50 protein-coding genes, 1 tRNA gene, 1 other RNA gene and 1 pseudogene are annotated in these 56,323 nt (G+C 51.9%); 48 read left to right on the top strand and 5 right to left on the bottom strand.

Annotation, left to right across the window (positions count from 1 at the left end; genetic code table 11):
• The 23 genes and pseudogenes from KQI64_RS02315 to hisE all read left to right on the top strand — a co-directional run.
• A pseudogene (locus KQI64_RS02315) lies at positions 1-333 on the top strand (hypothetical protein); the annotation flags it as partial.
• A 26-nt stretch (positions 334-359) separates the two neighbouring features.
• Positions 360-452: transfer RNA gene (locus tag KQI64_RS02310), tRNA-Ser, on the top strand.
• 61 nt (positions 453-513) lie between these two features.
• Positions 514-1,305, top strand: a complete 792-nt coding sequence (locus tag KQI64_RS02305; RefSeq protein ID WP_216523161.1) for a cohesin domain-containing protein — start codon at positions 514-516, stop codon at positions 1,303-1,305.
• A 92-nt stretch (positions 1,306-1,397) separates the two neighbouring features.
• Positions 1,398-2,165 carry a basic amino acid ABC transporter substrate-binding protein gene (locus tag KQI64_RS02300; RefSeq protein ID WP_216523160.1) on the top strand — a complete coding sequence of 256 codons (768 nt, stop codon included), beginning with the start codon at positions 1,398-1,400 and terminating at the stop codon, positions 2,163-2,165.
• Between the two features lie 65 nt (positions 2,166-2,230).
• Positions 2,231-2,959: an amino acid ABC transporter permease gene (locus KQI64_RS02295; RefSeq protein WP_216523159.1), complete on the top strand. Its 729-nt coding sequence runs from the start codon at positions 2,231-2,233 to the stop codon at positions 2,957-2,959.
• Positions 2,949-3,689, top strand: coding sequence for an amino acid ABC transporter ATP-binding protein (locus KQI64_RS02290; RefSeq protein ID WP_330622932.1), 741 nt, complete (start codon positions 2,949-2,951; stop codon positions 3,687-3,689). Before KQI64_RS02295 ends, KQI64_RS02290 begins: the two co-directional genes overlap by 11 nt.
• A 166-nt stretch (positions 3,690-3,855) precedes the next feature.
• The gene (gene pyrH, locus KQI64_RS02285; RefSeq protein ID WP_216523158.1) at positions 3,856-4,569 is read left to right on the top strand and encodes a UMP kinase; all 714 of its coding nucleotides are present in this window, start codon (positions 3,856-3,858) and stop codon (positions 4,567-4,569) included.
• Between the two features lie 42 nt (positions 4,570-4,611).
• Complete coding sequence (gene frr / locus KQI64_RS02280; RefSeq protein ID WP_216523157.1) at positions 4,612-5,166, top strand: ribosome recycling factor; 555 nt, start codon at positions 4,612-4,614, stop codon at positions 5,164-5,166.
• A 1-nt stretch (position 5,167) separates the two neighbouring features.
• A complete protein-coding gene (locus KQI64_RS02275; RefSeq protein ID WP_216523156.1) occupies positions 5,168-5,911 on the top strand; it encodes an isoprenyl transferase in 744 nt (247 codons plus the stop codon).
• A 28-nt stretch (positions 5,912-5,939) separates the two neighbouring features.
• A complete protein-coding gene (locus KQI64_RS02270; RefSeq protein ID WP_216523155.1) occupies positions 5,940-6,770 on the top strand; it encodes a phosphatidate cytidylyltransferase in 831 nt (276 codons plus the stop codon).
• A 4-nt stretch (positions 6,771-6,774) separates the two neighbouring features.
• On the top strand, positions 6,775-7,920 hold the full coding sequence (locus KQI64_RS02265) for a 1-deoxy-D-xylulose-5-phosphate reductoisomerase (RefSeq protein WP_216523154.1): 1,146 nt from the start codon (positions 6,775-6,777) through the stop codon (positions 7,918-7,920).
• Between the two features lie 58 nt (positions 7,921-7,978).
• Positions 7,979-9,391 (top strand): RIP metalloprotease RseP, encoded by a 1,413-nt coding sequence (gene rseP, locus KQI64_RS02260; RefSeq protein WP_216523153.1) that lies wholly within the window; start codon positions 7,979-7,981, stop codon positions 9,389-9,391.
• An 8-nt stretch (positions 9,392-9,399) separates the two neighbouring features.
• Positions 9,400-10,443, top strand: coding sequence for a flavodoxin-dependent (E)-4-hydroxy-3-methylbut-2-enyl-diphosphate synthase (gene ispG / locus KQI64_RS02255; RefSeq protein ID WP_216523152.1), 1,044 nt, complete (start codon positions 9,400-9,402; stop codon positions 10,441-10,443).
• Positions 10,444-10,485: 42 nt separating this feature from the next.
• A complete protein-coding gene (locus tag KQI64_RS02250; RefSeq protein WP_330622931.1) occupies positions 10,486-14,814 on the top strand; it encodes a PolC-type DNA polymerase III in 4,329 nt (1,442 codons plus the stop codon).
• Between the two features lie 13 nt (positions 14,815-14,827).
• A complete protein-coding gene (locus KQI64_RS02245) occupies positions 14,828-16,192 on the top strand; it encodes an AI-2E family transporter (protein WP_216523150.1) in 1,365 nt (454 codons plus the stop codon).
• A gap of 147 nt (positions 16,193-16,339) precedes the next feature.
• The gene (gene hisZ / locus KQI64_RS02240; protein WP_216523149.1) at positions 16,340-17,521 is read left to right on the top strand and encodes an ATP phosphoribosyltransferase regulatory subunit; all 1,182 of its coding nucleotides are present in this window, start codon (positions 16,340-16,342) and stop codon (positions 17,519-17,521) included.
• Entirely contained in the window at positions 17,518-18,147 is a 630-nt protein-coding gene (gene hisG / locus KQI64_RS02235) for an ATP phosphoribosyltransferase (protein WP_216523148.1), read from the top strand. The genes hisZ and hisG overlap by 4 nt, the downstream gene beginning before the upstream one ends.
• Positions 18,144-19,436, top strand: coding sequence for a histidinol dehydrogenase (gene hisD / locus KQI64_RS02230; protein WP_216523147.1), 1,293 nt, complete (start codon positions 18,144-18,146; stop codon positions 19,434-19,436). The genes hisG and hisD overlap by 4 nt, the downstream gene beginning before the upstream one ends.
• 12 nt (positions 19,437-19,448) lie before the next feature.
• The gene (gene hisC / locus KQI64_RS02225) at positions 19,449-20,504 is read left to right on the top strand and encodes a histidinol-phosphate transaminase (protein ID WP_216523146.1); all 1,056 of its coding nucleotides are present in this window, start codon (positions 19,449-19,451) and stop codon (positions 20,502-20,504) included.
• Positions 20,501-21,079, top strand: a complete 579-nt coding sequence (gene hisB, locus KQI64_RS02220) for an imidazoleglycerol-phosphate dehydratase HisB (protein ID WP_216523145.1) — start codon at positions 20,501-20,503, stop codon at positions 21,077-21,079. Before hisC ends, hisB begins: the two co-directional genes overlap by 4 nt.
• The gene (gene hisA / locus KQI64_RS02215; protein WP_216523144.1) at positions 21,079-21,798 is read left to right on the top strand and encodes a 1-(5-phosphoribosyl)-5-[(5-phosphoribosylamino)methylideneamino]imidazole-4-carboxamide isomerase; all 720 of its coding nucleotides are present in this window, start codon (positions 21,079-21,081) and stop codon (positions 21,796-21,798) included. The genes hisB and hisA overlap by 1 nt, the downstream gene beginning before the upstream one ends.
• A complete protein-coding gene (gene hisI / locus KQI64_RS02210) occupies positions 21,798-22,112 on the top strand; it encodes a phosphoribosyl-AMP cyclohydrolase (protein WP_216523143.1) in 315 nt (104 codons plus the stop codon). Before hisA ends, hisI begins: the two co-directional genes overlap by 1 nt.
• Positions 22,113-22,120: 8 nt before the next feature.
• Positions 22,121-22,453, top strand: coding sequence for a phosphoribosyl-ATP diphosphatase (gene hisE / locus KQI64_RS02205; RefSeq protein ID WP_216523142.1), 333 nt, complete (start codon positions 22,121-22,123; stop codon positions 22,451-22,453).
• A 58-nt stretch (positions 22,454-22,511) separates the two neighbouring features.
• Here hisE and KQI64_RS02200 read toward each other — a convergent pair whose 3' ends face one another.
• Entirely contained in the window at positions 22,512-22,709 is a 198-nt protein-coding gene (locus KQI64_RS02200; RefSeq protein ID WP_216523141.1) for a hypothetical protein, read from the bottom strand.
• Between the two features lie 180 nt (positions 22,710-22,889).
• Between KQI64_RS02200 and mtaB the strand changes: the two genes are divergently transcribed.
• Positions 22,890-24,185: a tRNA (N(6)-L-threonylcarbamoyladenosine(37)-C(2))-methylthiotransferase MtaB gene (mtaB, locus tag KQI64_RS02195; RefSeq protein ID WP_253289155.1), complete on the top strand. Its 1,296-nt coding sequence runs from the start codon at positions 22,890-22,892 to the stop codon at positions 24,183-24,185.
• Here mtaB and KQI64_RS02190 read toward each other — a convergent pair.
• Entirely contained in the window at positions 24,177-25,385 is a 1,209-nt protein-coding gene (locus KQI64_RS02190; RefSeq protein WP_216523140.1) for a glycoside hydrolase family 10 protein, read from the bottom strand. The genes mtaB and KQI64_RS02190 overlap by 9 nt on opposite strands.
• Positions 25,386-25,407: 22 nt before the next feature.
• Between KQI64_RS02190 and KQI64_RS02185 the strand changes: the two genes are divergently transcribed.
• The 15 genes from KQI64_RS02185 to KQI64_RS02115 all read left to right on the top strand — a co-directional run bounded on the left by KQI64_RS02185 (position 25,408) and on the right by KQI64_RS02115 (position 40,850).
• Complete coding sequence (locus KQI64_RS02185) at positions 25,408-25,680, top strand: DUF1294 domain-containing protein (RefSeq protein ID WP_216523139.1); 273 nt, start codon at positions 25,408-25,410, stop codon at positions 25,678-25,680.
• Positions 25,673-26,551: an RluA family pseudouridine synthase gene (locus KQI64_RS02180; protein WP_216523138.1), complete on the top strand. Its 879-nt coding sequence runs from the start codon at positions 25,673-25,675 to the stop codon at positions 26,549-26,551. Before KQI64_RS02185 ends, KQI64_RS02180 begins: the two co-directional genes overlap by 8 nt.
• Before the next feature lie 85 nt (positions 26,552-26,636).
• Positions 26,637-27,071, top strand: coding sequence for a transcription antitermination factor NusB (gene nusB, locus KQI64_RS02175; RefSeq protein WP_216523137.1), 435 nt, complete (start codon positions 26,637-26,639; stop codon positions 27,069-27,071).
• The gene (locus KQI64_RS02170) at positions 27,068-28,012 is read left to right on the top strand and encodes a peptidase M22 (protein WP_216523136.1); all 945 of its coding nucleotides are present in this window, start codon (positions 27,068-27,070) and stop codon (positions 28,010-28,012) included. Before nusB ends, KQI64_RS02170 begins: the two co-directional genes overlap by 4 nt.
• Positions 27,999-29,216 (top strand): exodeoxyribonuclease VII large subunit, encoded by a 1,218-nt coding sequence (gene xseA, locus KQI64_RS02165; RefSeq protein ID WP_216523135.1) that lies wholly within the window; start codon positions 27,999-28,001, stop codon positions 29,214-29,216. Before KQI64_RS02170 ends, xseA begins: the two co-directional genes overlap by 14 nt.
• 3 nt (positions 29,217-29,219) lie before the next feature.
• Entirely contained in the window at positions 29,220-32,747 is a 3,528-nt protein-coding gene (locus tag KQI64_RS02160) for a DNA polymerase III subunit alpha (RefSeq protein ID WP_216523134.1), read from the top strand.
• 125 nt (positions 32,748-32,872) lie between these two features.
• The gene (gene iorA, locus KQI64_RS02155; protein ID WP_253289156.1) at positions 32,873-34,597 is read left to right on the top strand and encodes an indolepyruvate ferredoxin oxidoreductase subunit alpha; all 1,725 of its coding nucleotides are present in this window, start codon (positions 32,873-32,875) and stop codon (positions 34,595-34,597) included.
• Position 34,598: 1 nt separating this feature from the next.
• Positions 34,599-35,171, top strand: coding sequence for an indolepyruvate oxidoreductase subunit beta (locus KQI64_RS02150; protein WP_216523132.1), 573 nt, complete (start codon positions 34,599-34,601; stop codon positions 35,169-35,171).
• An 86-nt stretch (positions 35,172-35,257) separates the two neighbouring features.
• Positions 35,258-36,565: a phenylacetate--CoA ligase family protein gene (locus tag KQI64_RS02145; RefSeq protein WP_216523131.1), complete on the top strand. Its 1,308-nt coding sequence runs from the start codon at positions 35,258-35,260 to the stop codon at positions 36,563-36,565.
• A gap of 26 nt (positions 36,566-36,591) precedes the next feature.
• Positions 36,592-37,020 carry an ACT domain-containing protein gene (locus KQI64_RS02140; protein WP_216523130.1) on the top strand — a complete coding sequence of 143 codons (429 nt, stop codon included), beginning with the start codon at positions 36,592-36,594 and terminating at the stop codon, positions 37,018-37,020.
• A gap of 130 nt (positions 37,021-37,150) precedes the next feature.
• Positions 37,151-37,879 (top strand): MerR family transcriptional regulator, encoded by a 729-nt coding sequence (locus KQI64_RS02135; RefSeq protein ID WP_216523129.1) that lies wholly within the window; start codon positions 37,151-37,153, stop codon positions 37,877-37,879.
• 221 nt (positions 37,880-38,100) lie between these two features.
• The gene (locus KQI64_RS02130) at positions 38,101-38,385 is read left to right on the top strand and encodes a co-chaperone GroES (protein WP_216523128.1); all 285 of its coding nucleotides are present in this window, start codon (positions 38,101-38,103) and stop codon (positions 38,383-38,385) included.
• 18 nt (positions 38,386-38,403) lie between these two features.
• The gene (groL, locus tag KQI64_RS02125) at positions 38,404-40,029 is read left to right on the top strand and encodes a chaperonin GroEL (protein ID WP_216523127.1); all 1,626 of its coding nucleotides are present in this window, start codon (positions 38,404-38,406) and stop codon (positions 40,027-40,029) included.
• Positions 40,030-40,114: 85 nt separating this feature from the next.
• Positions 40,115-40,378, top strand: a complete 264-nt coding sequence (locus KQI64_RS02120) for a PqqD family protein (RefSeq protein WP_216523126.1) — start codon at positions 40,115-40,117, stop codon at positions 40,376-40,378.
• A complete protein-coding gene (locus KQI64_RS02115; RefSeq protein ID WP_216523125.1) occupies positions 40,371-40,850 on the top strand; it encodes a S24/S26 family peptidase in 480 nt (159 codons plus the stop codon). Before KQI64_RS02120 ends, KQI64_RS02115 begins: the two co-directional genes overlap by 8 nt.
• Before the next feature lie 33 nt (positions 40,851-40,883).
• Here the strand turns inward: KQI64_RS02115 and KQI64_RS02110 are convergent, their stop codons facing one another.
• From KQI64_RS02110 to ssrS, 3 genes are all read right to left on the bottom strand, one after another.
• Positions 40,884-42,644, bottom strand: coding sequence for a glycosyltransferase family 39 protein (locus KQI64_RS02110; protein ID WP_216523124.1), 1,761 nt, complete (start codon positions 42,642-42,644; stop codon positions 40,884-40,886).
• Positions 42,644-43,612: an NAD(P)H-dependent glycerol-3-phosphate dehydrogenase gene (locus KQI64_RS02105; protein WP_216523123.1), complete on the bottom strand. Its 969-nt coding sequence runs from the start codon at positions 43,610-43,612 to the stop codon at positions 42,644-42,646. The genes KQI64_RS02110 and KQI64_RS02105 overlap by 1 nt, the downstream gene beginning before the upstream one ends.
• Before the next feature lie 44 nt (positions 43,613-43,656).
• Positions 43,657-43,846, bottom strand: a non-coding RNA gene (gene ssrS / locus KQI64_RS02100) — 6S RNA.
• 383 nt (positions 43,847-44,229) lie between these two features.
• Here ssrS and KQI64_RS02095 point away from each other — a divergent pair.
• From KQI64_RS02095 to KQI64_RS02055, 9 genes are all read left to right on the top strand, one after another.
• Complete coding sequence (locus KQI64_RS02095; protein ID WP_216523122.1) at positions 44,230-44,910, top strand: sugar transferase; 681 nt, start codon at positions 44,230-44,232, stop codon at positions 44,908-44,910.
• Between the two features lie 14 nt (positions 44,911-44,924).
• Positions 44,925-46,403, top strand: coding sequence for an O-antigen ligase family protein (locus KQI64_RS02090; protein ID WP_216523121.1), 1,479 nt, complete (start codon positions 44,925-44,927; stop codon positions 46,401-46,403).
• 86 nt (positions 46,404-46,489) lie between these two features.
• Complete coding sequence (locus tag KQI64_RS02085; protein WP_216523120.1) at positions 46,490-46,972, top strand: hypothetical protein; 483 nt, start codon at positions 46,490-46,492, stop codon at positions 46,970-46,972.
• Positions 46,973-46,990: 18 nt separating this feature from the next.
• Positions 46,991-47,473 (top strand): Lrp/AsnC family transcriptional regulator, encoded by a 483-nt coding sequence (locus KQI64_RS02080; RefSeq protein WP_216523119.1) that lies wholly within the window; start codon positions 46,991-46,993, stop codon positions 47,471-47,473.
• The gene (locus KQI64_RS02075; protein WP_216523118.1) at positions 47,473-48,651 is read left to right on the top strand and encodes a pyridoxal phosphate-dependent aminotransferase; all 1,179 of its coding nucleotides are present in this window, start codon (positions 47,473-47,475) and stop codon (positions 48,649-48,651) included. Before KQI64_RS02080 ends, KQI64_RS02075 begins: the two co-directional genes overlap by 1 nt.
• On the top strand, positions 48,641-49,510 hold the full coding sequence (gene ispE, locus KQI64_RS02070) for a 4-(cytidine 5'-diphospho)-2-C-methyl-D-erythritol kinase (RefSeq protein ID WP_216523117.1): 870 nt from the start codon (positions 48,641-48,643) through the stop codon (positions 49,508-49,510). Before KQI64_RS02075 ends, ispE begins: the two co-directional genes overlap by 11 nt.
• A gap of 47 nt (positions 49,511-49,557) precedes the next feature.
• Positions 49,558-50,154: a stage II sporulation protein R gene (gene spoIIR, locus KQI64_RS02065; RefSeq protein ID WP_216523116.1), complete on the top strand. Its 597-nt coding sequence runs from the start codon at positions 49,558-49,560 to the stop codon at positions 50,152-50,154.
• A 24-nt stretch (positions 50,155-50,178) separates the two neighbouring features.
• Positions 50,179-53,547, top strand: a complete 3,369-nt coding sequence (locus KQI64_RS02060; protein WP_216523115.1) for a PD-(D/E)XK nuclease family protein — start codon at positions 50,179-50,181, stop codon at positions 53,545-53,547.
• Positions 53,540-56,323 (top strand): UvrD-helicase domain-containing protein (locus tag KQI64_RS02055; RefSeq protein ID WP_216523114.1); only part of this gene is annotated, 2,784 nt, incomplete at its 3' end. The genes KQI64_RS02060 and KQI64_RS02055, both read left to right, overlap by 8 nt.

Here is a 56,323-nt window from a genome sequence, read left to right as displayed (position 1 = left end):
TACGCGGGGGAGAGAAGCGAAGGAGTGAAGCTGCAGCTCCTTCATGTGCTCAAAGGAACCGACCTGCTTGCCGATTACAGGCAGGGCATGTTTGAAACCCTCACTCTTGAGCAATACCTCGATATTCTCTGTGACGCGATCGAAGTCCTGCCCGAAAAAACCGTTATTCACCGTCTGACGGGCGACGGCGACAAGAAGCTGCTGATATCGCCCATGTGGAGCGCGGACAAGAAGCGGGTATTGAATGAAATGAACCGTGAATTTAAGCGCCGCGATGTTGTTCAGGGAAGAAAATATAAAAATTTCGGAAAACCCCTTGATTTTTCAAGATGAATTTGGTATAATAACCAACGGTGTTTGGAGAGATGTCCGAGCTGGCCGAAGGAGCATGATTGGAAATCATGTGTACGGTAATCACCGTACCAGGGGTTCGAATCCCCTTCTCTCCGCCAAGGTTGCCCCCGTAGCTAAATGCTTCGGGGGCTTGTTTTTTTTATTATTATGGTTGTGATTATGAAGCGTATTTCTGTATTTTTGACTGTAATTTCACTCTTGCTCTGTATGTTAACGTCGTCGGCAGCTTCGTCTGTATCGTTTTCCACATCCGACTGCGAAACAGCGAAAAACAGGATTTTCACCGTTGAAGTCATGGCATATTCCGACGAGCCTTTGGGCGCTGCTTTGTTTGAATTCAATTACGACTCCTCGGCGTTTGAATATCGTGACGCTTCCGCGGAGAAGCCTGCGTTTGTGGAAGCAAACAGCGAGGACGGCAGAGTCAGACTCAGTTATCTGAATTCCGACGGAGCCGATTGCCGCGGCGGCGCGGTGATTTTTACATTGTCGTTCAAGTCAAAGAAGGCGGGAAGCTATACCTTCGGATGCACGGTCTCGCAATGCGCTGACTGCAACGCGGACTTCATGCCGGTGGTAGATGTAAAATCGGGATTGATCACGGTAACGGACAGCAGCACTTCAGCGCAGAGCAAATCCTCTAAATTCTCGGATTCCTCAAAGTCATCTTCATCGAACAGCGGAAAATCAAAATCATCTTCAGGCGGCAGGAGCAGCTCGGGTTCATCAGTCAGTTCAGAGGATACCACGGAAAATAAAATAAAGGATTACGGCGCGTTTGATGATTTTTCCGGCAGCGGCAGCTCAAAGATCAACCTTGCCGCGATAGTCGTTTTATGCGCGGTAAGCATGGCTGTATCAGCCGCCGCAGTTCTCGCGGCGCTCAAAATCCGCGCGGTTATAAAGAAGAAAAAAGCCTCTGAGGAAGAAAAGGAAACGAATAAATCGTGATATTTGTTGAATAAATTTTCATAATCGCTTGATTTTTGTAAAACTTTCTGTTATATTAATATTATTGTTGAAAAAAAGGAGAGAACAATTCAATGAAAAAGATTTTATCCGCAGTATTGGCAGTTGCAATGCTTTGCACCTGTGTTCTTATGTTCACGGCGTGCGGCGGCAACAATTCATCAGCCGCTTCCTCCGATACGGAGACCAAGGAGCTTCACATGGCTACAAACGCCGCGTTTGAGCCCTATGAGTACAAGGAAGGCGGCGAGGTCGTAGGTATCGACGCAGACATCGCGGGCGCTATCTGCAAAAAGCTCGGCTACAAGCTCGTTATCGACGACATGGATTTCGACGCTATCATCACCGCAGTTACCTCCGGCAAGGCTGATTTCGGCATGGCAGGTATGACCATCACCGACGAGAGAAAGCAGTCCGTTGACTTCACCGATCCCTACACAAACGCCGTACAGGTTATCATCGTTAACGAGAAGGACAGCCCCGTAGCAAGCGCAGACGACCTCAAGGGCAAGTCCATCGGCGTACAGATGGGTACAACAGGCGATATCTATGTTACCGACATCGAGGACGCAAAGGTTGAGCGCTTTAACAAGGGCGCTGACGCTGTTCTCGCACTCACTCAGGGCAAGGTAGACGCTGTTGTTATCGACAACCAGCCCGCAAAGGCTTTCGTAGCTCAGAACCCCGGCACAAAGATTCTTGACGATCCCTTTGAGAACGAGGAGTACGCTATCTGCCTCAAGAAGGGCAGCGAGCTCACCGAGCAGTTCAACAAGGCTCTCAAGGAGCTCAAGGATGACGGCACAATCGACACCATCATCAAGAAGTACATCAGCGAGTAAAATTTTTGAATCGCGACGGGCAGGTACTTGTGCCTGCCCGTTTGATTTGAGTAAGGGTATATTATATGGATTTTTTTGAAAGTATCGCCCAGAGCTTTATCAAGACATTTATTACCGACGACCGGTGGCTGCAGCTGCTGAGCGGTCTGGGCGTAACGGTTCTGATTACGCTTGTCGCGGCGGCAATAGGTATTGTTCTCGGCTTTCTTATCGCTATGGTGCGTTCCACGTACGATATGCAGCTTCAGGGCAGAAAATGTACCAAGCCCTCGGATTATATTCTGAAGGTGCTTAATTTCATCTGCAATTTCTACATCACGATCATCAGAGGAACACCTGTTGTTATCCAGCTGATGATTATGTATTTTATCGTTTTTGCAAGCTCGCGCGACGGAATTATAGCGGCGTTTATATCCTTCGGCATGAACTCCGCGGCTTACGTTGCCGAAATCGTCCGTTCGGGCATTATGTCGATCGACAAGGGACAGTTCGAGGCGAGCCGTTCGATCGGCTTTGACTACAAGAACACAATGATATACATCATCATTCCGCAGGCGTTCAAGAACATTCTTCCCGCTCTGGGCAACGAGTTTATCGTTCTTGTCAAGGAGACCTCTGTTGCGGGCTACGTAGCGCTTCAGGATCTGACATATGTCGGCAACATGATCCGTTCGCGTACCTACGAGGCGTTTTTCCCGCTTATCACGGTAGCGCTGATCTATCTTATCATCGTTCTGATTCTTTCATTCCTGCTGAAGAAACTCGAAAGGAGGCTGCGCAACAGTGACCACTGATAACGTACTGATCAAGGTTGACAATCTCTGCAAGTCCTTCGGCGACACCGCTGTCCTCAAGGGAATAAATGCCGAGATCGACAAGGGCGACGTAATGGTTGTAATAGGCGCGTCGGGCTCGGGCAAATCCACCTTCCTGCGCTGTCTTAACCTCCTCGAGGAACCCACATCGGGTTCGATCTACTTCGAAGGCGTCGATATCACCGACGCTTCCGTAAATATCAATATCCACCGCCAGAAGATGGGAATGGTTTTCCAGCAGTTCAATTTGTTTCCGCATATGACCGTTCTGCGCAACCTGACCCTCGGTCCGATAAAGCTCCTCAAGCAGACCAAGGAGGAAGCCGAGGCAAACGCTATGAAGCTCCTCGAGCGCGTGGGACTTGCCGACAGAGCGGACGCGTATCCTTCGCAGCTCTCGGGCGGACAGAAGCAGCGTATTGCTATAGTCCGCGCTTTGGCGATGAACCCGGACGTAATGCTCTTTGACGAGCCGACCTCGGCTCTCGACCCCGAAATGGTCGGCGAGGTTCTCGAGGTTATGAAGCAGCTCGCCAAGGAGGGCATGACAATGGTTGTCGTAACTCACGAAATGGGCTTTGCAAGAGAAGTGGGAACCGATATCGTTTTTGTTGACGAGGGAGTAATCGTGGAACAGGGCTCGCCGTCGGAGTTCTTTGAGAACCCCAAGTCACCGAGACTCAAGGACTTCCTTTCGAAGGTTCTTTAATTCTATAATAAAAATATAAGCGCTGACGCTGTCTGATTTTATCGGACAGCGTCTTTTTTTGTCATTGAAACTTTGGTGAAAAGACAAAATATTTAGTGTTTTTGCTTTACATCATTGCCAAGATATAGTATAATGTAACTAAATATAATTGACGAGGTGTTATGATATGAAACCTAAATATAAGCGTATTTTATTGAAGCTCTCGGGCGAATCTCTCGCGGGCGAGGACAAGCACGGCATAAATTTTGACACGGTGCTCCGCATCTGCGAACCGATCAAGAAGTGCAACGAGAAGGGCGTTCAGATCGGCATCGTTGTCGGCGGCGGCAACTTCTGGAGAGGCAGAAGCTCCGGCGAGATGGACAGACCCCGCGCCGATCATATGGGAATGCTCGCCACGGCTATCAACGCTCTCGGCGTTTGCGACGCTCTTGAGCAGCTCGGCGTGCCCGTAAGAGTTCAGACCGCTATTTCCATGCCGCAGGTCGCCGAGCCCTATATCAGAAACAAGGCTATCCGCCACATGGAAAAGGGCAGAGTAGTTATTTTCGGCTGCGGTACCGGCAACCCCTATTTCAGCACCGACTCCGCCGCTTCCCTGAGAGCTGCCGAAATCGAGGCTGATATCATCTTCAAGGCGACAATGGTTGACGGCGTTTACGATTCCGACCCCAAAACCAACCCCGAAGCCAAGAAGTTTGACAACATTTCCCACCAGGAAGTTCTCAGCAAGGGTCTCAACGTAATGGACAGCACAGCTGCCGCTATGTGCAGGGACAACAACATTCCGATTCTCGTATTCAGCATTGACGACCCCGATAATATTTATAAGGCTGTATGCGGCGAAAATGTCGGCACCGTCGTTTCAAACGAAGAATGATTAAGTAATTATTTTCATTTTATTATTTAGGAGGAGATTAACATGAAAGAACAGCTCAAAAAAGCAGAGGAGCGCATGAACAGACGTCTCGACCACCTCTGCACCGAATATGCCGAGATCCGCGCCGGCAGAGCGAACCCCGCTGTGCTTGACAAGGTCAAGGTCGATTACTACGGAGCGCCTACTCCCGTAAACCAGCTTGCCGCTGTCTCCGTGACCGAGGCGAGAACCCTCACCATTCAGCCGTGGGACGCGTCTATCCTCAGACAGATCGAGAAGGCTATCCAGAAATCCGATATCGGCATCAATCCCATGAACGACGGCAAGCTTATCCGCCTTCAGTTCCCGCCCCTCACCGAGGACAGACGTAAGGAGATCGTAAAGGACGTTCAGAAGCTCGCCGAGGAGTCGAAGGTTCAGATCCGCAACGTTCGCCGCGATACCATCGAAAAGCTCAAGGCAATGAAGAAGTCGGGAGAGCTGACCGAGGACGACCTCAAGCTCGCCGAAAAAAAGACCCAGGAGTTGACAGACAAATTCACAAAGAAGGTTGACAGCGTTTCTGCCGACAAACAGAAAGAGGTTTTGGAGCTGTAATATGGCATTCTTCGGACGAAATAAAACCGATGAACCAGCAGCCCCGCTCATTCTGCCGAAGCACGTCGGAATCATAATGGACGGCAACGGACGTTGGGCGAAGAAACGCGGTCTGCCGCGTAAGGCAGGACATACGGAAGGTGCTCGCACCTTCCGTAAAATCACGCGTTACTGCTCTGAAATCGGAATAAAATACCTTACGGTATACGCTTTTTCCACCGAAAACTGGAAGCGCCCCGAGGACGAGGTAGGCGCGCTTATGAAGCTGTTCAAATCCTATCTCGAGGAGGCTATCTCTGATTTTAAGGACGACGACATCGTAGTCCGCTTTATCGGAGACAAAAGCGGCTTTTCGCCGGAGCTTCGGACTCTTATGGACGAGAACGAGGAGTGCTCGCGCGAGCGCGACGGCATGGTTCTCAATATCGCGATGAACTACGGCTCGCGCGACGAGATTGTCCGCGCAGTTAAGAGTATCGCTTCTGACGTAAAGAGCGGCGCTCTGAGCGAGTCGGATATTTCCGAGCAGCTCATTTCCGACAGACTGTACACCTCCGGACAGCCCGACCCGGATTTGATAATACGTCCGAGCGGCGAGTACCGGATTTCAAACTTTTTGCTATGGCAGTCGGCGTATACGGAGTTTGTGATCATGAACAAGCTCTGGCCCGATTTCCAGAAGTCCGATTTGGACGAAGCGCTGCGCATTTATTCCCGGCGCAACAGGCGTTACGGCGGCATTTGAGCTGCCGCGCCTTGAGAGGAGCAAATTAATGAAATCATTGAAACCGAGACTATTGACCGCGGCAATCGGAATACCCGCAGTGGTACTGTTGATTTTTCTGTCCGAGCTGTGGCGACCTACCTTAAATCTGGTTGTGAGCGGTGTTACATCCGTGATGATTGGGGAATACTTATACGGTAAGGGAATGCTGAAAAACTATCCGATATCTGTCAGCTGCATTCTTGCGGCGTTTCTTCTGACGCTGCTGTGCGCTACTGCATATGTGTATATCGTGCTTGTCGTGTTTATGCTTGCGGCGTTTATGGTGCTGATCATCTGTCATAAGACGATCGGCTATCCCGACTTCTGTTACGCCGTGTTCGGCACTCTGCTGATATCCTTCGGCATGAGCGCCGTGATTCTTGTATGCAGCAACGGTATCAGCGTTACCTTCGGCTATTTCGTGGTGCTTATGATTCCGTGGATGGCTGACGCCGGCGGATTTTTCATCGGCGCAAGCATGGGAAAGCACAAGCTATGTCCCGAAATCAGCCCCAAAAAGACCGTTGAGGGAGCGATCGGCGGCGTGCTTTTCTGCATGATCTCCGCTGTGGCGCTCGGACTTATTTTCCGGCTCTGGATATTCTCTGCGGTTTCAGTCAATTTCATTTCTCTGGTGATTATCGGAGCGCTTGACGCTGTGTTCTCCATAGTCGGAGACCTCAGCTTTTCACTCATAAAACGAAGTCTCGGCATAAAGGACTACGGCACGATTTTCCCGGGTCACGGCGGCTTTCTCGACCGCTGCGACAGCATAATTTTTACAGCGCCGATCGTCCTTCTCATCAGTCAGTATATGCCGATATTAAGCTTAGGGTAAAATTATGAAACGTAACCTATCAATTCTCGGCTCAACAGGCTCAATCGGCACCCAGACGCTCGATGTAGCCGAAAAGCTCGGACTCTCTGTCCGCGCCTTGACGGCAAACAGCAGCATTGACCTGCTTGAGCAGCAAATCAGAAAATTCAAGCCTGAGCTCGCCGTCGTATTCAATGAGGATAAGGCGGCTGTGCTGAGGGATAATATAAAGGACACATCAACAAAGGTCCTCGCGGGCATGGACGGACTTATCGCGGCGGCAACCCTCAAAAGCGCTGATCTGGTGCTGAATTCGGTTGTCGGCATGGTCGGTCTGCAGCCCACGATCGCCGCGGCTGAGGCTAAAAAGGACATCGCCCTTGCAAACAAAGAAACTCTTGTGGCGGGCGGCGACCTTGTCACAGACGCTGTCAGAAAAAACGGAGTAAAGCTTTTGCCTGTTGACAGCGAGCATTCCGCGATTTTCCAGTGCTTACAGGGCAATCCGCCCAACAAGGCGCTCAAGAAGCTGATCCTCACCGCGTCCGGCGGGCCGTTTTTCGGCAGAACCACAGAGGAGCTGCGCGGCGTAACGGTCGAGCAGGCTCTTGCTCATCCCAACTGGAGCATGGGCGCGAAGATAACCATCGACTCCGCCTCGATGATGAACAAGGGTCTTGAGATAATTGAGGCGGCGCGTCTGTTCGATGTATCCGGCGACGATATCGACGTTGTCGTTCACCGCGAGAGCATTATCCATTCTCTTATCGAGTACACCGACAATTCCGTTATCGCACAGCTCGGAGTACCCGATATGCGCATTCCGATCCAGTACGCGATAACCTATCCCGAGAGGTACGAGTCGCCGGTTGAGGAGCTGAATCTCGCTCAGATCGGAAAGCTTACCTTCTTTGAGCCGGACTACGAAACCTTTCAGTGTCTGCGCGCCTGCAAAAAGGCTCTCGCGATGGGCGGAGTTGCCACGGCTATCGCCAACGGAGCGAACGAGGAAGCGAACATGCTGTTTCGAAACGGAAAAATCAGCTTCCTTGAGATCGGCGAGCTCGTTACGGGAGCGGTCGACAGCATACAAAACACCACGCCTATGTGCGTAGAAGATATTCTCACTGCCGACAGACTAGCGCGGCAGTACGTTACCGACAGGGTATAACAGGGTAAACAGGGCAAGATTCGTTGCGGAATCTGATATTGGAGTTGACATTTATTAAATGCAGTTTTTAATCACATTGGCGTTGATAGTAATCGGCGTACTGCTCTTTGAATTCATTATTTTTGCGCACGAGTTCGGACATTTTATCACCGCAAAAAAATCGGGCGTACAGGTAAACGAGTTCGCGCTCGGCATGGGACCGAAGCTCTTCGGCTTCAAAAAAGGCGAGACACAGTATTCACTCAGACTTTTTCCGATAGGCGGTTATTGCGCCATGGAGGGCGAGGACGAGGAGAGCGATAACCCGCGGGCGTTTACAAACGCGAAAATCTGGAAGCGGATGATTATCATCGTCGCCGGAGCGTTCATGAACTTCGTCGTAGGCTTTTTGCTTATGTTCATAGTTCTCGTACAGCAGCCGGTATTTGAGAGTACGGTGATAAGCGGCTTTTCGCCAAACGCGTTCACGGCGAGCAGCGGCATGCAGGTCGGCGACAAAATCACGGGCGTAAACGGATATCCTATCTGGAATACAAAGGATCTGCAGTTTGCTATCCAGACCATGCAGTGCACAAGCGTCGACCCCGATTCGCTCGAGGTTTACAGGGAGGATTGCGCTAATCTTCCTGTTCAGACATTTGTCGAGCTTGTAAACAACGATGAAAAGTATTACGGCGCGAAGCTGACGGACGAGGAGTACAAGGAGCTTTATCAGATACTCAGCGAAAACTCCGTTCCGATTCAGACCGCGGCGACAAAGGAAGAGGCGTACAGCGCCGCCAAGGCTTCGATCGACGCTCTTTACGCGTATAAAGACCTTGCAAAAATCGAAAAATACACCTATCCCGAAATCGAAAAGCGCGACGAGCGATTCCGCTACACCGCAGATCTGGACGTCGAGCGCGGCGGAAAAAGCGTCAGGCTTGAGGACGTTCAGTTCTTCACAGAGTATAAATCCGAGGAAGCGGCAAAGGAAAAGAATACAAATGAAACCATAGTCCGCTACGACTTTTACGTCGAGCCGATCGAAAAGAACGTCGGCACCGTTCTCGGACAGACCGTCAGTCAGACCGCGAGTCTTGCAAAGACCGTATGGCAGTCGCTTGTGATGCTCGTACAGGGAAGGTTCAGCTTCACCGATCTGTCGGGACCCGTCGGAATCACAAAGGCGGTGTCAATGGTCGCCTCCGAGGGATTGAAGATCAACTTCATGAGCGCGGTCAACAACATCATATTCATCATGGCGCTTATCACCGTCAATCTGGGAGTCGTCAATCTGCTGCCGTTTCCCGCACTTGACGGAGGACGCTTTGTTATGCTCGTGATAGAAGCGATTATCCGCAGACCTATTCCGCGCAAATTTGAGTATATCATCAACGGCGCAGGACTTGCGCTGCTGTTGATATTCATCGCGGTCATCTCGGTCAAGGACGTCTGGCAGCTGGTTACGGGAACATTCCCCGGCATGTAGGAGGAAATATGAGCAGTAAAATTCAGGTACAGGCAGGAAATCTCAAAATCGGAGGAGGAGCTCCGGTGAGCGTGCAGTCCATGCTCAACGTACCTTCCACAGACATAGAGGGCTCTGTCCGTCAGGCAGTCGCTTTGGAGGAAGCGGGCTGTCAGGTGATAAGAGCCGCAATTCCCGACATGGACGCAGTGCGCCTTATTCCCGCTCTCAAAAAAGCGGTCAAGGCTCCCATTGTCGCGGACATACATTTCAATTACAAACTGGCTCTCGAGGCATGCGCCGCGGGAGCTGATAAAATCCGCATCAACCCCGGCAACATCGGCTCCGACGACAGGGTAAAGGCTGTAGCCGACGCCTGCCGTCAGCGCGGGATACCAATCAGGATCGGCGTCAACTCCGGCTCTCTCGAAAAGGAGATCCTCGCAAAATACGGACATCCCACGCCGCAGGCTCTCTGCGACAGCGCGCTTTATCACGCCTCGCTGCTGGAAAAATTTGACTTTACCGACATCGTGCTTTCAATGAAAAGCTCGACTGTCTCAACTATGATACAGGCTTATGAACTCGCAGCCGAGCAGTGTGATTATCCGCTGCACCTAGGAGTTACCGAGGCGGGTACCGAGCGAATGGGCATAATCAAATCCGCCGCCGGTTTAGGCGCTCTGCTTACACGCGGCATCGGCGACACTATCCGCGTATCCCTTACCGCCGACCCTGTCAGGGAGGTTTACGCCGCCTTTGATATTCTCAAGGCTCTTGATATGCGTGAAGAGGGCGTTCAGTTCGTTTCATGTCCCACCTGCGGAAGAACGCGCATCGACCTTGTCAAAATCGCGAACGAGGTCGAGGAACGTCTGCGCGGCTGCAAAAAGAATATCAAGGTCGCCGTTATGGGCTGCGTTGTAAACGGTCCCGGCGAAGCCAAGGAAGCCGATATCGGCATAGCCGGCGGCGAGGGCTGCGGCCTTGTTTTCAAAAAGGGCGAGATTCTGTACAAGGTTGACGAGGATAAGCTCGTCGATGCCCTGATTGATGAAATCGAAAAAATGTAAAGGAAGTATATGAAAACATTAGGAAGTATATTTGGCGCTTCTGTGGGTAATACCAAAATACCCGATCGTATATCCGGCGGAGTGGTCGCGCGGGTCAATATCAACAGCGAGGTGCGAATCATCAAGCTGTGGGTGCATTTCAATGCGCTGGTTTCCTTTGACGACCTTACCCGTACCGAAAAGCTTTATTCCAAGGAGCTTGATTCCAGTGTAGTGATAATGCCGCACTTCGGCAGAGAGTTGTTCACGGTAAAGTATTTTCCCGAGCTTTACAAGGAAGCCCGCCGTGTGCATCCCAGCATAAACGGCACCCTGAACAATGCCGACGTAACGCTTCAGGGCAAGGATCTGCTGATTACCCTTCACAACGGCGGCAAGACGATTCTTGACGCGAAGAATTTTGATAAAACTCTGCAAAAGCTGATCTCCGAGCAGTTTGACATGACCGTAAATATCAAATACGACGGTGTTCTCGAGATGACGGAGGATAACGACGTCTACCGTCAGCAGATGCAGAGCGCTCAAAAACAGGTTCAGCGTCAGCAGCTTGAGCAGTCGGCTCAGGATTACGAAGCCGGCGCAGAGATATCGGAGAATGTAAGGGCAAAGCAACAGGACGCCCTGACGACCGAAACCGAGATCCGCGAGGGCAAATTCGCGACTCCTCAGCTTGTTGAGACCTCGATCCGTCCGCTGTACGGCAGAAGCGTCCGCGGCAAGATGATCCCGATCAGCGAAATAGCTATGGATTCCGGTAAGGTCACGATCTGGGGCGACGTGTTCGAGCTTGAAAAGCGCGTCACAAAATCGGGCGACAAGAATATTTTTACTATAAATATCACAGATTACACCGGCTCGACCACCGTCAAGGTGTTCAATACGATCCGCGAATCCGCGGCGGTCGACGCAATACGCAAGGGCGACACTATCGCCGTTATGGGCGACGTAGAGTACGATAAATACGCGGGCGAGCTTGTTGTGAACGCCCGTGCGATCGGCACTGCCGAGAAGGTCAAGGTAGTCGACAAGGCTGAAAATAAGCGCGTCGAGCTTCATCTGCATACGAATATGTCCCAGATGGACGCTCTCACACCCGCGAGCGAGCTTGTGAAACGCGCCGCCGCGTGGGGTCACAAGGCGATCGCGATCACCGACCACGGAGTCGCGCAGGCGTTTCCGGACGCGATGAACGCCGCCGAAAAAATCAACAAGGACGGCGAAAAGATCAAGGTTCTCTACGGAACCGAGGCGTATTTTGTCGACGACCTCGTCGAATCCGTATCGGGAGAGCAGGACGAACCGCTGAACGGCACGTTCATCTGTTTTGATATCGAAACAACGGGACTCTCGCCGCTCAAGGACAAAATAACCGAGATCGGCGCGGTAAAGATCGTAAACGGCGAAGTAACCGACGTTTTCTCGACCTTTGCAAATCCCGAAATGCCGATTCCCGCGAAGATAGTTCAGCTCACGGGCATCAACGATTCAATGGTAAAGAACGCGCCGTCGCAGTCTGAGGCGGTTACGGCATTCCTTGAATTCGCGGGCGACAGCATACTTGTAGCGCACAACGCGCCGTTCGATACCTCGTTTATCCGCAAGGCGTGCGAGAATATGGGAGTTGAGTACAACTACACCTCCATTGACACCGTGGCGATTTCCAGAGCGATCCTGCCCGATATCAAGAACGTCAAGCTCGATACCGTCGCGAACTACCTCAGACTCGGCAAGTTCAACCACCACCGGGCGACTGACGACGCCGATATGCTGTCAAAGATATTTGTCAGCCTTTGTTCACGTCTTGAAGCGGATTACGATATCCGCTCAAGCGCCGAGATAAATACAAAAATCGCGGGCGGCGACTTCAAGAAGCTGCCCAGCTACCACCAGATAATTATCGCTAAAAATCAGGTCGGCCTGAAAAATCTCTACAAGCTGATTTCTCACAGCCACCTCCAAACCTTCTATAAAAAGCCGCGCATTCCCAAAAGCCTGCTCGTCAAGCACAGGGAAGGGCTGATTCTCGGTTCCGCGTGCTGTGAGGGACAGCTCTACAAGAGCATTCTCAAGGGCGCGCCGTGGGGCGAGCTTAAGCAGATCGCCTCTTTCTACGATTACCTCGAGATCCAGCCGGCGGGCAACAACTCCTTTATGCTCCGCGACGGAACCTTCAAGTCCGTCGACGAGCTTCACGAGATCGACAGGACAATTGTCCGTCTCGGCAAGGAGCTGGGAAAACCCGTATGCGCGACCTGCGACGTCCACTTCATGGATCCGCACGACGCGGATTTCCGCAAGATTCTTCAGGCGTCGCTGAAATTCAAGGACGCCGACAACCAGCCGCCGCTGTTTTTCAGAACCACAGCCGAAATGCTCAAGGAATTTGAGTGGCTGGGCAAGGACAAGGCGTACGAGGTCGTCGTCAAAAATCCCAACAAGATCGCCGATATGTGCGAGAGCATAAGACCGATACCGAAGGGCACCTTCCCTCCGAACATCGAGGGCGCCGAGGAGCAGCTTGTCAGCATCACATGGCAGCGCGCCAAGGAAAAATACGGCGACCCGCTTCCCGAGATCGTCAAGGCGCGCCTTGACAAGGAGCTCAATTCTATCACGACCTACGGCTTCTCGGTGCTTTACATGACAGCCCAGAAGCTTGTTGCCGACAGCGAGGCTCACGGATATCTCGTAGGCTCGCGTGGTTCGGTAGGCTCCTCGTTCGTCGCAACCATGTCAGGCATCTCCGAGGTTAATCCGCTCTGTCCGCACTATGTCTGCAAAAAGTGCAAGCACAGCGAGTTCATCACCGACGGCAGCTACGGCTCCGGCTTTGATATGCCTCACAAGAACTGCCCGAACTGCGGCACCCTGATGGATCAGGACGGTCACGAGATCCCGTTTGAGACCTTCCTCGGCTTCAAGGGCGACAAGGTTCCCGATATCGACCTCAATTTCAGCGGCGAGTACCAGTCAAAATCCCACCGCTACACCGAGGAGCTGTTCGGCAAGGACAACGTATTCAAGGCGGGTACGATATCTACCGTCGCCGAGAAAACCGCGATAGGCTTTGTCAGAAAATACCAGGAGGAACGCGGTATTTCAATGCACAAGGCGGAGCTTATGAGGCTCGCCAAGGGCTGCACGGGCGTCAAGCGAACAACGGGTCAGCACCCCGGCGGCATGGTAGTTGTTCCGAGGACGAACGACGTCTACGACTTCTGTCCCGTTCAGCACCCCGCGAACGACATGACCTCTGATAACATAACAACCCACTTCGATTTCCATTCGATTCACGATACGATCACCAAGCTCGACGAGCTCGGACACGATGTTCCGACTATTTACCACTACCTCGAGCTGTTCACGGGCATTCCGGTAATGGAGGTATCCATGAGCGACGAGAAGGTAATGTCGCTGTTTACCTCAACCGAGGCTCTCGGCGTAAAGCCCGAGGACATCGATTCCGAGATAGGCACCTTCAGTATTCCCGAATGCGGCACAAGCTTTGTTCAGGGAATGCTGATCGAAGCAAAGCCCAAGACCTTCACCGACCTTCTGCAGATATCGGGTCTTTCGCACGGCACCGACGTCTGGCTGGGCAACGCGCAGGATCTGATCCACGACGGCACCTGTACGATTTCAGACGTTATCGGTACCCGTGACTCGATCATGACCTACCTCATGCACAAGGGTCTTGACGAGAGCATGTCCTTCAAGATAATGGAGATCGTCCGTAAGGGCAACGCCACGAAGCTGCTCACCGACGAGCATTTCAAGGCTATGCGGGAGCATAACGTCCCCGAATGGTACATACAGTCTTGTATGAAAATCAAGTACATGTTCCCCAAGGCGCACGCCGCCGCCTACATGATCGCGGCACTGCGTCTCGGCTGGTACAAGGTTCACAAACCGCTTGAGTATTACGCCGCGTACTTCACCGTGCGCAGCGATAACCTTGACGGCGCCGTCGTAATGCAGGGACACTCTGCCGTCAAGGAAAAAATGAGTCTGATAAAGCGTAAGATCGGTATGCACGAGGCTTCCGACAAGGAAGAGAAGGAGTATGCCACCTATCAGATCGTCAACGAGATGTTTGCCCGCGGCATAGAGGTTCTTCCTGTTGATATCTACCATTCAGACGCAAAGATGTATTTAATTGAGGACGGCAAAATACGTCTGCCGTTTTCATCTCTGCCCGGCGTAGGAGAGGCGGCGGCTGTATCGCTCGCCGAAGCCGGAAAGCAGGGCGAATATCTCTCTATCGAGGATATGCAGGTGAAAACAAAGGTCACCAAGGCTGTCATCGAAACGCTTCGGGAGTCGGGAATATTAAACGACCTGCCCGAAAGCTCACAAATGTCTCTTTTCTAAGGAGTGATAACCATTGAAAAAGCTGTTGACACTCAAGAACGTGCTGATTGCCATAGCCTTTACGGTCTTTCTTCTGCTCGTAAAGGATAACATGGACGTGGTTTGGGGTATACTGGGAAAAATACTTTCTGTTCTTTCGCCGTTCTTCCTCGGCTTTATGATTGCCTATATTCTGAACTTCCCGTACAAGTTTTTTTACTCCAAGGCGTTCGGCAAGATGGGCTCAAAGCACAAGTTCTGGCTGAATCTCAAAAAGCCTCTATCGGTAATCTGCACCTATATCATCTTTTTTGCGGTTATCGCCGCCTTGATCGGCATAGTAGTTCCGCAGATCGCGGCAAACCTGAGTACCCTGTATGAAAACATGCCGAAGTATATGCAGACCGGGTACGACTATATCGACCAGATTTTCAAATTCCTCAACACTCACCTGCATACCAATTTCAGCCTGGACGCTACGGTCACCGAGCTGCAGGCAAGGCTTACAAAATTCGTAATGAGCCTTGACTTCACTACGACCGCGGACGCCACAAAGAACGTTCTCGGCGTTGTCGGAAACATTCTGACCAACACAGCCTCCGGACTTTACAACTTCCTTATGGCGATCATCATTTCGATCTATTTCCTCGCCTCAAAGGAACAGCTCTGCCGCCTTGTAAAGCGGCTGGCAGTCGCCTTCATTCCAATGAAGTTTTTGCCGCGCGTTTATGAGATCGTCGACGTGACCGATACAAAATGCGGCCGCTTTTTGGTCGGCGATATCCTCGACGCGGGTCTGATCGGCATTCTGACATATATAGTAATGTCGATATTCCACCTGCCTTACGCACCGATGATCGCGGTGCTTGTCGGAGTTACGAACATCATTCCGTTCTTCGGACCGTTCCTCGGCGGAATCCCGAGCGCGCTTATCCTTTTCCTTGTTGATCCGATGTACGCCTTCTGGTTTGTTGTGATCCTCATAGTGATTCAGCAGCTTGACGGCAACATCTTCAAGCCGAAGATCATCGGCAACCAGCTCGGAATCTCGAGCTTCTGGGTACTATTCAGCGTTATTGTCGGCGGCGCTCTGTTCGGTCTGCCGGGCTTTATTCTCGGAACTCCGATCTATGCCGCTATCTACACTCTTATCGGAAAGCGCGTACGCAACCGCATCGATGATAAGGGCAAGCTCGGACAGGAGGCGCTTGATTTCGACGTTCTCCATTACACCGCGATCGCGGCTGAGCAGAAAAAGCTTCGCGCCGAGAAGGAGCAGGAGCAGATGGATAAGCTGAAAAAGCGTCTGCACCTCGATAAATTCCTCAACCACGAACTGGACGACGATGACACGGAAGATGCAAGCGAGGACATGGACAGCAAAAAGACAGAGGAATAAAAAACTCCTCACAATTATTAATAATTCATGCAAAACAGCGAAACCGCACAATCAGAGTTTTGATTGTGCGGTATTGCCTTGACAGGGCACTTTTATTATGGTAATATATTAACGCATTATCACACTAAAGCGTTTTTGGAGATAGAAATGAAGAAATATTTAAAAATCACCCCCGAAGGAACGAAGGATTTTCTCTTTGCCGAGTGCTCGGCGATGGACGATATCTGCGGAAAAATCGAGCAGGTTTTTGTGACAAGGGGATTTAAGAAGGTAATCACCCCGGGCATTGAGTTCTACGACGTGTTTTCTGTACCGTGCAGCGGTATTTCGCAGGAGGATATGTTCAAGCTCACCGACAACAAGGGCAGACTTCTGGTTGCCCGTCCGGATTCGACCCTGCCGATAGCGCGCATGGTATCCTCCCGCCTCAAGAGCAGCCTGCTTCCCGTCAGACTCTACTACAAGCAGGCGGTTTACCGCAATCAGCCCACTCTCACGGGCAGACGCACTGAGCTTATGCAGATGGGCGTTGAGCTTCTCGGCGCACGGGGTCTGAGAGCGGATCTCGAGATACTCACCTCGGCGATCAGCGCGATTTCAGCAGTTGCGAAGGATTTCCGCATCGAGCTCGGTCACGCGGGCGTATTTGACGCTCTCGCCGACGGCATTGATATTGACGAGGATTACAAGGAAAAAATCCGCGTTTCGATCGAGAGCAAGAACTATTCCGCTCTCAACAACCTCCTCGACAAGCTTTCGCCCTGCAAGTCGGTAGCGGCGATCAGGAAGCTTCCGTCGCTCTTCGGAGGAGAAGAGGTGATCGAGCAGGCTGCTGAGATCTGCGAGGGAACCAACGCTCAGTCAGCCCTCGAGTATTTACATACATTATATACTAATCTTTCCGTCCTCGGGCTCGGCGACAAGGTCATCATCGACCTCGGACTTGTCCAGCGCAACGATTACTACACAGGCTTTGTATTCGCGGGCTATGTCAACGGAGTCGGCGACGCTGTAATCACCGGCGGACGCTATGATGAACTTCTCTCAGAGTTCGACGCTCCCATGGGAGCCGCGGGCTTTGCAATTGACACCGACGCTCTGACTATTCTCAGGCTCTCCGATGAAAACGTCAGCTATTCCGACAACCCTGACGTCCTTGTTTTCGCATGTGACGGAGCCGAGATGAAGGCTATCGAAACAGTCGCGAAGCTGAACGCCGGCGGCAAAAAAGCGAGGTTCAGCGTACTTCCGACTCTGGAGGAAACAAAGGCGTTTGCCGCCGCCAGAGGTATCGCGGAGGTCATCAGCGTAGGGGAGGATAAAGAATGAAACCGTTAAGAATCGCCCTGACAAAGGGCAGACTTGAAAAGACAACGGTCGAGCTGCTTGAAAAAATCGGCTACAACTGCGACGAGGTCAGAAACAAGGGCAGAAGGCTTATCCTGCCTGTAGGCGACAACGACTTTGAGGTCGTGCTCGCAAAGGCGGCTGACGTGATAACCTACGTTGAGCACGGCGTATGCGACCTCGGCGTAGTCGGAAAGGACACAATTCTCGAAAACGGAAGCTCCTTCTACGAGCTGCTTGATCTGAACTTCGGCAAGTGCCGCTTTGCTCTCGCAACAAAGAAGGACACGGATTTTTACGGCGGCTACAACACAAAGACTATCGCGACCAAATACCCGAACGTGACGCGCGCGTTCTTTGACGATAAAAATATGGATGTGCGGATAATAAAAATCGAAGGCTCTGTCGAGCTTGCTCCGCTTGTAGGACTTGCCGACGGCATAGTCGATATCGTTGAAACCGGCTCGACCCTGAAGGCAAACGGCTTGGAGGTCATTGACTGGGTGACTGATATTTCCGCCCGTCTGATTGCAAATACAGCCAGCCTCAAGCTGCGCAAAAAGGAAATTGAGGCATTACAGAAGAAACTGGAGGCAGTGACCCAATGATTACCACAGTAAAGGCTGACGGCGTACAGGAGTACGCTTTTATAGAAACCCTCAAAAAGAGAGCTCAGAATTCCGACAGGAATGTAATTCCCGTTGTGTCCGAGATTCTTGAGAACGTCCGCGAGAACGGAGATAAGGCGGTTCGCGAGTATACCGTGAAATTCGACGGCAAGGCTCCCGAGCACACCGAGATCCCGGCGGAAGAAATAGATAATATCGTAAAGCTCTGCGACCCCGAGCTGCTTGAAACCTTCAAAAAAGCGGCTGACAACATCGCCGACTTCCACCGCAGACAGGTTCAGCAGAGCTGGCTCACAACTAAGGCGAACGGCGTTATCATGGGTCAGCGTGTGCGCGGTCTGAAGCGTGTCGGAATCTACGTGCCGGGCGGCACCGCCGTGCTTCCGTCGTCCGTTCTGATGAACGCTATCCCCGCCAAGCTCGCGGGTGTTGAGGAGCTTATCATGGTTACTCCGCCCCAGAAGGACGGTACTCCCAATCCGAATATCGTCGCCGCCGCGAAGCTCGCAGGCGTTGACAGAATGTTCCTCATGGGCGGCGCTCAGGCAGTCGCGGCTCTTGCATACGGCACAGAGACCGTGCCGAAGGTCGATAAAATCGTAGGCCCCGGAAATATCTTTGTCGCCACTGCAAAGAAGCTCCTGTTCGGCACCGTAGATATTGACATGATCGCCGGTCCCAGCGAGATACTGATTATCGCGGACAAGACCGCAGACCCCAAATTCCTCGCCGCCGACCTCATGAGTCAGGCTGAGCACGACAGGCTCGCTTCCTCGATTCTTCTCACAGACAGCGAGGAGCTTGCCGAAAAGACCAAGGCGGAGCTCGCCGTTCAGATTGAGAAGCTCTCGAGAAAAGAAATCATCGAAAGCTCGCTCGAGAACTTCGGCGCAGTTATCGTTTGCAGCGACATGAAGCAGGCGATCGATTTCGCAAACGAGCTCGCTCCCGAGCACCTTGAGGTGTGCTGCGAGAATCCCATGGAGTACGTAGGCAAGCTCGATAACGCGGGCTCTGTATTCCTCGGCAATTACAGTCCCGAACCTCTCGGCGACTACTTCGCGGGACCCAACCACGTCCTTCCCACCAGCGGCACAGCTCGTTTCTTCTCGCCGCTGTCAGTTGACGCGTTTATCAAGAAATCGAGCTTCATTTACTACACCGAGGACGCACTCAGGGCAGACGCCGCGGACGTTATCCGCTTTGCCGAAGCGGAGAGTCTTACCGCGCACGCAAATTCGATCAAGGTGCGCTTTGACCTCGACTAAAGGATGATTTCAATGTATACATTAAATGATAAGATAAAAAACCTTGTTCCTTATGAACCTATCAGCGGCACCTACGAGGTGCGGCTCGACGCGAACGAGTGTCCCGACAATCTCCCGGAATTTGTGCGTGAGGAAATCAAGGCTGAAATCGACAGGCTCGCCTTCAATCGCTATCCCGACCCGATGGCGACCGCTGTCGTCGAGGCTTTTGCTTCATACTACGGAATAGACCCGGCGCTTGTAACCGCGGGCAACGGCTCGGACGAGCTTATTTTCCTGATCGAAGCCGCTTTTCTCGAGAAGGGCGACAAGATGCTCGTCGTATCTCCCGATTTTTCGATGTACAACTTCTATTCCTCTATCTGCGAGGTCGAGTGCGAGACCTTTATCAAGAATGACGACCTCGATATAGATGCAGACGCGCTGATTGAGAAGGTCAACGGCGACGGGATAAACCTCGTAATGTTCTCAAATCCCTGCAACCCCACGGGCAGAGGAATCACCGCCGAAGAAGCGCGCAGGCTTGTAACTTCTGTCGACGCGCTCGTTATCCTCGACGAAGCCTATATGGACTTCTGGGACCAGTCCCTGCTCGATGAGGTAGAAAAGTATTCGAACCTGATTATCTTCCGCACCGCGTCGAAGGCAGTAGGCTCGGCAGCTCTCCGTTTAGGCTTTGCTGTAGCCAACGAAACTATTTCACGCGCGATCAAGGCGGTCAAGTCGCCGTATAACGTCAACAGCTTTTCTCAGGCTGCCGGCGCGGTGATCTATAAAAACAAAGAATATTTGCAAAACCGTCAGAAAACGATTGTCAAAAACCGCGAAACATTGTATAATGGTCTGGTAAGTCTCGGAAAGAGTCAGCCGGACTTTACCCCGATCGAGAGCGTCGCAAACTTTGTATTTGTCCGCACATCCCGTGCCGGGGAAATCTTTGCCTACCTCAAGTCAAAATCTATCGTTGTCCGCCTTATGGGAAGCTATCTGCGCATAACGGCTGGCACAGAGCAGGAGGTAGAGCGGGTTCTTTATTCTATAAAAGAATATTTTGAGGTGACAGCATGAGAACTGCGACCGTAAACAGAAAAACTAAGGAGACCGACATCAGGCTGTCTCTCTGTCTTGACGGAGGAGAGGTCAGCATTGACACAGGCGTCGGCTTTTTCAACCATATGCTCAATTCCTTTGCGACCCACGGCGGCTTTGGTCTTACCGTAGAGGTTGAGGGTGATTTGGAGGTCGACGAGCACCACACCGTTGAGGATACGGGAATCGTGCTCGGCAAGGCGTTTGCCGAGGCTCTCGGCGACAAGGGCTCCATTGAGCGCTTCGGCAGCTTTTATGTTCCCATGGACGAGGCCCTTGCCTTCGCGTCCGTAGATGTAAGCGGCAGACCGTTTCTTGTATTCGACGCGGATTTTCCGCAGGTTCGCTGCGGAGATTATGACTGCGCGATGACCGTTGAGTTTATGAGGGCATTCGCGTTCAACGCGGGCATAACCCTGCATCTTAAATCCGTTTACGGCGACAATTCCCACCACATCACCGAAGCTCTGTTCAAGGCGGCGGCTCACGCAATGCGTCTCGCCGTAAAACAAAACGCCTCGGGCAAGCCGTTATCCACAAAGGGAGTGTTATAATGTACATTTTACCCGCTATTGATATATATCAGGGCAGCGCAGTCCGCCTTCTCAAGGGCGACTATTCCACAGCAAACAAGGTCGCTTCTTCTCCGTACGACGCGGCGCGTTCCTTTGCCGAAGCGGGCGCTTCGATGATGCACATGGTCGATCTTGACGGAGCCAAGGACGCTAAGCTCGTAAACGCGGATCTGATCGCCGACGTAGCGAAATCCTCGGGTCTTTCCGTTGAGGTAGGCGGCGGTATCCGCGACATGAAGGCTGTTGAATACTACCTTTCAAGAGGAATTGACAGAGTCATTCTCGGTTCCGCGGCTGTGAAGAATCCGCAGCTTGTAATTGATTCCGTCCGCGAGTACGGCGACAAAATCGTCGTCGGTATCGACGCAAAGGACGGAATGGTCAGAGCCGAGGGTTGGCTTGACAACAGCGAGATCAACTACATCGAGCTTGCCAAGCGCATGGAGGACGCGGGCGTGTGCACGATTGTCTTTACCGACATCAACCAGGACGGCACGCTTGCCGGCCCGAATCTCAAGCAGCTTGACGAGCTTGTCAACAGTGTAAGCTGCAACATCATCGCCAGCGGCGGCGTTGCGGTGCTCAAGGATATCCTCAACCTCGCCGAGCTCAATGTATACGGAGCGATCTGCGGAAAGGCTATCTACAGCGGCACCCTCGATTTAAGACAGGCGATAGAAATGACGGAGAAATTGTAATGGATCTGGATAAATACTTTGAAAAATCAGAGCTTATTCCCGCGATCGTGCAGGAAAAATCCACAGGCGAGGTTCTTATGCTCGCCTACATGAACCGCGAGAGTATGCAGCTCACCCTTGAAACGGGTTTTACCTGGTTCTGGTCACGGAGCCGTCAGGAGCTGTGGAACAAGGGCGCGACCTCGGGTCATCTGCAAAAGGTTATCGATATTTATGCCGACTGCGACGACGACACCCTGCTTGTAACTGTAGAACAGACAGGCGCCGCGTGCCACACAGGAAACCACAGCTGCTTCTTTAAAAAACTGAAATGAGGAATAATATGAACGACAGAGAAATACTCTCCGCGCTTTACGCGACGGTTGAAAACAGACGCGACAACCCCAAGGAAGGCTCCTACACCTGCTATCTGCTCGACAAGGGTCTGGATAAAATACTGAAAAAGGTGGGCGAGGAGTGCAGCGAAACTATCATCGCGGCAAAGAACGGCGACAACAGCGAGACCGTCTATGAAATCGCCGACTTGATCTACCACCTCACCGTAATGATGGTTCAGCAGGGCATTCCGCTTGAGGACGTTCTTTCAGAGCTTGACAAGCGCAGCGAAAAGACCGGCAACCTCAAGACCTTTCATCAGGTAGATAAGAATAGTTAAAAAAATAGGGCGTGCATTGCACGCCCTTGTGATTACATAGATATTTTTATTCGATTGATCAGCCGACTCTGCTGAGAACAAAGCTTGAAAGCGCGTTTTTAAGGCTTTCAGACGGCTCGTGTTCCATAAGAAGCTCGACAGGCTTATGAATGTCGAGAGAAAAGACGCCGATAAGTGAATGAGCGTCCACGGTGATATCGCCGCTGCGCATCATCATCTGACTGGGATAGTGAGAGAGAATTTCGAAAATTTCCATTAAACCGTTTTTGTTCATTGCTGAAATAGGCAGTGAATACATAAGCGCGCACCTCATTATCTGAAAATATCTTTGTCGTAATCTTTATTACAAAGATATAATACCATTTAAACGGCAAATAATCAATCAATTATTACAAAGTTTTACAAAATCAACATTTTCAATAAAAAGGACTCAATAATGATGAATTTTAATGTAGTAACGCTGGGCTGCAAGGTAAATCAGTACGAATCACAGGCTATGCGCGAGGACTTGATTGCCCACGGATATATTCCTTCAGACGACAAAGAAAAAGCGGATATCACTATCGTCAACAGCTGCACCGTTACTTCTGTCAGCGACGCCAAAAACCGCAAGCTTATCAACCGCCTTCGCAGAGTTAACCCCGATGGAATTATCATTCTCACAGGCTGTATGCCGCAGGCTTTTCCAGAGGAGACGGAGCGTTTTGCGGGCTGCGATATCGTTCTGGGCAACAGAGAGAGAAAGCGCCTGATTCCCGCGATCGAGGAGTATCTGTCCGACCGCGGCAGACTCATCGACATTCCCGCACATATCTCCAAGGGAGCGCAGTTTGAGCCAATGACGGTCTCGTCCTTCAACGAGCACACACGCGCGTTTATCAAAATCGAGGACGGCTGCAACCGCTTCTGTTCCTACTGCATCATTCCTTACGCCCGCGGAAGAGTCCGCTCAAAGCCTGTTGACGAGCTCAGGCGCGAGCTTGAAGCGCTCGCTCAGAACGGTTACCGCGAGGTCGTGCTCGTCGGAATAAACCTCTCGGCTTACGGACAGGGCGAGGACTTTGACCTTGCCGACGCCGTGGAGACAGCGTGCTCAATAGACGGAATAGCCCGCGTCAGGCTCGGCTCGCTTGAACCCGAGCAGATGACTCAGCCGCTGATCGACCGCCTTGCCGCGCAGGAAAAGTTCTGTCCTCAGTTTCACCTTTCACTCCAGAGCGGCTGCGATTTAACGCTAAAGGCTATGAACCGCCACTACGACAGCGCGGAGTATATGGAGATCGTCAACCGCCTGAGAAACGCGTTTGACAATTCCGCTATGACGACAGACGTTATGGTCGGCTTCGCCGGTGAGACAGAGGAGGATTTCAAAGCCTCGATGGATTTCGTAAAGTCAGTCGGCTTCGCGAAGGTGCATGTTTTTCCGTACTCGCAGCGTAAGGGCACCAAGGCAGCGGACGCTCCCGGTCAGGTCGAGCCTGCAGAAAAGGAGCGCAGGGCAAAGCTCATGGGCGAGCTCGTCGCGAATGAAAGAAAAGCCTTTCTCGAATCCCAGACAGGTTTGGTCGAGGAGGTGCTCTTTGAGCGGCTCAGAAACGGATATCTTGAGGGCTATACGAAGAACTACACTCCAGTTCATGTCGATTCTGAGGATCACTCGCTCTGCGGCGAGGTGCGCAGGGTCAGACTGCTGTCAGTCGGCGACGACTGCTGTACAGGCGAATTAGTCTGATTTCAGCTCGCTGCAAAGATTTTTGATTTCCCCGGCGGCGTCCTCGTTTTCAAGATTTGAATAGCTGAACAGCATAATGCCTGAAAACTCATTTTTCTTTTTTAGAATATTATATTCCGTTTTTAGAATATCATTGCTTTCAAGCCATGTTCCTTCATCGGCGTCGGTTCCCGCCTTGTAGCCGGCAAGTCCAGCGTAAAGCCTAACGCCCTCGGCGAGCGGCAGATCGCACCAATCCTGCGCGGCGTTTTCAAAGCCCAGCTTAGGATTGTCCGGGCTGAAATACAGCTGCGGACAGATGTAATCCGCAAAGCCCTTCGCGCAGCACCAGCTCACCACATCGGCGGACAGAGCCGCGTTGTTGTCGAGGTTGCCCTGAGGGGAGATCCCGAATACGATATCCTTCCCGGTGTTATGGATTTTCATATATATTTCCGACAGCAGGATATTGACGTTCAGCTCGCGCCACCTTTCAAGACTCAGCCCCTCCGTCGGGTGCGAATCCAGATATTCCGAATACTGAGAATAATCGGCTTCTCCGATATCGGCGGGGTAGAAGTAGTCGTCAAACTGAATTCCGTCGACGTCGTAATTTTCGGCGATCTCGAGCACTCCGTCCTCAATAAGCTCTCTCGCTTCCTCTCTTGACGGGTCAAGAATAACGCCGCTGTCTGTTTCAATGCACCATTCGGGGTGAGTGACGAAAACGTTTTCATCGCAAAGCTCAGACGGAACTCCGTTTGCCGAAACGCGGTACGGGTTGACCCAGGCGTGAATACTGAGCCCGAAGCTGCGGCATATTTCGCACATTATTTTAAGCGCGTCGTAAGTCGCGTCCTGACCCTGAACAGAGGTAAGCACATGCGAAGCGGGGTAGAGCTGCGAGCTGTAGAGCGCGTCGGAAAAGGGTCTGACCTGAACGACCAGCGTGTTGAAGCCGAGGCTTTTGCAGGTGTGAGCCATGTGCGCGAACTTTTCGCGGAACGCCGGCTCGCTCTGATTATCCTCGTTTTCCATGCTCAGCTCCATATATGTTATCCACACTCCGCGCATTTCACGTTCCGGCTTTGCTTCTTCCGCTGTTGCCGCTTCTTGCGGCTCAGGCTCGGTTTTATCGGGCGGCGACGCCGCGCTGAATGCCAATGACGCGGCGAACAATAAAAAGCATAATGCGACCGGAACGATTTCTTTTACCTTCAATTTTCTCAACCTCGGTGATACTATGATATATTTTTATATTTACCTTGCGATTATCAGCCTTATCGCGATCATCATCACAATAAGCGACAAACGCCGCGCCCGCAGACATAAATACAGAATACGCGAGAGCGTGCTTTTGCTGTTTTCTGCGCTGGGCGGAAGTATTGCGATGTTCTTTACAATGCTGATTATCCGCCACAAGACTAATCATATTAAATTTATGCTGGGCATTCCGCTGATTATTATCGCTCAGCTCGCCGCTTTTTTCGTCGTATGGGGGTTTATCAATGGCTGAACCCCTTGTATTTACCGTCCCCGAAGAATGCGGCGGCATGACCGCGAAGTGGTTCCTCAAGAGCCGCTGCGGTCTTTCTACAAGAATGATAACACGCCTAAAGCGAGAAAAAGACGGAATCCTGATGGACGGAAAAATTTTGCGCACCATCGACCCGGTCGTTTCCGGCGCTCAGATCGTAATAAATCTTCCCGGCGAGGGCAGCTCGTTTATCGAACCGGTAGAGGGCAGCCTTGATATCCGTTACGAGGACGAGCATGTTCTTGTTGTCAACAAGCCGCCGTTCATGCCGGTACACCCCGTAAAGCAGCACCGGACTAACACTCTCGCGAACCTTGTGACCGCCTACGCCAAAAAAAGCGGCGCCGAATTTGTATTCCGCGCTCATAACCGCCTCGACCGCAACACCTCGGGGCTTGTGCTGATCGCCAAGGACAAGTATTCGGTTTTTAAGCTCAAGAATTCTGTCGACAAGACGTACTGCGCGCTTGTTCACGGCAGACTTGAGGGCAGCGGAACCGTCAATGAACCCATAGGCTTGCGCGAGGACTCAAAAATCGTCCGTCATGTACTCGAAAACGGCAGCCCGGCGGTCACGCACTATAAGTCGCTTTTCAGCTCAGAAGAATACTCGTGCATCTCGCTCGTTCTTGAAACGGGCAGAACTCATCAGATAAGGTGCCATATGAGCCATATCGGTCATCCGCTGCTCGGCGACGACCTTTACGGCGGCTCGCTCAGTCTGATAGACCGTCAGGCTCTGCATTGCGGTGAAATGAGCTTTATTCACCCGGTATCGGGCGAAAAAATTACCGTTACAGCTCCTGTCCCGGAAGATATGCAGGGGCTGATTGATAAAATTTCCGTATAACAGAACGAAGTGCGGTTTTTCCGTTTACATTTTTTCACCGGTGTGATATAATAAAATGGAATATTAATGTAAAGTTGGTTGTATTATGTGCGAAACAGAAAACAATGAAGTAAAGCTTACAAGAAGCGAGGCGAGAGAGCAGGCGTTTATGCTCCTGTTTTCAAAGTCCTTTGACGACGAGCCGCTCGAGGAGACGATTGAGGATAACGCCGAGATGTTCCGCGGCGGAGTCTGCGGTTACGCGCAGGCGGTCGTTTCAGGCATGGAGGTCAAGGGCGAGGAGATTGACGCCGAGCTGTCCAAGTATCTCAAAAAAGGCTGGACTCTCAAGCGCATTTCCAAGCCGTCGCTTGCGATTTTGCGCCTTGCCGCCTACGAGATACTCTACCTCGACAACGTGCCCGACGGTGTAGCCGTCAACGAGGCGGTTGAGCTTGCGAAAAAATACACGATTGACGAGAGCGCCTTTGTCAACGGCATTCTCGGCTCACTGGTACGCGCGAAAGAGGCGGAGAAATGAGCCTTTTTCTCGGAATCGATACCTCGAATTACACAACCTCAGTCGCGCTCTATAATTCCGCGACAGGTGAGCTCGTACAGAAAAAGAAGCTCCTTCCCGTAAGGGAGGGACAGCTCGGTCTGCGCCAGAGCGACGCGGTCTTTCACCACACAGCTCAGCTTCACACCCTTTTTACGGAGCTCATCGAAAACATAAACCCAAGAGAAATAGCCGCAATAGGCGCGTCCACTCGGCCGCGTCCGGTTGAAGGCTCCTATATGCCGTGTTTCACAGTCGGAGAAAACACGGCAAAAATTTTATCCGCCGTGCTCAGGGTTCCGCTCTTTGTGTTTTCGCATCAGGAGGGACATATCGCGGCGGCTCTGTACAGCGCAGGGAGAGATGATTTGTTTGACAAGGAGTTCCTCGCCTTTCACGTCAGCGGCGGCACCACCGAGGCGGTTATCGCAAAGGGCGACGGATACGGTTTTTCTGTGGATATGGCAGCAAAGACGCTCGATCTCAACGCGGGTCAGGCTGTAGACAGGGTAGGGCTGATGCTCGGACTGCGTTTTCCGTGCGGACCTGAGCTTGAACGCCTTGCGCAAAAAAATACCGAGCCGATCAGGGTACGTCCTACGCTCAAGGGCTGCGACTGCTGCCTGAGCGGCGTCGAGAACCGCTGCCAAAAGCTTTTGAATGACGGAAAAAGCAGGGAATATGTCGCGGCGTTCTGCATCGAATCCATACGCGCGTCTCTCGAAGCCATGACAGATGCGGTTTTTGAAAAATACGGATCTATGCCTGTTGTCTACGCGGGCGGAGTCATGTCGAATAAAATCATTAAAAATTCTTTTGTAGAAAAATACAACGCGGTTTTTGCCGAGCCTGTTTTCTCCTCTGATAACGCGGCGGGAATCGCTTATCTTTGTTACAGGGCGTTTGAAAATGTATACATCTAAAATCACAAGACCGACCGTGCTTACGGTTTCGCAGATCGACAGCTATCTGCGCAGCGTTCTCCAGAGCGACCCGCGCCTGATGAACGTCATAGTGACGGGAGAAATCACCGATCTGAAATCTCCTTTTTCGGGCGCGAAGCACAACTATTTCATGCTAAAGGACAGCGGCGCGGTAATAAACGCCGCAATGTTCATGGGCGATTCGTGCCGCGTGGTGTTCCGCCCCGAGAACGGCTTGAAGGTCATCTGCCGCGGCAGGATCGATTTTTATCCGCCGAGCGGACGGCTGCAGCTCATTATCGAGGATATGCAGCCCGACGGAATAGGCGCGCTGAGTCTCGCGTTTGAGCAGATGAAAAAAAGGCTCGAATCCGAGGGCTTATTCGCCGCAGAGCACAAGAAGCCTATCCCTCAGTTCCCGCGCACGGTCGGCGTTATCACTTCTCCCACGGGAGCGGCGATAAAGGACATCACCCACAATATCAGCATGCGTTTTCCGTGTGTTGATATTATTCTTTATCCCACGCTTGTCCAGGGGGAAGCTGCGCCTACACAGCTTGTCGCCGCCGTCAGGGAGCTTGACGCTTCCGGCTTGTGCGACACAATAATAATCGGCAGAGGAGGCGGTTCGATCGAGGAGCTTTGGGCTTTCAACGACGAAGCGCTCGCACGGGCGGTTTATGACTGCAAAACCCCGATAATCTCCGCCGTCGGTCACGAAATCGACCACACGATCTGCGATTACGTCGCCGACGCAGCGGCTTCAACGCCCACAGCCGCCGCTGTTCTCGCAGTGCCAGACCGTATGGAGCTGAAGGCAAAGTACAGCTCGCTGCACAGGGCTATGAATTCTGCGGTTAACGAAGCCTACGAGTTAAATTCCAAGCGGCTGACCGAGCTCGGACGTATGATCGACGCTCTTTCGCCGCAGAAATCCTTTGATAAATACGACGGAAATCTCAGGCTGCTTGAGCATCGAATGCAAAACGCGGTTGACCGCAAGCTCAGCGACTGCGGGCATATCATCAAATCAGCGGCGGCAAAGCTTGAGAGCCTTAATCCGCTGACTGTACTTGCTCACGGCTATTCGATAGTCGAAGCGGACGGAAGGCTTATCAGAAGCAAGACTCAGATAAATAAGGGCGACAAGCTCACCCTTACCTTTTCGGACGGAAAGACAACCGCCGTCGCCACAGGAGAATAAATTATGGCATTCACACATCTCCATGTTCATACCGAATACAGCCTGCTTGACGGCGCGTGCCGTATAAGTCAGATCGCTGCCGCCGCAAAAAGAAAGGGCTTTGACTCCATCGCTATCACCGATCACGGCGTCATGTACGGAGTGATAGATTTTTACCGCGCCTGTATCAAGGAAGGCATTCACCCCGTGATCGGCTGCGAGGTATATGTCGCGCCAAAGTCGCGGTTTGACAAGACAAATTCCTTTGAAAAATACTACCACATGGTATTGCTCTGCGAAAACAACACAGGCTACCACAACCTGATAAAGCTCGTATCTAAGGGCTTCACCGAGGGCTTTTACTCAAAGCCGCGTATCGACGACAGCCTTCTCGAGCAGTACCACGAGGGACTTATCTGCCTGTCAGCCTGTCTTGCGGGCGAGATTCCGCGCAAGCTTTCCGCGGGTGATTACAACGGCGCCAAAAAGAAGGCGGAGTATTACCGCGACCTGTTCGGCAGGGACAACTTTTTTATTGAATTGCAGGATCACGGCATCGATGAACAGCGGCGTATTATCCCTGATCTGGTTCGCATCGCCGGCGAAACAGGCGTGGGACTCGTCGCCACGAACGACAGCCATTATATAGAAAAAGAAGACAATGTAATACAGAACATTCTCCTGTGCATACAGACCAACCGCACCCTCGACGACCCCGACAAAATGGAATTCAAGACGAACGAGTTCTATCTCAAGACCGAGGACGAGATGCGCGAGGTATTCTCAAAATACCCGCAGGCGCTCGAGAATACCCACGACATAGCCATGCGCTGCAACGTCGATTTTGAATTCGGCGTGCGCAGACTGCCGCACTACACGGTTCCCAATAACGAAGACCACCTTGATTACTTCCGCCGTCAGTGTTACAAGGGTTTGTACAGGCACTACGGCGAAAACCCCGACAAAAGCCTTGTCGACCGCCTTGAGTACGAGATAGGAATAATCAATAAAATGGGCTTTGTCGATTATTTCCTGATAGTAAACGATTTTGTGCAGTACGCCAAGTCCAACGGAATTCCCGTAGGACCCGGCAGAGGTTCGGGCGCGGGTTCGCTGTGCGCCTACTGCATAGGAATAACCGCGGTTGACCCCATAAAATACAACCTGATATTCGAGCGCTTCCTGAATCCGGAGCGAGTCAGCATGCCGGATTTCGACATTGACTTTTGTGCCGAACGAAGGGGAGAGGTCATCGATTACGTAGTCCGCAAGTACGGCGAGGACAACGTAGTCCAGATCGTCACCTTCGGCACCCTCGGCGGCAGACAGGCTATCCGCGATATCGGCAGGGTGATGGGAATGTCATACGCTGCTGTTGACGAAATCGCTAAGATGATCCCGCGCGAGCTGGACATAACTATCGCCCGCGCGCTGAAGGCGAATGACAAGCTCCGCCGCCGCTATGACGAGGATCCTCAGATAAAGGAGCTGCTCGACTACGCCATGCGCGTCGAAGGCATGCCGAGACAGTCGGGCATGCACGCGGCGGGAGTTGTTATCACTGAAAATCCTGTTTCCGACTACGTTCCGCTCTCAAAAAAGGACGACAACGTCGTTACCCAGTTCACAATGACTACTATAGAGGAGCTCGGACTTCTAAAAATGGACTTTCTCGGTCTGAGGAACCTCACCGTAATAAGCGACGCTGAAAAGCTTATCAGACGTTCACACCCCGATTACGATCCCGAAGCAATGCGCGACGACGACCCTGCGGTCTACGATTTGTACTCAAAAGGGCTTACCGAGGGCGTGTTCCAGTTCGAGAGCAACGGTATGAAGAGCGTTCTGACGCGTTTGAAGCCCGACAGGATCGAGGATCTGATAGCCGTTGTATCTCTCTACCGTCCGGGACCCATGGACAGCATCCCGAAATACACCGAGTGCCGCCACAACCCGTCAAAGGTGAAGTATAAGCACCCGCTGCTCAAGGATATCTTAGGCGTGACCTACGGCTGCATAGTCTATCAGGAGCAGGTAATGCAGATTCTCCGCACTCTTGCGGGCTACAGTCTGGGCAGGGCTGATATCGTCCGCCGCGCGATGAGCAAGAAAAAAGCCTCCGTCATGGAGCACGAGAGAGATGTTTTCATCAACGGTGAGACCGACGAAAACGGCAATATCATCACAGAGGGCTGCCTGCGCAGAGGAATTGACAGGCGCGTCGCGGAGTCGCTTTTCAACGAGATGGAGAGCTTTGCCCGGTACGCGTTCAACAAGTCCCACGCCGCCGCCTACGCTCTTGTTTCCTACAAGACCGCGTGGCTCAAGGTTCATTATCCGCGCGAATACATGGCGGCGCTTCTCTCGAACTTTCTCGACGACCAGAGCAAGCTCGCCAAATACACAGCCGAGTGCAAGACCCTCGGCATCCGTGTTTTGCCGCCGCACGTCAATTTCAGCATTCTCGGCTTTTCGGTCAGCGGCAGGGATATCCGCTACGGCTTGCTCGCCGTAAAAAATCTCGGCAGGCAGTTTATCGACCAGATCGTATACGAGAGACGTCAGAAGCCCTACAGCTCATTTTACGACTTCTGCAAGCGAAACTACGGCAGGAGCATGAACAGCCGCGCGCTTGAAAGCCTGATAAAATGCGGAGCTCTTGACGGCTTGGGAGCCAACCGCAGACAGATGCTCACCATGAGCAAGGCGGTTCTCGATGACCTTGACTACGAATCGAAGCACAACCTCAACGGTCAGATGTCGCTTTTTGACATGGGCGGCAGGGAGGTGAAATCCACCGAGCCTGTGGTGCCTGAGCTGCCTGAATTTCCCGATGACGAGCTTCTGCGAATGGAAAAGGAGATCGCGGGAATGTACATCAGCGGTCACCCGGTCGACAAGTGCTCATTATTCTCAAAAAGAATTAAAGCGGACAGCATAGGAGAGATAATCTCCGATGAATCCGAGTACCGCGACAGGCAGAAGGTCACGGTCGTCGGCATAGTCGCAAAGGCGAGCACGATCCAGACGAGCACCCACAAGCTCATGGCTTACGCGACGGTCGAGGATCGCTTCGGCTCGATTGAGCTGGTGATTTTCCCGAACGTCTACGAGCGGTGCGCGCTTCATCTGATAGAGGGCAACGTTGTAATGGTAAAGGGCACTCTCGATTTCAGGGAGAATCAGTCCGCTAAGATCATCTGCGATTCGGTTGACAAGGCGCGCCCGAACGAGGAATGTGAAAACACTCCGCTGCCCGCGCAGCAGGCGGAGAATATAAATTCACAAGCTTCAAAGCCTTTGCAGAATCCCGGCGTTATCCCGAAGAATCCGACGGCGCTCTATATCAAGATAGACGACCTCAATACCGAGATGTACCGCCGCGCAAAGCGTGTGATCGATATTTTTGACGGCAGGACGCCGGTGATATTCTATCTGGCGGACACAAAGCGTCAGGTCAGGGCTCCCTCGAATATGTGGGTCAGCCTAAACGACGTGATGATCCGCGAGCTCAAACACCAGCTCGGGGAAAAGAACGTTGTCGTTAAATAGAAATTGTTTATGAATACTTGTAATTGTATTCGTTATATGTTATAATATAGTTTAATTTGAATAAAAACTGCTGTGCTTATTGTACAGCGGTTGTAATGGAGGATTAATTTCAAGTGAAAAAGTTAATGTTAGGCAACGAGGCAGTAGCCAGAGGTCTTTACGAAGCGGGCGTCAAGGTAGTGTCAAGCTACCCCGGTACGCCTTCTACCGAAATCACCGAATTTGCCGCGAAGTATGATGAAATCTACTGCGAATGGGCTCCCAACGAGAAGGTCGCCACAGAGGTCGCGTTCGGTGCGTCACTGCGCGGCGTGCGCAGCGCCTGCGCGATGAAGCACGTCGGACTCAACGTAGCCGCCGACCCGCTCTTTACGCTCTCATACACGGGCGTTAACGGCGGTATGGTTATTTTCGTCGCCGACGACCCTGCTATGCATTCCTCACAGAATGAGCAGGATTCCCGTCACTACGCTATCGCCGCCAAGGTTCCCATGCTCGAGCCCGCGGATTCAGCCGAGGCAAAGCTCTTTGTCAAGGAAGCGTTTGAGATCTCCGAAAAGTTCGACACTCCCGTAATCGTCCGCATGTGCACACGCATTGCGCACTCACAGGCTGCGGTTGAGCTCGAGGACAGAGTAGAGAAGGAGCTTCCCGCTTACGAAAAGAATCCTCAGAAATATATCATGGCTCCGGCAAACGCTATCCGCAGACACCCGTTTGTCGAGGAGAGAACCAGAAAAATCGCTGAAATGTCCGAGACCAGCTCTCTCAACCGCGTCGAGTACGGCGGAACAGAGAAGGGCATCATCTGCTCGGGCACCTGCTACCAGTATGTCAAGGAGGTATTCGGCGACAGCGTTTCAGTGCTCAAGCTCGGCATCGTAAACCCGCTTCCGACTGAGATCATCAGGGATTTCGCTTCCAAGGTAGACAAGCTCTATGTTGTTGAGGAGCTCGACGGAATCATCGAGTCACATCTCAATTCTCTCGGAATTCCCTGCACCGGCAAGGAGATGTTCTCACCCATAGGCGAGTACAACCAGACCACTATCCGCGAGGCTTTCGGACTTTTGCAGCCTGAGAATGTTTCTCTCGACGCGCCTGTACCGGTCCGTCCGCCCGTAATGTGCGCCGGCTGTCCTCACCGCGGACTGTTCTACACCCTCGCCAAGCATAAAATCACCTGCCTCGGCGATATCGGCTGCTACACCCTCGGTTCGGCGGCACCGCTGTTCGCTCTCGATTCGACCCTCTGCATGGGCGCGTCTGTTTCGGGACTTCACGGCTTCAACAAGGCGGGCGGCGCCGACAGCGAGAAAAAGACCGTCTGCGTCATCGGCGATTCAACCTTCATGCATTCGGGCATGACGGGTCTTGTAAACGTTGCCTACAACGGCTCGAATTCCACCGTAATCATTCTCGATAATTCAATCACCGGTATGACGGGTCATCAGCAGAACCCGACGACCGGCTACAATATCAAGGGCGACCCGGCTCTCGCGGTCAATCTCGAGGCTCTCTGTCATTCAATCGGCATTGAGAGAGTAAGAGTCGTAGACCCGTACAACCTCAAGGAGTGCGAGGAGGCTATTCTCGAGGAGCTTGCCGCTGACGCTCCCAGCGTAATTATTTCGCGCAGACCCTGTATGCTGCTCAAATACGTCAAGGCTAAGTCTCCGGTTACCGTTAACAAGGACAAGTGCGTAGGCTGCCGTCAGTGCATGAAGCTCGGCTGTCCCGCGATCAGCATCAAGGATAAAAAGGCTGTCGTTGACTTCACCCAGTGCGTAGGCTGCGACGTCTGCACCCAGCTGTGCAAGCTCGGCGCGATTGAGAAAGGAGACAGATAAAATGGAAACAAAGAATGTAATGATCGTCGGCGTAGGCGGTCAGGGAAGTCTCCTCGCAAGTAAGCTCTTAGGCGCTCTGCTCGTCGCGGAGGGTTACGACGTAAAGGTCAGCGAGGTTCACGGCATGAGCCAGCGCGGCGGTTCCGTAGTCACCTACGTCCGCTTCGGCGACAACGTCTATTCTCCCGTCATCGCAAAGGGCGAGGCGGATTACATCATCTCGTTTGAGAAGATCGAGGCAGCCCGCTATGTTGAAAACCTTCGTCTGGACGGAAAAATCATCGTAAACACACAGATGATCGACCCGATGCCGGTTATCACCGGAGCTGCCGAGTACCCCGAAAACGTCCTCGGTGAGCTCAAGGCTAAGGGTGTGTTCGTCGACGAGATCGACGCGCTTTCACTCGCGCAGCAGGCAGGCAATGCCAAGAGCGTAAACATCGTGCTCATGGGCAGACTTGCCAAGTATTTCCACATCGAAAAAGAGAAGTGGATCGAAATGATAAAGAAAACCGTAAAGCCTCAGTTTGTTGACGTCAACCTCAAGGCTTTTGAATTGGGTTATAATTATTAAGGCATAGCCGCTAACGGGAAAAAGCGGCAGCGCATTTAATATAATGGGTTTATATTAGGAATAATAAAACAAAGGAGTGACCGCCAATGGGCAAGTATTACCAGCCCGAAATTGAAACCGCCTCTCGCGAGGAAATTCTGAGAATCCAGAATGAAAAAATCGTAAAACAGGTCAAGCATGTGTACGAGAACGTTCCGTATTACCGCGACCTCATGGACAAGAAGGGCGTTAAGCCCGAGGATATCAAGTCGGTAGACGATATCAAAAAGCTGCCGTTTCTCTCAAAGGAAGACCTCCGCGAGGCTTATCCCTACGGACTGCTCGCGACAGACATCAAGGACTGCGTCAGAATCCAGTCGACCTCAGGCACCACAGGAAAGCGCGTAGTAGCGTTTTACACTCAGCACGACGTTGACCTCTGGGAGGAATGCACCGCAAGAGCTATCGTAGCTGTAGGCGGAACAGAGGACGACGTGTGCCAGGTTTGCTACGGCTACGGTCTGTTTACAGGCGGCGCCGGACTCCACGGCGGCTCTCACAAGGTAGGCTGCCTTACGCTTCCCATGTCGTCGGGCAACACCGAGCGCCAGATTCAGTTCATGATGGATTTGGGTTCGACTATCCTCTGCTGCACACCCTCATACGCCGCGTACATCGGCGAAACCCTCGCCGAGATGGGCTACAAGCCCGAGGATAACAAGCTCAAGGCAGGTATCTTCGGAGCGGAGCCGTGGACTGAGGAGATGAGACGCAACATCGAGGAGAGCCTCGGAATCAAGGCTTACGACATCTACGGCCTGACCGAAATCAGCGGCCCCGGCGTTTCCTTCGAGTGTGAGGAACAGCGCGGAATGCACATCAACGAGGATCACTTCTACGCCGAGATCATCGATCCCGAAACGGGCGAGGTGCTTCCCGAGGGTTCAAAGGGCGAGCTCGTATTCACCGCTCTCGACAAGGAAGCTTTTCCGCTTCTCCGTTACAGAACCCGCGATATCTGCGTGCTGACCCGCGAGAAGTGCTCCTGCGGAAGAACTCATGTCAGAATGTGCAAGCCCATGGGCAGAAGCGACGACATGATGATCATCCGCGGCGTAAACGTATTCCCGAGCCAGATCGAGACCGTACTGCTTAAGGAAGGCTACACGCCCAACTACCAGATCATTATCGACCGCAAGAACAATACAGATACCTTTGATATCAACGTCGAGCTCAAGCCCGAGTTCTTCTCGGATATCGTTTCCGAGAACCTCGCCAAGGAAAGAAAGCTCGAAGCCGCGATGCGCACAATGCTGGGCATCGGTCCGAAAATCCACCTTGTGCCGCCCAAGTCTATCACCCGCAGCGAAGGCAAGGCTGTCCGCGTAATTGACAGGCGCAAGCTGCACGATTGATCCCGTTAACGGAGAAAGGAAAAGTTATGGCAATCCGACAAGTTTCAGTATTTGTAGAAAACCAACCCGGCAAGCTGCATGAAACGCTCAAGATGATTGCGGACTCGGGACTCAACATCCGCGCTCTGAGCATTGCCGAGACAAGGGATTTCGGCATTCTCCGCCTGATCACCTCCGACACACCCAAGACCATCGAGGTATTGAGCAAGGAGTCCATTATCAACACCACGACCGTCATTGCGGCAAAGCTCGAGGACAGGGTAGGCGCGCTCTGCTATGTGCTTGATTTTCTCGCGCAGGCTGAGGTTAATATCGAGTACATTTACGCATTCACTGCCTCCGAGGATTTCGGCGCGTACGTTGTTATCCGCGTAGACGACGCTGAAAAGGCGGAGCAGGTTCTTAAAGAGCACAACATTCCCACACTCTGTGAGGAAGACATCAAAGACATCTGATTTGATTAATTACGGCGGTATGGCTGCGGCTGTACCGCCTGATTTTTGATATTTTTAAAAATACCCTTACGTAAGGTATTGCTTGTGACGCTGCGTAATATGCTATGTTATAGTCAAGGAGGTGAAGGCTGTGTCCAAATACACAACAGGAGAAATCGCAAAGCTCTGCGGAGTTACCGTCAGAACCGTCCAGTATTACGATAAGCGAGGGATCCTTGTTCCGTCCGAGCTTTCCGAGGGCGGCAGAAGATTGTATTCTGAGAATGACGTTAAGCGGCTCAGAGTCATATGCTTTCTTCGCGGACTCGGTTTTAATATCGATTCGATTTCAAAGCTGACGTCCGAGGACGACCCCGGCAGCGTTATCATGCTTCTTCTGGAGCAGCAGGAGCAGACTCTGACCGCCGAGCTGAACGAATGCAGCGACAGGCTCGCCAAAATCAAGCAGATGAAGCGCGAGCTGAAGGATATCGAGAACTTCTCCGTTGAATCCATCGGCGACATAGCTCATACTATGACAGGCAAGAAAGAATTAAGAAAAATCCACAGAAACATTTTGCTCTCCGCCATTCCCGTCACTTTATTGCAGATAGCGACGATCGTTCTATGGGTCACAGTCGGTATCTGGTGGCCGTTTGTAATCTGGGCGGTAATCGACGTAGTCTACGGCGTGCTCATCTCGCGCTATTATTTTAACAGCGTGGCGTATATCTGCCCTCAGTGCCATACCGTATTCGTGCCCAAGGTGAGAGAGGCGCTTTTCGCAAATCATACGCCTTCGACGCGCAAGCTTACATGCAGCTCGTGCGGACACCGCGGCTTTTGCGTAGAGGTCGCAAGACCAAAGGATAATGCGTAAATCGTTTCACTCCCCGGGTTATTCGGGGAGTGTTTTGTCATATACGCAAAGCGCCGCGCATATAATTTAAAATACCCGTTACAAATCGCCGTTTTGAAAAAAAGTCAAACAAAGTCAAGAAAACCCCTTGACATTTCCGAAAAATGGTATACAATAGTATTAGCACTCAGGGAATGAGAGTGCTAACGAATATGTAAACTAAAAATAGGAGGCTATTTTTTATGACTATTAAACCTTTACTTGACAGAGTAGTACTGAAAGTTGAGGAAGCCGAGGAAAAGACCAAGAGCGGCATTATCCTCTCCTCAGCGGCTCAGGAGAAGCCGCAGTTTGCCACAGTTGTCGCGGTAGGACCCGGCGGCGTAGTAGACGGCAAAGAGGTTGAAATGTACGTAAAAGAAGGCGACAAGGTAATCGCGTCAAAGTACGCGGGCACCATGGTAAAGCTCGACGGTGAGGAATACACCATCGTCAGCCAGTCCGACATCCTCGCCAAGGTAGAATAATTCAGGAGGTATATGATTATGGCTAAGCAGATCGCATACGGAGAAGAAGCAAGAAAGGCTCTCATGAAGGGCGTAGACCAGCTTGCTGACACAGTAAAAATCACTCTCGGACCCAAGGGCAGAAACGTAGTGCTCGACAAGAAGTACGGCGCGCCCCTTATCACTAACGACGGCGTAACGATCGCCAAGGAAATCGAGCTCGACGATCCCTTTGAGAACATGGGAGCACAGCTCGTTAAGGAAGTATCGATCAAGACAAACGACGTTGCCGGCGACGGCACCACAACAGCGACCCTGCTCGCTCAGGCTCTCATTCGCGAGGGCATGAAGAACGTCACTGCAGGCGCAAACCCCATGGTGCTCAAGAAGGGCATCGCCGACGCGGTAAACGTAGCGGTAAAGGCGGTCATCGATAACAGCCAGCAGGTTTCCGGCACCGACGATATCGCGCGTGTAGCTACCGTTTCCTCGCAGGACGAGTTCATTGGCAAGCTCATCGCCGAGGCTATGGAGAAGGTCACCACCGACGGCGTAATCACCGTTGAGGAGAGCAAGACTGCCGAGACCTACAGCGAGGTCGTCGAGGGCATGATGTTCGACAGAGGCTACATCGCTCCCTACATGGTAACAGATACCGACAAAATGGTTGCCGAGCTCGACAATCCTCTTATCCTCATTACAGACAAGAAAATCTCCACAACCCAGGAGATCCTTCCGATTCTCGAGGCTATCGTGCAGTCGGGCAGAAAGCTCCTGATCATCGCCGAGGACGTTGAGGGCGAGGCTCTCACAACTCTCGTGCTCAACAAGCTCCGCGGCACATTCACCGTTGTTGCTGTCAAGGCACCCGGCTTCGGCGACAGACGCAAGGAGATGCTCCAGGATATCGCGACTCTCACAGGCGGCACCGTGATCACCTCCGACCTCGGTCTTGAGCTCAAGGATACCACCATGGATCAGCTCGGTACAGCGCGTCAGGTAAGAATCGAGAAGGAAAACACCATCATCGTTGACGGCGCCGGCGACAAGGACGCTATCAAGGGCAGAGTCGCTCAGATCCGTCAGCAGATCGAGACCACAACCTCAGACTTCGACCGCGAGAAGCTCCAGGAGCGTCTTGCAAAGCTCGCAGGCGGCGTAGCCGTAATCAAGGTCGGCGCAGCTACAGAGGTTGAGATGAAGGAGAAGAAGCTCCGCATCGAGGACGCTCTCGCAGCTACAAAGGCAGCCGTAGAGGAAGGCATCGTAGCCGGCGGCGGTATCGCGTGCATGAACGCTATTCCCGCTGTTGAGAAGTTCGTTGATACCCTCGAGGGCGACGCTAAGACAGGCGCAAAGATCGTTCTCAAGGCTCTTGAGGAGCCGCTCCGTCAGATTGCCGCGAACGCGGGTCTTGAGGGCAGCGTAATCGTTGAGAACATCAAGAGAGAGAACAAGGTAGGCTACGGCTTCAACGCTCTCACCGAGGAGTACACCGACATGGTTGCCGCGGGTATCGTTGACCCGACCAAGGTTACCAGAAGCGCGCTTGAGAACGCTTCGTCAGTCGCTTCAATGGTTCTCACCACCGAGAGCCTCGTTGCGGATATCAAAGAGCCCACACCTCCCGCACCCGCAGCACCCGATATGGGCGGCATGTATTAATTTTTCCAAAAACGTCAAGGGTACGTCTGTACCCTTGATTTTTTTTCGCCCATGTATTATAATGTCACTGTTAGGTGGTGTATTTATGAAAATCAAAAAAGATTTTGTACTCCGCAAGGTAGCGGATTCATATGTTGTCGTGCCGGTAAACAAGCTCACGCTCGATTTTAACGGCATCATTACCCTGAATGAAACAGGCGCCTTTCTGTTTGAGAGAATGCAGAAGGGAACAAGCAGGGAAGGACTGATTGACGCTCTGCTCGCCGAATACGAGGTTTCTCCTGACAAGGCGGCGGCTGATATTGATATTTTCATTCAGAAAGTGAAGGATGCCGATGTCCTTGAATAAAGAGGTTCAGCTCGACGAGGTGATAGAAATCATCTCCGAAAAGCTCAAGGCAGGCGGTACCGTAACATTTACGCCGAACGGCACAAGTATGCTGCCGATGCTCAGAGACGGCGAGGACGTTGTCGTGCTCAAGGGAACGGAAGGCAAACGCCTCCATCTGTTCGACGTGCCGCTTTACCGCAGGGATAACGGGCAGTACGTGCTGCACCGGGTAATAGACTTTTGCCGCGACGGTACATATGTGATGTGCGGAGACAACCAGTTCGCCAAGGAAAAGGGTATACGCGACGACCAGATCATCGCGGTGATGACCGGTTTTTACCGCAAGGGAAAAACTTATTATAAAGAGTCGTTTTTGTATCGCCTTTACATCAATTTCTGGTACTATACAAGACCCTTCCGCCACGGATATTCGTTTTCAAGGCGCAAGGCGTCGGGATTGATCAAAAAAATCAACAGCAATAAAAAATAAGGGACTGCGCATGCAGCCCCTTTGTTTATAGCTTTATTCGTCTGTAACGGGAGGATTATCCTCAGCTTCCGCTTCGGTTTCGGCTTCATTGTCCGCGATTTCCTCTGCTTCGCTCTCAGCTGTCGCCTTGACTGATTTAGCGTTGATTTTTGCGACAAGACCCTTCAGCTTCGTGTAGTCCGCAAAGAGAATTGTATTCAGAGCGAACGCCGCTGTCGGCAGCAGCAGGGGAATGTAGGTGGCAGAATACTGGGATTTTGCCTCAAACAGTACGTGATACCCGAAGGCGCCGAGAACAACAAGCGGCAGAAGCACGGTTTCGACGTTTGATTTGCGGTGAATGAACATCATGTAAACGCCGAGCGCGAACAGCAGGAAAACAACCTGCATATAGAAGTTGAAGTGCAGTTGCAGGAGCTGACCGGTGTTGCCGTTGTAAATATCATTCGCAAAGCCGTTCGGATTATATTCATGCCCTTTGACCTGGCTGACCCAGATGCACTCGTAGCTCGGCTCGTTCCACTGACTGAGGATTTTTTTGCTGAAAAACTCGAACGCGTAATTGAGGTTTGTCGAGAACACGTTCATGCGCTGGGAAATATGCATGCTTGCGATCTGATTGCCGGCTTCGGTGTCGTAATTACCGTCCTCATAATCCTCGACGGCGATTGTTGTGTACCAGCCGGGAGCCATAGGCGATTCCTGAAGTCCGAGATCGAGGTACATTGTCTGTGAGATTCCGCTCTCGATCGTGGTATTGGCGCGCGCCTCATAGCTCTTGATTATCAACGGAGTAACGCCTATGCACGTCACGCATACGGCGAGTGCAAAGGCTATGCTCTGCCATTTCTTTTCTCTGACGGCGTGAAGGATAAGCATAATGACGAACGCCGCGAGGAAGAGAAGGCAGTTGTATTTGATTACAACGGAGAGCGTAAGCAGCAGTCCCGACGGGATAAGCAGCGTCCAGCGGTTAGTCTGGAAATACTTGATAAGAAAGAGCGACGCCCAGATTCCGCAGGAGATACCGATCACGTTTCCGTACACAAAGGTGCACATCATGATAGGCTGCAGGCATGCCGCAAGCATAATGATCGCGATAAACTCAACGCTTTTCTTCTTGAACAGAAGTCTTGTGATCTTCGCGAGCGCGAAGTACGCCGAAGCGAGACAGAGAACGTTGAGAACCTGAACGGGCATAGAGCTGTCGGTTCCGAAAATCCTGTAAATAATTTCCGAAAAGAGCACGAAGCCGAGCTGGAACGGATAAAAATTGAAGTAGGAATGGCCGCTGAAATAATCAGCCTGATAAAAATCCGTGTTGTTGAACAGAGGGGAGAAGTCGTTATTTGCCGCCTTTGTCGCCGCTTCAAAGAGATTAAGGCTGTCCGCAGCGGGTCTAGAGGTGACGGAGAATATCCAGATCGCGCCGAGGACGACCGTCCACACGGCAAGAGCGGCTTCCATCAGCTTCATATTGACCCTTGAGAAGAAGCCGCAGAACCGCTTGAGCCAGAAGAGGAGAACAATAAACAATACCGTAAATAATACGTTAAGTAAAATACTGTCCGCCGCGAAGATGATCTTTTCTTCAAGAAAAGCGGCAGGGTCAATAATGCTTGTCTGAAAAAAGCTCATAACGGCAATATAGCCGAATGCCATGAATATGAGCAGACACAGGATATTAACGACCGCAAGCTCGATTTTGCTCTGTTTTTTTCTGTCGTCTATAGTGCTGATCCGGGGCTTTGCAGAGTTTTCCCCGGTTTCTATTATTGTTTCTGTTTCTGTCATTAAACGTTAAACTCCTTTTTTACAGAGCGCTCAAAAAGCTTTCTGATGCAGTCCTCGATTTCGGCGCCTTCAAAGAGTACCTTGTAAACGCTCTCCACGATAGGAAGGTCGACATTGTATTCCTGACTGAGGATATACAGCGCCTTTGAGGTCATCACGCCCTCTGCAAGCTTTTCGAATTTAACGCCCTTCACCAGATCCTCGCCGAAGCGTCTGTTGTGGCTCCACGGAGAAAAGAGCGTAGCCTCGTAGTCGCCGAGATGACACAGTCCGTAGGCGGAGAACTCGTTGCCGCCGAGAGCCGCGATAAGTCTCGCGATTTCTCTGGTGCCTCTCGCCATAAGCGCGCCCTTGAGCGAGGTGTAGTTCAGACCGTCGAGAATACCCGCGGCGATACCGATGACGTTTTTGGCGGCGGCGCCGATTTCGCTGCCGATAAGGTCTGTGCCGAGGTAGAAACGGATAAGGTCGCTGTTGAACTCGCCGACGAGCTTTTTCTTGACCTCCTGATTATTGCTGTCGATAACCATACAGTTCGGAATACCGCGCACATAGTCCTGCGGATGACCGGGACCTACCCAGACGGCAATGGGAGTCTTGCTCTCGTCAACAAAGTCGCCGACAACCTGACTCAGGCGCTTGCCCGTAGTCACCTCAACGCCCTTCATGCAGAGAACGATTGTTTTTCCGTCGAGGTTATTTTTCGCGATATCAGTCATATATGATCTCAGGTGCTGTGAGGAAATGGAAATGACGATGACCTCGGCGTGTCCGACCGCGGTTTTCAGGTCGCTTGTCATTCTGATCGATTCGGGAAAGCTGAGATAGTCGTTTTTATGAGTATCCCTGAGTCTGATGAACTCCGGCGCGTTCTCAAGACCGCTGCTTATCACGTCGTGTCCGATTTTGTCAAGATACCATGCAATGCAGCTTCCCCAGCGGCCGCATCCCAAAACTGAAACTTTCATAATATCATGCTCCTGTAAAAAAATGTCACTCGGTTTCAGACATAAAAAAACCCGCCCGACCGTATGATTTAAATAATAACCTGCCTACGAATAGAACAGGTGGGTGCCCACCTTTGTGCTTCAGGCTCCCTTCTTCCAAAAAGTGGGAGGTCTGCACACCACGCAAAGAGTAGGGCTCCCGATTTAAGTGTTGTAGGGTTATTTGTAAATCATTCACGCATCGGGCAGGCAATGTGCCAACCCAAATATTTATAGTGGAGAAAAGAAGCTCAAAGCTCTTTTCTTATCTATATTTTACATGGTTTTAGTCTTGAAGTCAAGAGGTATTCCAATTAAAAATAAAATATATATAATCCTAACTTTTTTCAAAAAAAGTATTGACAATTCACAATGAATGTGATATATTAATCTTGTAAATTAATCAGTGACTTCCTTTCTATGTGCTTGATTACTCCATAAAATTACCTAAAAACCGACGGAACGCAACCGTCGGTTTTTACGTTTCGGAAATAATTAGTGAAACTTTTGATACTTTTATTGTGTTTTGCTTCCGTCGGGTTTATAATCTAATCGGAACAGTATACATTTATATCGATTATTGAATTGCAGGGGTTAATATGAAAGCATTTAATAAGCTTCCCGCGGAGTTTCACAACGACGAGGTAAGGCGCTATTACCGCATTCTAAAAAAAAAGCAGGGATCTATTGTGCTCAAGAGAGCCTTTGACCTGTTTGTATCACTTATACTTCTCGTATTTTTGATTATACCGATCGCGGTTATCGCGGTTGCCGTAAAGGCAGGTTCAAAGGGTCCGGTCATGTTCAGACAGGAGAGAGTCACAAAGTACGGCAGACGCTTTAAAATATTCAAGTTCCGTACGATGGTCGTAAACGCCGAGAGTCTGGGCACGCAGGTCACCACCGACAGCGACCCCAGAGTAACCGGGATCGGCAGAATGCTGCGCAAGTACCGCCTTGACGAGCTTCCGCAGATATTCAACGTCATCTCAGGCAGCATGAGCTTTGTCGGTACCCGCCCCGAGGTCCCGAGGTACGTCGATATGTACGAGGACAAGTATTACGCAACTCTGCTGCTTCCCGCGGGAATCACGTCGCTCGCGTCGATCATGTACAAGGACGAGGAAAAGCTGCTCGCCTCCGGTGAAGACGCGGACAAGGTATATATTGAAACTATCCTCCCCGAAAAAATGAAATATAATCTGGATTATACCGAGCATTTCGGCTTCGGCTCAGACATCAAGCTCATGTTCAAGACCGTCAAAGAGGTAATTTCCTGATTCAGAGGTGAACCATGTCAGCACTCAAAACCAAGCTAAGCGATTCGTCCCTGTTCAGAACGATGTATATTATCGACTTGTTTTTCTGCATGGTATCCTTTCTGCAGATTCCGGCGTACATATTTCTCGTATTTCTGTTTTTCTGGGGACTCCGTCTGGTGTATCTCAACCAGAAACGCTACAATACCTTTTTTAAGCTGAGATTCGGCATATGGGTAGGCGCTTTTCTTGCATTTTCGCTCATTTCGGTGCTAATAAATTTTTCATATACGATTCTTTTCAGTGTGCTCATGTTTCTGCACGTTACCATTTGCTTTTTTCTGTTCTACGGAATGCACACCGAGCCTGATCTGGATTTCAAGGAAGAGCTGTTTGTGATCGGGCGCGTGATCATCGTGATCACCACGCTGTTTAACCTTGTCGGATTTTTTTGCCTGCTCTTCGGCATTTCTTTTAAATTTGAGTTTTTCGACGCTTTCTGGATTTATTTCCCGATTTTCGAGAACCGGTTTACGGGTCTGTTTGTCAACCCGAACCTTCTGGGCTTTGTGTCTGTCGTAACGATCGTGCTGTGCCATATGTTCAGCAAAAACAGCCTGCGCGGCGAGGTAAAGGCGCGCGGCTTCGGCAGGGTCTTTCTTTACTCATGTATGATCGTCAACCTGTTCGCGCTGATACTCTGCGATTCAAACGCGTCCTTTGTGCTTGCTCTGGGTTACGCCGTGGCGTATCTCTCGTACATATTTTTCGATACGAGGGTCGGGCTTACTCCGTCCAAGGTGTTTATCAAAATCGTTACGCTGCTGCTCGTTTCGGCGGTATTTGTCGGCTCGTCGATGATTTTCCGCACCGTGTTCAAGGCGGGCTTCGCGGCGGTAACGGCAAAGACGAACGCGCTTGTTGACGTTCTCTTTGATGAGGAGGAGATTATTCACGATATCGCTGAAGGCGATTCTTCTCCCGATGAAAAGAACGGAGCCGTAACATTCGACCACGAAAACACAAATATCGACAGCGGCAGGTTCAAGCTGTGGCGCGAGTCGCTGGATTTGTTCAAGATCTCGCCGATCATAGGCATCGCGAACGGAAACATAGTCTTTTACAGCGAGGAGTACCTCAACGGCACGCTGAAATACAGCTACCACAATAACGACCTGCACAACGGCTACCTGACAATAATTGTATCGACAGGCGTTCTGGGCGCTCTGCTGTTCGGCACCTTCGGCTTCCGGTTCGCAAAGCACGCGGCTCAGCATCTGTATTTAAGGCGGAAAACCGTCCGTACCGAAATATATCCGTGCCTGTTCGCGTTTCTTGCCGCCTATCTTATCTACGCGCTCTTTGAGAAGGCGCTGCTGTACGACATATCCTTCATGGTAATGTGGTTCTGGCTGATGATGGGATACACGAGCTGTTATGTAGCTAAGTATGAGCATCTTATTGAAACGCAGTATCTTTTCCACCAGAAACGAATTCGCAGAACAATGCTCTAAACTACTTGTATAATTCATAAAACTGATGTATAATAACCATAGGTATATCAAAAATGCCTATGGTTATTTTTTTGACGGTGATAGAAATGACGCTATATTTGAAAAGAGATATCTCCGCCGGCAAGGGATGCTTCACGGTCAGCGACGCTTTAGGTGAGGTAAAGTACCTTGTGTCCGTTCCGTCATCGGGGCTTATGACAAGGTTCAAGCTCGTCATAACCGACGCCTCCGGAAATGAAGCCGCAAGAATCAGGCGGATTCCTCTTGCGGGTACCGTGACCTATGTGCTGCGCTTTGACAGAAAGCATGTCACACTCGTAACCGTTCCCGGAGCCAACGGCATTTCGGCGAATTTTTACGGCAGCAACTGGCGCATAACCGGTGAATTTGCCGCGAGAAATTTCAGCATTATCGACGTTGATAAAACTCTGATCTCCGAACAGAGAAATCACGCGGATTACTGCGAGATCAATGTTGCCGACAGCAAAAACGAGCTTTTTTGCGTCGCCGCAGCGGTATGCTCAAATCTTATCAATACAATCGACAGCCGCGCGCTGCAGGCTGTGTAATACATGGGAGGTATAATAATGGATAAACTTTTACAGCTCTTAAGCAAAAATTCTCAGTTCACAACGGGCGAGATCGCCGCTATGCTCGGCGAACCCGAGGATTATATCAAGGCTCAGATAAAGGAGTACGAAAACCAGGGGATCATCAAGGGCTATCAGGCTGTTGTCAACTGGGAAGGCATCGAGGACAGCTTTGTCGAGGCTATGATCGAGCTCAAGGTCACTCCTAAGAAGGAGACAGGCTTTGACGAAATGGCAAAGATGTGCATGGCGTTCGAGGAGGTCGAGTCCGTTTATCTAATGGCGGGCGCTTACGACTTCGCGCTTATCGTGCGCGGCGAGACCATGCAGGATATCGGTATGTTCATCGCGAAAAAGCTCTCAACGATCGACGGAGTAATTTCCACAGGCACCCATTTCATTATGCGACGCTACAAGGACAGAGGCATGAATATCTTCGACGAGGATAATCAGGCTGACGAGAGGAGTTTAATTCTCTGATGGAATATTCGAGGTATATGAACAGCGGTATTCAGTCGGTCAGCCCGTCGGGAATCCGCAAGTTTTTTGATATCGCAAACGAGATGCAGGACGTCATCTCACTCAGCATAGGCGAGCCTGATTTTCAGACTCCGTGGCATATCCGCGACGAGGGAATCCGCAGCCTTGAAAAGGGCAAGACATGGTACTCTCCGAACCGCGGCTTTTCCGATTTGCTCAAGGAGATCTCCGGCTACTACCAAAGGCGTTTCGGGATTACATATTCTCCCTCGACGCAGACCCTTGTCACTGTCGGCGGCAGCGAGGCTATCGATCTGTGCTTCCGCGTCATGATCGAGCGCGGCGACGAGGTGATTATTCCCGAGCCGTCATTTGTGTGCTACGAGCCGCTGACCGTCATGGCGGGCGGCAATCCCGTGATCATCAACACAAAGAACGAGGACAATTTCCGCCTCAGGGCAGACGATCTGCGCGCCGCGATCACAGACAAGACAAAGCTCCTTGTCCTTCCGTTCCCGAACAACCCCACGGGAGCAATCATGGAGAAGCACGACCTCGAGGAGATCGCCAAGGTATGCATCGAGAAGGACATCTTCGTGCTGTCCGACGAGATATATTCAGAGCTTACCTACGGCGGACGCGACCACGTTTCAATCGCGTCAATCGACGGAATGTACGAGCGCACGATAGTAATAAACGGCTTTTCGAAGTCCTACGCCATGACCGGGTGGCGTCTGGGTTACGCCCTCGGACCCGCCGAAATAATCGCCCAGATGACCAAGCTCCACCAGTACGGTATCATGTCGGCGCCGACCACCGCTCAGTACGCGGCGATCGAGGCGCTCAAAAACGGCGACAGAGATGTTGACCGCATGCGCGGCGAGTACGATATGCGCCGCCGTCTTGTCGTCGATTCCTTCAACGACATGGGACTTTCATGCTTTGAGCCGCTTGGAGCGTTCTATGTATTTCCGTGCATAAAGTCCACGGGACTGAGCTCCGACGAGTTCTGCACCCGTCTTATTATGGAAAAGCACGTCGCAGTTGTGCCGGGCACAGCCTTCGGCGAGTGCGGCGAGGGCTTTGTCAGAGTATCGTATTCATATTCTCTAAGGCATTTGAAAATCGCGCTCCAGAGGATACGTGAATTTATTGAGGAACTGAAAAATGGAGATTAAGATCAAGGCTCCCGCAAAAATCAACCTCACGCTCGAGGTTTTGGGCAAGCGTCCGGACGGCTACCACAATATTTCCACCGTAATGCAGGCGATCGATTTGTATGACGTCATCACCCTTACCGATAACGACAGCGGAAAGGTGACGATTTCCTGCAATTACGAGGGCGTGCCCTGCGACGACAGCAATATCTGCGCAAAGGCGGCGTATCGCTTCTTTGACTACTGCAAAATGGACGTAAAAGGCGTTCATATCGATATCGACAAGACTATTCCCACACAAGCCGGACTCGCGGGCGGAAGCAGCGACGGAGCGGCGGTTATCATGGGACTCAACGCGATGTTCTCAACCATGCTCAAGCCCGACGAAATGCGCGCGATAGGCGAGAAGGTAGGCGCGGACGTTCCGTTCTGTATTGAGGGCGGCACAAGACTGTGCACCGGCACCGGCACTACGATAAAAAAGCTCCCGGGCTTCCGCTGCTCGGATATCGTCATCTGCAAGCCCGACACCGTCAGCGTGTCAACAGGCGAGGCGTACAGCAAGGTCGACGCTCTCGCGCCGCACCCGTCCTATACCGACGAGATGGTCAAGGCGCTCTACAGCAGGGATATGTTCATGATATCCACAACTGTTTTCAACGACTTCGAGCTTGCCCTGCAAATCCCCGAGGTGAATGAAATCAAGCGCGTCATGCTCTCCTGCAAGGCGAGAGGCGCCGGTATGAGCGGCTCAGGCTCTGCGGTGTTCGCGATTTTCACTTCGTCGGGACGGGCGAAGAAATGCTATGAGCAGTTAAAAGAGAAATACCCCGAAACCTTCCTGTGCAAGCCCATAAAAATCGGCTGCGCGGTTGAATAAGGGAAAAAAACCTGTCCATACTCACTTTGAAAGGACAGGTTTTTATTATGAAATTATTACTTAAAGCGATCTGCATAGCCTTTGTTTTCACGGTTGCGTATTCCATGATTCCATTTCACGCGGATTGCCGGTGCATTTCCGACGATACCTTCCGCCTTCATATCATTGCGAATTCCGATTCCGAAGCCGACCAGTCGCTCAAGCTCAGGGTCAGGGACAGGGTTCTGGAATATACGCGGGATTTGTTCAAAAACGCTTCCGACAAAAGCTCGGCGGAAAGCGCCGTCCGCGATAATCTTCAGGCGATTGCGGATATTGCCAAAACCGAGGTTATGAAAAACGGCTTTGATTACCCGGTCAGGGCAGAAATCACGAGAATGTACTTTACTACCCGTTACTACGAAAACTACACGCTTCCCTCGGGAATGTACGACGCGCTGAGAATAACGCTCGGCAGGGCGCAGGGACATAACTGGTGGTGCGTGATGTACCCGTCGATTTGTCTTTCAGCGGCGTCTGAGCGCGAGGAAAGGGCAAAAACGGCGTACAGTGACAGCGAATACAAGATTGTCACGAATGAACAGCCCGAATATAAATTCAGGATAGTGGAGCTTTTTGAACAGCTCCAAGCCATATTTAAATAGAATTAAATGAAAGAGGTGAGTGATATGATTCGTTTTATCCTCGGCAGGAGCGGAACAGGAAAAACCCGTGAGATGTACAGTATGATAAAGGAAAAAACCGAGAGCGGCTGCGACAAGCTGATCGTACTTATTCCCGACCAGATAAGCCTTGAGACCGAGAAGGAGATGCTGAGGCTGCTCGGCGCTCCAAATAAGCAGAAGGTGAATGTGTTCGGCTTCAACAAGCTGTGCCGATTTGTGTATTCGCAGACCTCAAATCCGCCCATGGCTCCGGTCGACAACGGCACAAGAGCCGTTCTGATGAGCCGCGCTCTGGACGATCTCGACGGTCAGCTCAGACTGCTCAATCCGCGCAGCAACCGCAGCCTGACTTCGCTGATGCTCGAAACTCTGCTCGAGTGCAAAAAGAACAGCGTATCCTCAGAGCAGCTCCGGCGCGCCGCGGAAGGTTCTGTTGAAGAAACGCTCAAAAAGAAGCTTCTCGACACCGCCGATATCTTCGACGTGTTCAGCGGCAGGCTCTCTCAGTCGCACGTCGACCCGCTCGACGATATCGACAGGGCAAACGAGCTGTTGGTTTCTCACCCGGAGGTTTTCAGAGGATATACGGTCTTTATCGACGCGTTCAGCGGCTTTACCGCCCAGCAGATGAAGCTCGTCGAACACCTTGTTCTCAACTGTGAGGAGCTAGTGGTATCTCTCACGCTCGACCCTTTGTGTGAGTCTGAAAACGGAGTTTTCGCCACGTCCGCTCAGACCTTCCGCAGGCTAAAACGCTTTGCCGGGGAGCAGAATGTAAAAATCCTTTCTCCCGTAAGACTTGAAAAAACCGTCCGCTTCAAAAACGAGGAGCTCAGCTTCCTCGAGGAGGGAGCCTTCAGGGGAGCGGACTTTACCGATAAATTCGAAAACACGCCCGAAAATATAGAGCTTTACGCGGCGGACGATACATACGACGAGTGCGAGAACGCCGCGCGTAAAATAAAGCGTCTCGTTACGGAAGACGGCTGCCGCTACCGAGAAATCGCCGTCATCACCCACGACACAAAGCTCTACAGCGGCATAATCAACGCGATTTTTGACAAGTACCAAATCCCTTATTTTCTCGACGAGCGCAAGGATCTGGACGTAAAGCCTGTCGCACGCGCGGTCAACGCGGTTTTCCGCATTCTGCTCGAGCGCTTTGAGCGTTCCGACATGATGCTGCTCCTCAAGAGCGGACTGCTTCCGTTCGCAGAGGGCGAGATCCGCGATTTTGAGGACTACGTTTTCGTCTGGGACATTGACAACGCCGCGTTTCTCAGCGAGTTTACAAAGAGCTCACGCGGCTTCGGCGAACCGCTCAGGGATGATAAAAAGCGCGAGAACGCCGAGCGCGTCCGCAAAACCACAGTCGACGCGCTGCTAACCTTTAAGGAAGCCGTAAAGGACAAAACTGCCGGCGAGGTGACAGAGCTGCTCTATGATCTGCTGACAGAGAAGCTCGACGTCCGCGGCGGCATGGACAGGCTCTGCCGTAAGCTCGAAAACGGCGTGTCCGGGGATTTGTCCGCAGAGCAAATCCGCATCTGGGAGCTGTTTGTCAGGGCTCTCGACAGATTGAAGGACGCTGTTGGCAATGAGAAAATGCCGCTTCGCCGTTATTACGAGCTGCTGTCCCTCGAGCTGTCCGCGATTGAGTTTGCGGAAATACCGCGCTACCTCGACTCAGTCATCATCACGAACGCCCAGCGCGTCCGCGACCCTCACTACAGGGCGGTATTTCTTATCGGCTGCACCGAAGGCAGCTTTCCCGCGAATCCGCAGAGCTCGGGTCTGTTTTCGGACTACGAGCTGCAGGCGCTCTTTGACAACGACCTGAAAATCACGGAAAACCCCGTAGATTTTGTGAATCTCGAAATTTTTATGACATATAACTGCTTGTCATCCGCCTCTGAAAAGCTGTACCTGAGCTATCCGAAGCTTGCTCTCACGGCGGCGAACGAGGAGAGCGCCGGCGGCAGACTCAAGCCCTCCGTTTTGATAGACGAGGTGCGCAAGCTTTTCCCGAAGCTCGGCACAGCGATAAAAAGCCGTATACCCTATGAGGACATGCTCGTCAGCATGGAAACCGCCTTTGAAGCGTATTCGCTCTCCCTCGGTGACGATTCCGCCGATTTGTCGGAGCTGCGCGAGGTTTTCGCTAATGATTCCGGCTACAGACCCAGACTTGAGGCGGTCGAAAACGCAGTCGCGCACAACCCGTTTGCCATGAAAAACGCGGACAACGCGGACAAGCTGTTCGGCAGAGTCCTCGACAACTCCGCCTCGAAGGTACAGACCTACTACAAGTGTCCGTTCCGCTATTTTTGCGCCTACGGACTTAAAATCGACGAGAAGCGCCGCGCCGAGATAAATCCTCTTGAGCGCGGAAACCTCGTTCATAAGGTGCTCGAGAGGTTTTTCAAAACCTACAGCGCAAAGTCCGAATATTCATCTCTCACCGACGGTCAGATCAAGGCCTTCGTAACCGCCGAGTTCACCGCCTATCTCAACGCGTATATGGGCGGCGCTGAGGACAAGACCGGCTCATTTTCCTTCCAGTTTGATATGCTGATGGAAAAGACCGTCAAGGTTATCCGCTTTATTGTTGACGAGCTGACAAACAGCGCCTTTGACGTAGAGGACGCCGAGCTCGATTTTCCGAACGATATCACGGGCTACAGCTACATTCTGCCCGACGGCCACGAAATCAGGATACGCGGCAAGGTCGACAGGGTCGACAGCTCCGTTCAGAGCGGAGAAAAATACATACGCATCATCGACTATAAATCAAAATCCGAGTCAAAGGGCTTCAGTCTTACAGAAGCGTATTACGGGCTTGATCTGCAGATGCTTATCTACCTTATCGCAATCGCCCGCAACGGCGGCTACCGCTACGGCGATTTCAAGCCCGGCGGAGTGCTGTATTCAAACGTGCTTTTCGGGCAGTTTTCCGAGAAGGACGCAAAGGGAACAACGCCCGACGACCTTATCCGCGACGCGTTCAAGCTCAAGGGTCTTTATGTCGACGAGGAGCGTTTCAGCATTGCCGACAAGAGCAGCTTTAAGCCTAAGTCGAGCACCAAGGTCACTCCCGAGGAGCTGCAGACCGTATTCGGCAAGGTCGATCTGCTGATAAGAGATATGGGCGAGAGCCTTTACAGCGGCATTATTCCCGCGCAGCCGCTCAAGCTCGGCAGCAGTACAACCTGTGATTACTGCGCGTACGAGGACGCGTGCTCGTACAACATGAATGAACCAAAGAATAATATTTTTGCCGCGGTAAAGAAAAACAAGCGCGACTATATCCTCAGCAAGATGAAGGACGAGGTCGACGCGGCAAACGAAGGCGAGGTGAACGGCGATGCCTGAAAATGAGGTCAGATGGACTGACGACCAGCTTGACGCGATAAATTCCGGCGGCACGGTGCTCGTGTCGGCGGCAGCGGGCTCGGGCAAGACAGCCGTGCTCGCTCAGCATGTCCTTGAGCTTATTACCGGCGACGGCGGCGTAGACGTAGACAGGCTGCTCGTGCTGACCTTTACCCGCGACGCGGCTGCCGAGATGAAGAAAAGGATTCAGAAGGAGCTCGACAAACGAATTGTTGCCGAGGGAGCTTCAACGCAGCTCCTCCGACAGAAGCAGAAGCTCTACACCGCTCACATTTCAACGACCGACAGCTTTTGCTCGTCGCTTGTACGCGAGCATTTTTCAGTTTTGAATATCGAACCCGATTTCCGCATAGCGGGCGATGACGAAATCGCGACCGTCAGCTCCAAGGCTCTCGATACCGTGTTTGAGTCGTTTTACGCGGCGGGGTCACCGGATTTTGTCCGACTTCTTCGTTCGTTTGCCTCGGGCGGCGACGACAAAGGGCTTCGCGAGGCTGTACTTTCGGTTCACGGCTTTTTGCAGAACCAGCCCTTCCGCTCTCAGTGGCTCGACGAGATGGTAAAGAGATACACCGCCATGACATTCTCGGAGACCGAGTGGGCGCAGGAGCTTTTTGCCGTGATTCCCGACGAGCTCGATTCCATGCTTTCCGAGCTGACCGGCGCGATAAACTTAAATCCTCTCACACCCGCGCTCGAGGATATCCTTCTTCCGCTGCTCGAGAATGACGGAAAAAATATAATTGAGCTTCGCAACGGCTTTGAAAGCGGCGGCTACGGCGTTTTCAGCGAGAGAGCGGAAAAGCTTTTCGGAGCCGAATACGAGGAAAACCCCGAAATTCCCGATAAGCTCCAAAAGGGCAAAAAGACCGCTGTAAATAAAATCTTCGGCTGCCGCGCGCAGATACGCGCAAAGGTACAGTCGTATCTCGGAGCTGACGGGGAGCTCAGGGAGCTGTCGGGGCTTATGGTAACGCTCAGCGAGCTTGTTTCGGCGTATGACCGCGAGATCAGCGCGCTCAAGGACAGGCGTAATATCCGCACCTTCTCGGACGTAAGCGCCCTGACGGTAAAGCTGCTTGCAATGCCTTGTCAGAAGGAAAATTCCGAGTTCTGCACAGGCGGCTTTTATTACAGACGCACAGAGCTTGCCAAGGAGCTTTCAACAAGGTTTAAGCAGGTGATCATCGACGAGTACCAGGACGTGAACTTGATTCAGGAGGTTATCTACAACTGCGTTTCCGACGGCGGCAAAAATCTGTTCATGGTCGGAGATATCAAGCAGAGCATCTACGGCTTCAGGCAGTCGAAGGCGAAGCTGTTCAACGAGCGCAAGAACCGTTACGCGCCGTATGACAGAGAAAACCCGGTTTATCCGGCGACGATCTATCTGAGCAAAAACTTCCGCAGCTGTCAGCAGGTCTGCGAGACCGTCAATTTCATATTCTCGCGCATTATGGCTGAATACAAGCCCGAGGAATACCTCAATTTCGGAGCGGATTCCTATGTCCGCGATAAAAAGCGCGATACCGAAATCAGCCTAATATACCGCGATAAATTCTCAGAAAACTACTCAGTCACCGGTCTTGAGGCGCGTTACACGGCGGGCAGGATCAAAGAAATGATAAACAGCGGCTATACCGTGCGCGGCAGGGACGGCGAAAGACCGCTGCGGTACGGAGATATCGCGGTGCTCATGCGCGCCAAGAGCGCCGCGGAAACCGACGACGAGTCCAAGCAGAAGGGCAGCGCAGAGTTTGTCAGGCAGCTCGGCAAATACGGGATTCCGGCCTACTGTGAGGAGAGCGAGAACATTTTTGACGCGCGCGAGATAAAGCTCATCCTCAATATCCTCCGCGTAATTGACAATCCGTCCAACGACGTAGCGCTTCTTGCGGTGCTTTTAAGTCCTGTATACGGCTTTACTCCCGACGATCTGGCGGTTATCCGCCTCGGCAGCGGCAAGGCGTCGCTGTACCGCTCGCTGAATATCTGCCGTGATGACGACAGCGATACAGGCAGAAAAGCCGCGCGTTTTCTCGATGAATTACAGCGCTTCCGCGACCTTGCGTCCGTAAGCACAGTCGACGAGCTGCTCGAGTCGGTTTATGAGCGCACGGCGATTATCGCGGTGACGTCTGCTGTCAACGGCGGAGCCTATCCGGCGGGAAATCTCGACCTCATGCGGGTGTACGCCAGAAAGTTCTCCTCAAACGGCTACAAGACATTGTCGGATTTCAACGGCTACATCAGCCGCCTTTTGAGCGGCGACCGCAAGCTTGCCTCAGCCTCGCGGATAAAGGGCGATTCCGCGGACTGCGTTCAGGTGATGAGCATACATAAATCAAAGGGTCTTGAATTTCCGGTCTGCTTTTTGGTCGACACCGCCCATAAATTCAACGAAATGGATTTCCGCAGCAATGTACTCTGTGACAGCGAGGAATACGTCGGAATAAGACCCCTGAAAAACTTTGTTCGCACACCGACCTTTCCTTACCGCGCGATAACCATGAAAAAACGCCGCGAGAATACCGACGAGGAGATGCGTATGCTCTATGTCGCTCTTACAAGAGCAAAGGAGAAGCTAATTATTGTCGGTACGGACAAGGATATAAACGGCGCGATAAACAAAGCGGCGGCAAAGACCATTGACGGCACAATAAAAACCGTGGATATTTATTCGAGCAAGCGCATGCTCGACTGGATACTTTTCTCGGCAGCCGTAAATCCGTCAACGCGCGCCCTTATCGACGAG

This window comes from Lachnoclostridium sp. MSJ-17, from assembly GCF_018918205.1.
In the GTDB taxonomy this organism is placed as follows: Bacteria; Bacillota; Clostridia; order Oscillospirales; family Acutalibacteraceae; genus Ruminococcoides.
The sequence above is the reverse complement of the archived record's forward strand: the minus strand, read 5'-3'. Positions and strand labels throughout refer to the sequence as shown.

Bases quoted from the DNA above. Each gene is read 5' to 3' on its own strand.
- KQI64_RS02305 (WP_216523161.1), top strand. From the start codon at position 514: ATGAAGCGTATTTCTGTATTTTTGACTGTAATTTCACTCTTGCTCTGT.
- KQI64_RS02300 (WP_216523160.1), top strand. From the start codon at position 1,398: ATGAAAAAGATTTTATCCGCAGTATTGGCAGTTGCAATGCTTTGCACC.
- KQI64_RS02295 (WP_216523159.1), top strand. From the start codon at position 2,231: ATGGATTTTTTTGAAAGTATCGCCCAGAGCTTTATCAAGACATTTATT.
- pyrH (WP_216523158.1), top strand. From the start codon at position 3,856: ATGAAACCTAAATATAAGCGTATTTTATTGAAGCTCTCGGGCGAATCT.
- frr (WP_216523157.1), top strand. From the start codon at position 4,612: ATGAAAGAACAGCTCAAAAAAGCAGAGGAGCGCATGAACAGACGTCTC.
- KQI64_RS02275 (WP_216523156.1), top strand. From the start codon at position 5,168: ATGGCATTCTTCGGACGAAATAAAACCGATGAACCAGCAGCCCCGCTC.
- KQI64_RS02270 (WP_216523155.1), top strand. From the start codon at position 5,940: ATGAAATCATTGAAACCGAGACTATTGACCGCGGCAATCGGAATACCC.
- KQI64_RS02265 (WP_216523154.1), top strand. From the start codon at position 6,775: ATGAAACGTAACCTATCAATTCTCGGCTCAACAGGCTCAATCGGCACC.
- rseP (WP_216523153.1), top strand. From the start codon at position 7,979: ATGCAGTTTTTAATCACATTGGCGTTGATAGTAATCGGCGTACTGCTC.
- ispG (WP_216523152.1), top strand. From the start codon at position 9,400: ATGAGCAGTAAAATTCAGGTACAGGCAGGAAATCTCAAAATCGGAGGA.
- hisZ (WP_216523149.1), top strand. From the start codon at position 16,340: ATGAAGAAATATTTAAAAATCACCCCCGAAGGAACGAAGGATTTTCTC.
- hisG (WP_216523148.1), top strand. From the start codon at position 17,518: ATGAAACCGTTAAGAATCGCCCTGACAAAGGGCAGACTTGAAAAGACA.
- hisD (WP_216523147.1), top strand. From the start codon at position 18,144: ATGATTACCACAGTAAAGGCTGACGGCGTACAGGAGTACGCTTTTATA.
- hisC (WP_216523146.1), top strand. From the start codon at position 19,449: ATGTATACATTAAATGATAAGATAAAAAACCTTGTTCCTTATGAACCT.
- hisB (WP_216523145.1), top strand. From the start codon at position 20,501: ATGAGAACTGCGACCGTAAACAGAAAAACTAAGGAGACCGACATCAGG.
- hisA (WP_216523144.1), top strand. From the start codon at position 21,079: ATGTACATTTTACCCGCTATTGATATATATCAGGGCAGCGCAGTCCGC.
- hisI (WP_216523143.1), top strand. From the start codon at position 21,798: ATGGATCTGGATAAATACTTTGAAAAATCAGAGCTTATTCCCGCGATC.
- hisE (WP_216523142.1), top strand. From the start codon at position 22,121: ATGAACGACAGAGAAATACTCTCCGCGCTTTACGCGACGGTTGAAAAC.
- KQI64_RS02200 (WP_216523141.1), bottom strand. From the start codon at position 22,709: ATGGAAATTTTCGAAATTCTCTCTCACTATCCCAGTCAGATGATGATG.
- mtaB (WP_253289155.1), top strand. From the start codon at position 22,890: ATGATGAATTTTAATGTAGTAACGCTGGGCTGCAAGGTAAATCAGTAC.
- KQI64_RS02185 (WP_216523139.1), top strand. From the start codon at position 25,408: ATGATATATTTTTATATTTACCTTGCGATTATCAGCCTTATCGCGATC.
- KQI64_RS02180 (WP_216523138.1), top strand. From the start codon at position 25,673: ATGGCTGAACCCCTTGTATTTACCGTCCCCGAAGAATGCGGCGGCATG.
- nusB (WP_216523137.1), top strand. From the start codon at position 26,637: ATGTGCGAAACAGAAAACAATGAAGTAAAGCTTACAAGAAGCGAGGCG.
- KQI64_RS02170 (WP_216523136.1), top strand. From the start codon at position 27,068: ATGAGCCTTTTTCTCGGAATCGATACCTCGAATTACACAACCTCAGTC.
- xseA (WP_216523135.1), top strand. From the start codon at position 27,999: ATGTATACATCTAAAATCACAAGACCGACCGTGCTTACGGTTTCGCAG.
- KQI64_RS02160 (WP_216523134.1), top strand. From the start codon at position 29,220: ATGGCATTCACACATCTCCATGTTCATACCGAATACAGCCTGCTTGAC.
- iorA (WP_253289156.1), top strand. From the start codon at position 32,873: ATGTTAGGCAACGAGGCAGTAGCCAGAGGTCTTTACGAAGCGGGCGTC.
- KQI64_RS02150 (WP_216523132.1), top strand. From the start codon at position 34,599: ATGGAAACAAAGAATGTAATGATCGTCGGCGTAGGCGGTCAGGGAAGT.
- KQI64_RS02145 (WP_216523131.1), top strand. From the start codon at position 35,258: ATGGGCAAGTATTACCAGCCCGAAATTGAAACCGCCTCTCGCGAGGAA.
- KQI64_RS02140 (WP_216523130.1), top strand. From the start codon at position 36,592: ATGGCAATCCGACAAGTTTCAGTATTTGTAGAAAACCAACCCGGCAAG.
- KQI64_RS02130 (WP_216523128.1), top strand. From the start codon at position 38,101: ATGACTATTAAACCTTTACTTGACAGAGTAGTACTGAAAGTTGAGGAA.
- groL (WP_216523127.1), top strand. From the start codon at position 38,404: ATGGCTAAGCAGATCGCATACGGAGAAGAAGCAAGAAAGGCTCTCATG.
- KQI64_RS02120 (WP_216523126.1), top strand. From the start codon at position 40,115: ATGAAAATCAAAAAAGATTTTGTACTCCGCAAGGTAGCGGATTCATAT.
- KQI64_RS02110 (WP_216523124.1), bottom strand. From the start codon at position 42,644: ATGACAGAAACAGAAACAATAATAGAAACCGGGGAAAACTCTGCAAAG.
- KQI64_RS02105 (WP_216523123.1), bottom strand. From the start codon at position 43,612: ATGAAAGTTTCAGTTTTGGGATGCGGCCGCTGGGGAAGCTGCATTGCA.
- KQI64_RS02095 (WP_216523122.1), top strand. From the start codon at position 44,230: ATGAAAGCATTTAATAAGCTTCCCGCGGAGTTTCACAACGACGAGGTA.
- KQI64_RS02090 (WP_216523121.1), top strand. From the start codon at position 44,925: ATGTCAGCACTCAAAACCAAGCTAAGCGATTCGTCCCTGTTCAGAACG.
- KQI64_RS02085 (WP_216523120.1), top strand. From the start codon at position 46,490: ATGACGCTATATTTGAAAAGAGATATCTCCGCCGGCAAGGGATGCTTC.
- KQI64_RS02080 (WP_216523119.1), top strand. From the start codon at position 46,991: ATGGATAAACTTTTACAGCTCTTAAGCAAAAATTCTCAGTTCACAACG.
- KQI64_RS02075 (WP_216523118.1), top strand. From the start codon at position 47,473: ATGGAATATTCGAGGTATATGAACAGCGGTATTCAGTCGGTCAGCCCG.
- ispE (WP_216523117.1), top strand. From the start codon at position 48,641: ATGGAGATTAAGATCAAGGCTCCCGCAAAAATCAACCTCACGCTCGAG.
- spoIIR (WP_216523116.1), top strand. From the start codon at position 49,558: ATGAAATTATTACTTAAAGCGATCTGCATAGCCTTTGTTTTCACGGTT.
- KQI64_RS02060 (WP_216523115.1), top strand. From the start codon at position 50,179: ATGATTCGTTTTATCCTCGGCAGGAGCGGAACAGGAAAAACCCGTGAG.